The sequence below is a fragment of the Sphingobacteriaceae bacterium genome (assembly GCA_002319075.1).
Lineage (GTDB): Bacteria > Bacteroidota > Bacteroidia > B-17B0 > Aurantibacillaceae > Aurantibacillus.
In genome coordinates, this window is sequence record NVQB01000001.1 from 515,275 (window position 1) to 572,945 (window position 57,671).

Here is a 57,671-nt window from a genome sequence, read left to right on the forward strand (position 1 = left end):
GGCAGGTACGGAAGAGGCGCGCCGGGAAATGGCGGCGGCGGAGGAAACGCAACTAATTCTGCCGGCGGTGGCGGCGGTAATGGTTATAATGGCCAATCCTGGAATGGGCAAGGAGTAATGGTTGTAGACGCTGCAAATCCCCTCAGTGCCTGGGCTCTGGACCCTGCTTACATTGCAAATTCAAATGCACTCACTAATTCTTCAGGCGGTGGAAGAGGTGGTTACGGTTGGGGCGTGTATAACATGAATGCCCTTGTTTCTGGCCCTAATAATAGCAGTTGGGGTGGTGACTTTCGATCTGAGGTGGGAGGCCTTGGGGGCCGGCCTTTAACGAATATTGCTCCTGAAACACGCATTTTCTTTGGTGGAGGTGGTGGTGCCGGGCAAACAAATAACTACGCAACACCTGCTGCAAGCCCCGGTGGGGGTATAGTTTACTTAATCGCAACGTCAGCGATCACGGGAACAGGAACTATTGAATCAAATGGCCAGGCGGCTTCAAATTCAATAGGCTGTAATTGTGATGGTCAGAGTGGCGCGGGCGCAGGTGGCACAATCATCATTAAATCTTTTTCACTTGCATCCACTCAATCGCTGATAGCAAACGGAGGGAAAGGAGGAGATCAACTTACACCAACAGGCAGCAACTCTGATGAAAGCGAAGGCGGCGGCGGTGGCGGTGGCGGTGGATACATTGCCACATCGGTTGCAGTAGCCAATGCAACTGTTTCAGGCGGAAATAATGGCACTACAGTGAGTACGGCTGTAACGGAGTTTCCCAGTAACGGAACTACCAAAGGTGCTACGGGTCAAACAGGTACACTCACAACAACTTTCATTACTTTTAATCCTCAGGCAGGTGCTTTGGGAACCTTTTGCCTGGGATCAGTTATAAATTTTACAAGTATTCCTGCCTCTACTTATACCTGGTCTGGCCCCAATAGTTTTACCTCCTCTATTCAAAATCCCACGGTTTTAACAACACTCGCCACGCAGGGTATCTATACCGTATCCTTATCGTTCACCAACGGTTGCAACGGCATCCAATCTTTAACAACAAACATAAGTGTAAATCCTAGTCCAACGTTATCAGTAAATAATATGACCATCTGTCCCGGAGCTACAGCTACGCTAACTGTTTCAGGTGCATCTACCTACACCTGGATTCCGTCTAACGCAACTGGTAGCTTTATACTCGTGAGTCCGTCAGCAAGTAGCTTTTACACAGTAACGGGAAGTTCCGCAGCCGGATGTTCCGCAACAGCTTCCTCCACCCTAACGATCCCGGCCATTCCTTCCGTTAGTATTTCGGCAAATACTCTTTCTACCTGCGTTGGCAATCAGATTTCACTAACGGCGACTATGAATGGCGGTATACCGCCCTACACTTTCAGCTGGACAGCCGGGCCCTCAAGTTCTTCTTACAGTGTTAGTCAACCTGCAGGAACATACGATTACACTGTAAGCGGGTTCGACTCTTTTGGCTGTATAGCGACTAACTCACTTACACTTAATTTTATCTCCAACCCTGTACTTATCGCTACCTCAGATACAGTATGTCCAGGTGTTACCGGTACTTTAAGTGCCAGCGGTGCAAATTCATATACATGGTATCCCTCAGCCTTTTCTGGTAGTTTATTCACTGCTACCCCTTCAGCTCTAAGTGTCTACACGGTTGTTGGAACGGCAGTATCTGGCTGTACTGCTAATACGACAGGCACTTTGTTCATGAAACCAGTGCCATCACTTTCATTTACAACCTTTGCGATTAACTGTGCAAGTCTTGGCTCGGCAATGGTGTCGCCTGTGGGCGGCGTCGGGCCTTTCTCATACACATGGATGCCTACTGCACAAACTGGCACTTCGGCAACGGGACTTTATCCTGGCACATACAGCCTCGACGTTTTGGACGCCGGACTAGGTTGCGTTACAACGCAAACAACACATTTTGCAGCTCTGGTTCCTTTAACCGGGACCGTTGTATCCACTCCTTCTTTACTTTGTTTTGGAGCAGCCACCGGTACTGCCACAATCAATCTTTCTAATGGATCGGGAAGCCAAAGCTATCAATGGAGCGACGCTTTGTCCACACAAACTAATACATCACCTACTAATCTTACTGCGGGAGTAAATACAGTTACAGTAGTGGATGCTCTTACTTATTGCTCAGTAACTCATACTTTTTCTATTGCACAACCTGCTGCCTTCACTTTGAATATTTCTGCGAGTTCTCCTTCCGTATGTCTCGGCAGCAGTATTAGTTTCACTGCTCTTAACAGCGGAGGAACAGCACCTTATTCTTATACCTGGTCTCCTTCTTTCGCATCTTCACTGCTAACGGTTAGCGAATTGACAGCTGGAAATTTCACCTACAATGTGTCAAGTTCAGACAATTATAATTGTACTACCAATAAGTCAGTAACCGTAAAATTTGTACTTAATCCAACGGTGAGCGTTTCAAGCCCCTCTGTGTGCTCGCAAACTACTGCAACACTGACAGCTATCGGGGCTACTACCTACACGTGGAGCGGTGGTTTTATAGGAAATCCTTTTACAACCGTTGCTTTATCCAGCACATCTTACACAGTAATTGGCTCTGTCGCAGGATGTACTTCGTCGGCTATATCTTCCGTTTTTATAAAACCATCGCCTACCCCAAGCTTTACAAGCAATTCTCCTATTTGCCAAGGAGATACGCTAATTTTAAAAAGCATAGATCCGGGATTTCTATATTACTGGACCGGTCCCATGAACTACAGCTCCACTGCTATCGGTGACACACTTTACTCAGTGCTTCCCAACCACGGGGGAAACTACACCCTGAAAGTAACCGCCCCGAACTCTTGTACTGCTGCCATAACAAAAAGTATTACAGTTAACCCCACACCATCTTTATCCGTAAGTGGTACAACCGTCTGCCAGGGACAAGCGTTGGGTCTGAACGCTAACTTTTTAGCGGGAGCATCTTATACATGGCAGGGGCAGGGAAATACGTCATACTTACAAAGTCCTGTTTTTACGCCTGCTATCCCTAACTTCTCAGGAATTTATACACTCACCGTAAAAAGCGCAGCAGGCTGCATCCATTCATTAACTACTTCGGCTTCCGTAATCGCCACTCCTGTTCCAACAATCACGGTATCTCCGGATGTCTGCGCTGGATCATCTTTTATTCTGAACGCCTCCGGAGGAAATACCTACAGTTGGTTCGGTCCTAATGGATTTAACAGCACCCTTCAAAATCCGTCGGTAACCAATGCCGGACCCGGAGTTTCCGGTAATTATAGTGTTTACGCATACATTGGCTCTTGTTACGGATCCACGTCTACATCCGTAACTGTGCATTCACTGCCGCTAACTCTGGCATCTGTTCCTTCTGCCGTTTGTGAGCAGTCTTCTCTTACTTTTAACGCCGGACCCGCTTCATCTTATACATGGACAGGCCCTGGCGGCTTTAACAGCAACTTGCCGAATCCAGTGATAGTAAATACTGCCTTAACAGCAAGTGGCACTTACACCTTAGCTATTACGGACCAGTATGGTTGTAGCAGTTACACAACCATTCAAACTACAGTGATGGAGGCGCCGCTTGTTTCAGCAGAGGATGCCAGTATTTGCCTCGGAGGAGCTGTTACGCTGTCTGCAACAGGTCTAGGAACTTATCAGTGGAGCGGCCCAGCAAATTATTCATCAAATTCAAATGCCCCTTACATAGCCGCAGCTAATGCCGCAAATGCCGGAATATATACCGTTACACTAACTGACACTAAGTTGTGCTCTGCCTCAACGACGTTACAGTTAAGTGTTCTTAATTTTCCCTTGCCTGTTCCAACTATTTCGTCGCCGCAAAAAGCTTGTCTCCATATGGCGTTTGACCTCATAGGCAATGGCGGAAGTTCTTACTTATGGAGGGGTCCTCAGGATGTAACCGCTTCCACAAAAAACTTGTCTTTTATAATCAGAGATTTTACCATGGCCGGTATTTATACACTCACCGTAACAGATGATAATAAATGTACTGCTGCAAGTACTATTGAAGTGAAGGTATATCCAAAGCCAGAGGCTAAGCTTAATCTTAGCGCTAATAATTTATGTGTACCATTTTGTGCTTCACTCACCATTACAACCCCCGAAAATGCCGGGATCACAACTTTATTTTACCATGTTGCAGAAATAAGATTTAACGAAAAGCATCCTGTTCACTGCATCTCGGAAGCAGGAAGGTACGTGGCAAGCGTGAACTATGTGGATACAAATTTATGCACCAATACCTCTTCCTTGATTCTAAATGCATACCCCACTCCACGCGCAGACTTTGAGTTTCAACCCGTGAATCCAATCGCCGGAGTGGATGAAGTGATCTTTTATAATACCAGCCGCGGCGATGAATTAGACACGTGGAACTGGCACAGTACGGTGGATTCAGTGATACAAACCGAAAAAAATATCCGGCGCCTCTTTTCCGAGGCAGGAAATTATCCAATTGTTTTAGTAGTAAAAAATAAATGGGGTTGCGCAGACACCGTTATAAAACCACTTCTGATCAACGATGATTTCGGTTTATACGTTCCGAATGCCTTCACTCCTAATGCGGATGGACTCAATGATATTTTCCAGGCAAAAGGTACAGGTATTAAAAATTTCAACCTGGAAATTTTTTCGAGATGGGGTGAAAGCCTCTATCAGACTTACGAGTTCACTAGTGGATGGGATGGGACTTTCAAAGGCAAAGAATGTAAAACGGATAGCTACGTTTGGAAAATTACCATAACTAATTATTCAGGCAATACCAAATCTTTTACCGGCATAATAACCCTACTTAGAAATCGGATTCCGAGCGAGGAATAGTAGGTTTTTCCTTCTAGGTCGTTAGTAGATATGGTTATGTCAAAATACCAGTTTGTGCAAATAAGGGAGTACTGGGATACTAAAAAGCATGAGGCACTTACTATACTAATTCCACCGTGGTAAGTCTTTCAATGCCTGTGCATGTAAAGCCTTGTCTATCTAAGAATATGTGAGATCATTTCGAAGAACACCGGTAAAGTTTACCATCATTCACCTGTTTTTGACCACTGAATGGATAAATTAATAAGAAAATCACGTTATTTACTCATTGAAAAAAAAATTTGCTATAATAGCCATTTTTAATTGCGTTTGGCTGTGCGCTCAGCATAACTATAAGACATCCTATCGCGCGGGGCTTAAGCTGGGATATTCGCTTCATACGCTTACGGGAGATCTTACTAAAACTCACCCTGGCCAAAACCTTATAGGAGGATTCTGGTTCCAGCTAAAAATGAACAAAAAATGGACGGCTCAAACGGAACTCATACTTTTAGATAAAGGAATCGGTGTTAGGGGAAGCAGAAAGAGTCCACATTTTGTCAACCTTCATTATATTGAATTTCCTGTCCTTTTTCAATACCATAGAGAGATGATTTATTATGAATTTGGCCCTGGGTTGGGATATCTGATTAATTATCGTGAACATTTATATGGTAATGAAACGCCCGATCTGGTAATTAAACATCCATTTAGCAGAAGCGAACTTTCATTCAACATTGGTATTGGCTGCAACTTAACTGAGAAGTGGACATTCGGATTAAGACTTAGCCATTCTTTATTGCCGGTGAGATACGCTGTTCCGAAAGTTTCTAAAGCTTCTTATAATCTTTTATTAGCTTTAAGCGTAACTCGCCAGCTAAAGAAAAGGAAAAAGAAAGCTAGCGATCCGCAAGAATAATAAGCAAATAAAACATAGTATTCTTGCTTGTATTTACATTTTCACTTAACTGTGATTCGAACCGAAAAATCATTTAATAAAGATCTATAAGGCTCAATAATTATTAATAAAGTCCATTTATTTAAAACAAACAGGTTTTATTTGCACAGCGGAGAACCAGGGATTAGCTCCGCAAGTTTAATTTGATTTGTAAGTCTCAGACTACCTAAGATGGCTTTTTACAACAGTCATCCAATTTGGCCACCGCTGAAGGATCAGCTTTAACAGCATCAGCATCAAAGCCAAGCCTGGAAATTTTAATGCGCACTTGTTCTAAGGTAATTTTACGTTCGTCGTAAGTTACTGTTATTGTATTTGCTTTTGCGTCTACATTAGTAGTCTTAATTCCATCTTCGTTATATAATTCTTTTAAAATTCTACCGCCGCAGCTTTCGCAAATTTTACAGTGATCGCAATAGATGGTTGTTTTGATGGCAGCCGTTTTAATGTTTTTATTTTTTTGTGCAAAGGCACCCATCGATAGGAATACCAGAAGCAGCATAGCAATCTTAGTCAGGTTTAAATTTTTCATGTTCATAGTTTTACAAGGTTAATTTAGTTTTATTTTTTGAATTCTCACAGCGTTTAATATTGCCAGCAGAGCCACTCCAACATCGGCAAAAACCGCTTCCCAAAGAGTAGCCACACCACCCGCGCCTAGAGCTAAAACGATAACTTTTACAGCCATTGCCAGGCCAATATTCTGCCACACAATTCTGCGCGTTATTTTACCGATCTTAATCGCCGTTACTATTTTAGAGGGCTCGTCGTTTTGAATAACAATATCTGCAGTTTCAATGGTAGCATCACTGCCTAAGCCGCCCATGGCAATTCCGGCATCTGCAAGGGCTACTACCGGCGCATCGTTTACCCCGTCTCCAACAAAAGCTATAATCCTTTTTTCATTTTTTAAGGCTTGTACTTTTTCAACTTTGTGTTCGGGTAATAAATCACCGTAAGCGTTATCCATGCCCAGCGCTTTAGCAACCTTATCTACAACACTTTGTTTGTCTCCTGACAACATTACTGTTTTAATATTAAGCTTGTGCAGGTCTCTTATGGCCTGTTCTGCATCCTCTTTTAACTCATCGGCAATAGTGATATAGCCCGCATACTTAGAGTTTACGGCCACAACAACAATGGTATCCACACTGCTTTCAATCGCACTGTCGTAAGCAATGTTAAACTTTTTAAGAAGTTTCAGATTGCCTGCCAGCACTTCTTTTCCATCGATTTTTCCTTTAAGTCCATGTCCGGCAATTTCTTCAACGTTTTCAATCGTTGTATTTCCGGTAGTATTGCCCGCATACAAAACAACTGCCTGTGCAATGGGGTGAGTCGATTTACTTTCGATAGCGGCTGTCAATCTTATAAATTCTTTTTCATCCATGTCTACCGGCACAATTTTCTGAACCTTAAAAACACCTTTGGTTAAAGTGCCGGTTTTATCCATCACTACGGTATCTATCTTGGTCATCACATCCAAATAATTTGAACCTTTAAACAAAATACCTTTCCGGGATGCCAGGCCTATGCCTCCAAAATATCCCAGAGGAATAGAAATAACTAAAGCACAGGGACAGGAGATCACAAGGAATACAAGGGCTTTGTAGAGCCAGTTGCTAAACACATAGTCTGCAACAAAAAAATAAGGCAACAAACAAATTACGATTGCTAAAAAAACTACAACGGGAGTGTAGATCTTCGCGAACTTTGTAATGAATAATTGTGTGGGTGATTTACGCGCTGTGGCATCCTGCACCATTTGCAATATTTTAGAGAGCTTACTGTCTTTGAAAAGCGTTGTAACTTTAATATCGGAAATAGAGTTCAGGTTAATCATTCCTGCCAGTACGATATCGCCTTTATTCTTAGTATCGGGTTTACTTTCGCCTGTAAGTGCTGCTGTATTAAAGGATGCAGAATTGGAAATCAGTTCTCCGTCGAGAGCGACTTTTTCGCCGGGCTTCACCTGGATAATGTCTCCAATCTGTATAGTGTCAGGAGCAACCGTTTGTATACTTCCGTTCCTGCTTATGTTTACGGTATCAGGACGAATGTCCAATAAAGCTTTGATGCTCCTTTTTGCACGATTAACAGCTGCTGTCTGAAACAGTTCGCCAATAGCGTAAAACAACATCACCCCTACTCCTTCTGCGTACTCGTTAATAAAGAATGCACCAAGCGTTGCAATAGACATTAAAAAAAACTCAGAAAAGAACTCACCACCCGCAATTGATTTACCTGCGTCCTTCATCACTGGCAGACCTACGGGCACATAAGCTACTACGTACCAGCCTAATCTGAAATAGTGCTGAAAAAAAGAGGGTTTTATAAAATAATCAAAAATGAGGCCGCTCATTAAAAGCACAAAACTTACCAGCGCAGGAATGTAGGAGCCCCAGGTTGCAGGTTCTTCGTGATTGTGATTATGGTCATGCCCTTCTTCTTCCGAATGTTCATGATAGTGTTTTGCATAAAGATGAGGCTTCCCGGATTTTGAATCTATTTTTTCCTCCAGTGAGCAACAGGTCATTTTGCCTTGTGCGTTGTAGGTATGCTTGTGATTTGGATTTTCATTTATCATAATATACTTGTATTAATGAGCATGTCCTTCATCTTCGCTGTTTTTCATTTTAGATAAAATATCGTAGGCTCCTTCTATTACCAGGGTACTTTGGGCGCTTACCTCTTTAGGAAGTTGAATCTCCGTGTAACCCAATTCGTTTACTCCCCGGGCAACCTGGACCAATTTAAAATGCTGTGTTCCTTTTTCACTAGAAGGAGTACTTATGAAAATATAATCCTTGCCTTCAAAATTTACAATGGCCTGATCTGGAAGTGCTGTAACATTTTGCGTACCTGCTTCTACATAAGCTTTCAAATACATGCCGGGCAGGAGTTGAGCGTCTTCTTTATCTAAATGACAATGAATGCGTACAGTGCGATCTTCTCTTATCTCTCTTCCAATCAAATAAACGGTGGCAGTGCGTTCTTGTGTTTCGTTAGCAAGTGTAAAGCGTACCTTCTGCCCGATCTTTAGTTTAGGCACATCTTTTTCAAAGACGGTGAGTTCTGCGTGAAGGTGTTCTGTATCTACAATTTTAAACATAACATCGGTAGGATTCACAAACATTCCCACGTTTACATTCACCTGAGTCACATACCCACTAATAGGTGCATACAAGGTAATAGTGTTTTGAAAATTGCCGTTCTCAATTTTAGCGATGTCAATGCCCAGTAAAGAAAGTTTTGCTTTGAGTCCACCAACTTTTGCAAGCATACTTTTATACTGTGTTTTTGATTGAAGAAGTGTCTTTTGCGAGTTAACGTTTTCTTTAGAGAGTTCTTCCTGGCGTTTATATTCTGTTTCCAGGAACTCGAGTTGACTTTTCTGATCGGCATAGTCTTGCTGAAGTTGAATAAAGTCGGTATTCTGCATCACAGCTATTACATCTCCTTTGTTCACTTTCAAACCTTGCAATAACTCTGTACTTTTTAAAAAGCCCCCCATGGGTGCAGAAATGCTGACTAAATTTTGTGGTGGTACGTCTAACATGCCATTTACCTTAATAGCGCCGCTCAAAGCTCGCATCTCTATTTTTCCGAGCGTAACTCCAACAATTTTAAATTGTTCATCTGTAAGTTCAACCGCGGTGTTAGTTTCCTCGTGATGCGTTTCTTCTTTCACTTGAAGAGCTTTATCACCGCAAGAATGCGTTAATAATACAATGGCCGAAAGCAGGAAGATTTTATTTATGATGGATTTATTCATGATTCTAATTATTTATTTTTTACCTATTAAAAATTCGAGTGCTATCACACTTTGATTGTATTGTTGAATTGCTTGCAAATAATTCTCCCTGATCGACAAAGCATTTTTTAAACCTTGTAAATATTCTACATAACCAATCTCTCCGCTCTTAAATCCTTTGTCAGCCTGTTTAATCAAAAGCTCCGCATTTGGTATGGCGTTTGTTTCGTAGTAGACAAGTGTATTTTTGTTTTTTAGAAATTCCTGCAGGGCTTGACTGTACTGTCCTTGAAGGTTTAACCGGTATTGCTCAAAATTACTTTGTACCACTTGTTGATTTATGTCCGCCGCTTTTACCCTTGCCGCTTGCGGAAAAAACCAAAGTGGAATGGAGATCCCTACTTGTATTCCAGTAAAGCGTTTTGAGCCATCAAAATACTGATCCGTGCCATTTACATTTTGATAACCGATTAAGGATTGATTAAAATATCCGACATTAAAATCTGGCAATGATTTTGCAGCTTCTACTTTCTTTTGCCGGTTACTGATCTCTATCTGCTGTTTTACATAAGAAATAGCCGGATTTTGACTAAGTGTTGAACTATCTGCAGGAAGTGTTAAGTCCAGTTTTTTAAATGGCATTTCGCTGAACGCTATTTCGCTTTTAGCATTGACCAAAACCTGCAAATGCGCTTGATAAATTAGAATATTTGACGAGTTCTGTGCCAGGAGATTTCTGACCTCCATTAACTGTGTTTCGGCAGTGGTTCGTTCTAACAAATTACTTTCTCCGGTTTTTAGGCGCAGCTCTGCGGCCTTTGAGAAGGAAGTATAAATGCTATCCTGGGTAATTAAAAGTTTTTTCTGTGCTTTTAAAAACTGCAGATTGTAATAGGCAGATTTTACCTGGCTGATTAATTCATTTTGTGTCATCAGCAATTTCAATTCACTTCCTTTAACCAATGCGTTATTTAATTTTGTCTGGCTTAAAAATACGGTAGGAAAAGGAATGCTTTGATTGATACTGATATTGTTATCGGTATTTACAGAGTTGTATTGACCATGCATTACCGAAATGTTGGTTTTACCTATGTCGGAAGATGTTCGTTTGAGGGTCTTGCTATAATTGATTTCATAGGTGGCTGCTTTTATTCCTGCGTTATTTTTTAGCGCTTCGTCCACAATCTGTTGTTCGGTTAAACCCGAACTCACAGTTTGAGCAGTACCAAACGTTGGAAGTAATAGTAACAAGAGTATGGCCACTGTTGGTAAACTCGTTTTTTTCTTTCCCATTTTTTCAAAAAAGAAATAGAGTATGGGAAGTACTAATAAGGTAAGAAGTGTTGCAGATAGCAATCCGCCAATAACCACAGTAGCGAGTGGTTTCTGTACTTCAGCACCAGATCCATGAGACAGGGCCATCGGTAAAAATCCAAGAGATGCAACCAGGGCTGTCATAATTACGGGACGCAAACGTGTGCTGGTGCCCTTTAAGATGATTTCTTTCAGATCGTTCATACCTTCTTTTTTTAAACTGTTGAATTCTGATATTAATACTATGCCATTTAAAACAGCAACACCAAACAAAGCAATAAAACCAACTCCAGCGGAAATGCTAAAAGGCATTCCTCTGAGCCATAGTGCAAATACGCCCCCTATGGCAGACAAGGGAATGGCTGTTAAAATCAATAAACTCTGCTTTATAGAATTGAAGGTGAAATAGAGTAAAATAAAAATTAAAAAAAGTGCCACTGGAACCGCGATAGATAAACGCTGACGAGCCTCCACCAGATTTTTAAAAGTGCCACCATAAGTAGGATAATATCCAGGATTAAAATTTATTTCCTTATCTACTTTTGCCTGCATTTCTTTTACAACGCTTTCAACATCTCTGCCGCGCACATTAAAGCCCAAGGTTATTCTTCTTTTAGCATCATCGCGCTGAATTTGATTAGGACTTATTTTAAATTCCACTTCGGCCAATTGTGAAACAGGTACCTGATTGCCATTTGGCGCAATTACAAATAAATTATTAATATCCTCAATGCTCTGCCTGTTTTCTTTTTCCAGTCTCACCACCAGGTCGAAACGTTTTTCTCCTTCGTAAATTAAACCGGCACTTTCTCCGGCAAAACCAGTTTTAATAATTTGATTCACGTCCTCTATGGTTAATCCGAATTGTGCAATTTTATCTCTGTCAAATTTTATCACAATTTGCTGTTGTCCTGTTGCCTGTTCTACATATAAATCCTGGGCACCTTTAATTCCTTGTGTTAGCTTGCCAACCTTCACTGCATACTCAGTTAGCATATCAAGGTCCTCGCCATAAATTTTTATAACCACGTCTTGTTTTGCTCCCGACATTAATTCGTTAAAGCGCATTTGTATGGGTTGCTGAAAACCGAAAGTCACTCCGGGAATATCTTCCAGGGCCTGAGACATTTTTTCTGCGAGCTCATCGCGCGAGGAGGCGCTGGTCCACTCCGACTTGTCTTTGAGTATCACCATTAAGTCGCATGCTTCCACCGGCATGGGATCTGTGGGAATTTCACTAGAGCCTATTTTTCCAATAACTTCAATGACTTCCGGAAACTTCTCCTTTAAAATTTTAGCGGACCTTAGAGCGGCCTCAATGGTTTGAGAAATCGAACTACCCGTTAAAACCCTTGTTTCTACAGCGAAATCACCTTCATCGAGCGTTGGAATAAATTCTCCACCCATGTTGAGAAATACGATAAGGCTGAAAATAAAAAGAACAGCCGCGCTTATTACAATACTTACTTTATTTCTTAGGGCGCCTATCAGCAGTGGTCTGTAGCTACGTTGGAAAAAATCCATGATACGATCCGATACTGTTTTTTTATGAACGGTGTTTTTATTCAGGAACAAAGCAGAGATCATGGGTACATAAGTGAGCGATAAAATAAAGGCGCCAAGAATGGCGAATGACACCGTTTGCGCCATAGGCCTGAACATTTTCCCTTCCACACCAACAAGGGCAAGAATAGGTAAATACACTATGAGAATAATGATCTCTCCAAATGCTGCAGAGCTTCTGATTTTTGAGGCTGACTGATAGACTTCCTCATCCATTTCAGTTTGTGTTAATTTTTTGTTCAGCTTTCTACTCACTAAATGATGAAGGCTTGCTTCTACAATAATTACGGCGCCATCTACAATCAATCCGAAGTCGATGGCACCTAAACTCATTAGGTTACCCGATACACCAAACAGATTCATTAAGGAAATGGCAAAAAGCATAGCCAGAGGAATAACAGATGCAACAATCAATCCGGCCCGGAGGTTGCCCAGGAGCAGCACTAAAACGAAGATAACGATCAAAGCACCTTCTGCCAGATTTTTCGTAACAGTTCCAATAGCATTGTTCACCAATTTTGTTCTGTCTAAAAAAGGTTCAATAACAACACCTTCAGGCAAAGTTTTTTCAATTTGTGTGATGCGCTCTTTAACGCTGGCAATTACTTTTGAAGAATTTGCCCCTTTCAACATCATCACAATCGCGCCAACAACCTCTCCCTCACTGTTGCGGGTCATTGCACCATAGCGTGTAGCGTGGCCAAAGCCGATTGTTGCCACATTGCGCATTAAAACAGGAATTCCGTTAGGATACGTTTTTACAACGATGCGTTCGATATCTTCTAAACTACCTATTAATCCTTCGCTACGAATGAAATAGGCATTTGGCTTTTTATCAATGTAAGCGCCACCTGTATTCTGATTGTTTTTTTGCAGGGCGGTGAACACTTCGCTTATACTGATATTCATACTGCGAAGTTTATCCGGATTTAAAGCAATTTCGTATTGTTTTACATACCCACCAAAGCTACTGATATCAGCTACTCCTTCGGTTCCCAAGAGCTGCCTGCGAACGATCCAATCCTGAATAGTACGCAATTCCATGGGTGTGTATTTTTTCTCGAAACCTTTTTTTGTGTGAATCACATATTGGTAAATTTCTCCGAGACCTGTTGTGAGCGGCGCCAATTCAGGCGTACCGACACCTTGTGGAATAATGGTTTTAGCTTGTGTGAGTCGTTCGTTCACTTGCTGCCGTGCCCAATAAACGTCTACGTGTTCTTTAAATACTATAGTAACAACAGAAAGTCCGAAACGCGAAAAAGAACGAACTTCTTCTATGCCCGGAATAGTAGCCATTGTTTGTTCGACTGGAAAAGTAACCAGGCGCTCTATTTCCTGGGCAGCCAGAGAAGGAGAAACGGTTATAACCTGTACCTGGTTGTTAGTGATGTCAGGCACCGCATCAATGGGCAATTGTTTTAATGAGTAGCTCCCCCATAGAATCAAAGCCAATGTAAAAAAACCTATAATTAATTTATTTTTTATAGAGAAGTGAATAATCTTATCTAACATATTTATACAATTTGTGCAATACGCATAAGCGCACGGCGATAATAAAATAATGGAAACACGCGGACATCAAGGTCCACATTACTTCTTAAAGTAGAAGATTAAGCGAGTTTTGGCGGTTGCCAGATCTTAGACAGGTAGTCGGAAACGCTAAAATTAGGAAGGGCTGCCTGCTGTTCAACAGCAACAATATGTTGCTTCAGAGTAAGCTCTATATGATCGTTGGAAGCAAAGTAAGTAATGGAATTTAGCTGACAACCGTGGTCTCCCTGAAAAGGAAGGCAACCTTTATCGTGATGTTCGTCTTTGTGATTTTTGTGATCGTGTGAATAATGAATGTGTAAAAACTCTGCGATAGAGCCGCCTGACTCTTTTGAGCTGTGCTCAAGATAATGAGCCACTAAATGCTGAAGCTTAAATAACTCATGCACCTCAGTTGCAGAACTAAGAAAAGCAATAAGGGTTATGGCAGCTAACAGTTTTTTCACAAGGGCAAAGATAGGGATTTAAATTTTAGTGAAAAATAAGGTTACTATTACGTATCTTTTTTCACACTGGTAAGAGCGCAAAAAAAGAGGCAAAACGCCTCTTTTTCTTTAAAATTTCTAATTAAACGTAGTAATTAAAATTTACCATTGGCATTCTTCCAATTTTCTCTAGCAGGAATTTCTTCAATGGTGTCCCAGTGTTCAGCGATTTTTCCATTTTCAATTCTGAACAGATCATAGAAGGAACAATGTTTTCCGCCCAGTTGTCCTTCACTTACTACCAGCACAAAATTCCCTTCGCCAAGCACTTTATGAATTTTATCATACTTCATTGTTATGCCAGCTTTTGCCATTTCACCCAAAGCCTTTCCTAAACCAGAAAGTTGATCAGGAATATTAGGATTGTGCTGCTTATAAATATCCCCATCAAAATAACCTGCAAGTTTTTCCATCTTACCATTTACAAGTATGTCTTCAACAAATGCCTTAACTAGTTTTTTATTTTCTCCTGTTTTAGTAAGGTCTTTTATTTCTGTGATACCATCGGTCATGGTATGACCACTTGGGTTGGCATTTTTAGGGGTTTCCTGCAAATTATCCCAATGTTCTACGATCTGACCATTTTCCCAACGAAAAATATCAAAACCAATTTTTGGACCGAAAAAATTATAGTCTGTATGCGAGAAGGTGTAATCCCCATCCTTAAACACTCGTACCGTATTTACTTTAGCCGATCCTTTAGGAAGTTGTGAAAGTAGTTTTCCAAAACCCGCCAATCCGTCTTCGGCGCTCAGGTTGTGTTGTTTGTAATTATTTGGATTGATATATCCTACAGGTTCTGATGCGCCAGTTTCTATGGCTTTTAAAAGTTCTACGGTTTTGTTTTTGTTTTCCATGGCTTCTGTTTGTTTTGTTTTTGTTTCTTGTTTGTTCTTAGTTTGTCCGTTGCATGTACTGCTGGTTAAAACTAAAATTGAACTTGCAATTAAGAGTGGAGAAATTTTCATAGCGTTTTTATTTACACTACAAAGGTGCTTCAGCAAAAGAAAAACAGAAAGGTAGTTTTAGTCCCTTCGATGGTAATTTTAGGACTTATTATTTCAGGTACCGCTCCCTGAATTCAATAGGAGTGGAATGCGAATGCTTACGAAAATACTTGATAAAGTTAGTGGGCTCGTCAAAACCGAGTTCAAAACCGATTGACTTAATTGAATTATCCGTGTGCGACAATAAGCGTTTTGCTTCCAATAGAACCCTATCGCCTATCATCTGTTTGGGTGTGGCGCCAAGAATTTTTGAAGTAGCCTTGTTAAGACGTTTTTCGGTAACAGATAATTCCCCAGCATAAAAGCTTACTTGTTTACTCACCCTAAAATGCGCTTCCAGAAGATCTTTAAATAGTAACGTATAATCTAAATCAGCGCCCTTTTTAATTTCGGTGAATGCTTGGCTGCGTTTGCTTCTTTCGGCAAGTAATAAAAAATTATGCAGTAAGTTACGTAGAAAATCTTGCTGAAAAAGATCCTTGTTTTTACGAAGTTCAATCTGCATCATTTTAATTAGCGCGTCGAATTCCGTTTCTTTTTTTGCCAGTTGAATTTGATTGTTTTCAAAGAGGTCATTAAATAAAATTGTATTTCTAAGAAACTTAACGTCGTTATCGGATTTACAAAAAAACTGGTCCGTAAATAATATGGCTTTTGCTTTATAATCTCCAGTTGGATCAAAACGTTGTACCTTATTCTTTCCAATGAAAAGTAGGGAATTACTTTTGAGTTTAATCGGCTCAAAATCTACCAGGTGCGTTCCCGACCCACTTTCAAACCAAATGATGTGGTAAAAATTAGCACGGTGAGGAGTAGTCAACAAGTCTTTATGGTGTTTGTAGAGATGGGTGACGTCCAGTATTTCAAACTCGTGACTTAGTCCGGGTTTAAAATCATATTTACTAACTTCTCCTGACATTTTTGTTAAGGCGAAAGTACAAAATTAGTTACAAGTAAAGTAATGATAAAACCGGGCATAATCCATGTCAATAGCCCCGGTTAATGCTTTTCGGTAAAACTTATTTCTCTTGATTATAAACGTTACGAGTAATTTTCCAAATCCCCCTCCCTTTAAGCATAACAAATATTTCATTATATTCTGCTGGAACAACTTCTCCCTTTGCGCTGACTACAGAGCTTCCTTTAGAAGTTGAACCTACGATTGACTCCAGATTAGAACAAGAATTAAAAGATCTGAATACCTGGTTGAATGAAAATTAAAAAAAAGTAAGAAGTTGTAGTCACTACCTAGTATAGAAAAAGGTCTTCTAATAACAGGATTTGATTTTTTTTGTCTGGATAATAATGGTAAATAAACTCACACGCTGTGCATTCGGCTTTCTTTTCAAAGCACGCAGGCAATACCTCATTTACAATGCACCTACGAGCGACAACTGAAAAAATACACCATTAGGGAAGTGTTTATGCACGGGTATTCTTCCATCTAATAAAGCGGAAGTATATCTAATGCTGCTCGTACCAACCAAAAATCTATAACCACTGGCAAGACCTATCTGCATGTTTTTGGCAAGCTTAACAGATGAAACAAGCGATGGGTCTGCGGCAAAATAGTTGTCTTGCTTGCTGTTAAAATTGTGCTGCTCTCCTTCGTAAACCAAAAACCCCCAACCTGTAAACAGCTGGCAGCCCCATCTAAACTTTTCTGCCTGATAAAAATCGTATTCAGATTCAATACCAACCGCGTTAATAAATACCCTTGGCTGTTCTGTGAATCCCTGCAGATGAGTTGGGGTTTTAAATGCTTTGAAATAAAAAGAATGGTAAGCCGATAAAGCGCTTCGAAAGCGTGAATGCAGATTTATACCAAGTTTGATGCCACTCAGCATGGTTGTTGCGTTTTGAAGCTGTGTAAACCTCAAGGGTAATGCAATGTAGCACTTCCTATACTGCGCTCCTGTATCAGCTCCTGCCTGAGAAAAGACGATCTCGCTGTAAACAAATAAACAAAAGAGAAGCAGCAGTCGCGTAAATAAATGCATTAACTATGGGTTTAATTAGGATTATATATCCAGTTTTTTAGTGTATCCACAAAAATTTCCTGCTGATCCATAAAAACGCCGTGAGAACAATTGGCCAGCACAACAAATTTTTTACAGAGCGGTTTTAAAAGCGAATATTGTGCGCTATCATACAAGCCATCTTCGGCACCATAAAGAGCGTAAACGGGTATTTTTTTTTCACTCAACTGATTTAGCTGCGAAAGTACGTTTAACATGGTATAATGCTCGTTTTTTGAAAAACTTATCACAGGTGTAAACATGGTTTTATACTGCGTTTTTCCTAACCAGCCAGTATAATCCTTCAGTGTTTCGTTAGTTTCAAATAATGCATATAATTTTTTTGCCCTTTTAGTGGGATCTGCCGGGTTATAGAATTTGAATTTCGAAGCCATCATAAAACAACTTGCGCTGTACTGTAATGTTGTAGTGTCGAGCTGCCGGATTTCTGAAATTTCTCTTAAGGTAACTGTGTCGTTTTTGTTTTTAGCAAGGCTATCTGCTTTTTTAAGTACAGTTCTAAAAATCAGTTGAATGCTTGTAGGTGCGCTAACGAGTACTAAATTACTTACGTTCTCTGGCTTGTGCTCGGCATATAAAGTAGCTACAACGCCTCCAAAACTGTGTCCGATAAGGCTTGCTTTTCTGAGTTTGTATTTAGTATATATGCTATCCAGGTCGCTAAAAGTTTGCTGGAAGGAGTACTTGGCACTGTCGTCGCTAGACCTTCCCTCTCCACGACGATCGTATACAACTACGAAAAACCCCTGGTTGGCCAGCTTTTGAGCGGTCATCACTTCGAAATCAATAGAGCTGGCACCAGGACCTCCATGCAAAAAGATGATGGCTTCAGCGCCTGGTTTACCATAGGCCTTAGAATACAACGTTTGCGCTGTTATCACCGTGAGCTGTGAGCATAAGAGGAGGACACCTAGCAAGAGTTTCATTTGCTTTTTTTATGGCCGAAGTAAAAAAAATACTTACGAGGGGTATTGTAAAAAACGCCAAATTTAGTTCGCTCATTTTTAATATTTGCAATATATTAGAAGCGTAATTAGGTACTCTAAGTTGTTTCTTCAGACGCCACATATAAGTATTCGCCATCTGGTACATCAGTACCGCGTTATTACTTTTACAGATGATCCGGTTTTTTTGCAACCCTGGGTAATTTCACCTACAGGCTACAACTCTCTGGCAGTGCTTATCTCTCCCGCAATAGTCACCGATCTGAATACCAAAGACCGCTTTTCTGCTAGAATAAGGTTTAGCGGACAAAACAGCAAAGTGAAATACTTTAAAAGTACCGGAGGATTCAATTCAGAAATACTTATTGATTTAAAGCCGGGTGCCGCTTATGAATTATTTGGCATTCCTCTTTATCATTTTAAAGACAGTTGGGTAGAATTAGATGATTTTATAAGCGACACGCGCGACTTGTATAGCCGGCTCGATGAGAGTTATCCCGATGTTAAAAAGATGGTACCGGTAATTGATAAATGGCTCGCGCAACGCTATGCCGCTTCCAACAAAAAGTGCCGTAAGGAATTGATTCACGTGATGGAACTCATTAAAACCTCGCGCGGACAAATGGATGTTATACAACTGCAACGAGCGGTTGGAATGTCCCGCGTTTCTCTTCAGGAGTTATTTCGGCGCGAAGTAGGGCTTTCACCAAAGCTATATAGTCGTATCATACGGGCCAACAATGTGTACAACGCCATAAACAAAATGACGCACCTCGACTGGATGGAAATAGTGCATGATTTCAGATTCTTTGATCAGGCACACTTTATAAAAGACTTTAAACACTTTTTCGGCCGAACACCTAACCAGCTTCACAAAGAAGGCTTTTATTTTTCACAATACCTCGAAAATGCAAAGTAGATGCTTATTGCACCAACTATTTCAACAATAACAATTTATCCGGATACCTTCAAGAGTCTGTTCAATTAATGAATAAAAACCGAATTTGCGCTACTCTACAGTGTACTACTTTAGTAAAAAAAACATGCTTGATACGAAGAATTTGCCAGACGAAAGATATTTTTTAATAATCTGCTGCAATCATTTATTACCGGTACTTCGCTTTGAATATCCTGTTAAGTTACAAAGAGCTGCATGCGCAATACATCCTGTATAAACTTGTTCTATTTTCATAATTCTTACATTTTATAGTGCAAAGTTCGGAAACGCATTTTAAGAGAAATGTAACTTTTGTTCCCTAACCGCATGATTTTTGTCACATCGCCTAAATGAACTTTTCGCACGAACAATTCCGTAATTTTACAAGCATAATATGACACCATCCACCACACTCTTTAGCGATGCAGAATTAAATAAGGAAATAGAGCTGCATGCGAAATACAAACATATTAAAAAAGAAACGCTGCTTATAAAACCAGGTGACGAGGTGGTCTTTATACCTATAGTGCTTAAAGGTAGCATTCGTATCATTCGCCAGGATGAGGATGGATCGGAGGTATTTCTTTATCATTTATACCCCGGGCAAACTTGTGCCATGTCATTAAGCTGCTGCCAATCGCATAAAAAAAGTATAATTAAAGCTATTGCAGAAACGGATTCTGAGATCCTTCAGATCCCCGTAAAACTGACTGAGGATTGGTACCGTTTTCCTGAATGGAAAGCTTACATCAGTAATAATTATAATAATCGCTTTGCCGAACTTATGCAGGTGATCGATCTGATTGCCTTTAGCAATATGGACAAACAACTGCAACATTATCTTGAGGAACGTGCCAAAGCCCTCGATACACGTTTCTTACAAATTACCCATCAGGGAATAGCGGATGAGCTGCATGCACACCGTGAAGCCATCAGCCGTTTGCTGCGAACTATGGAGCAAAAAAAACTGGTAAAGCTTGGTAGAAATAGCATTGAAGTTTTGACCCTGCAATAAAGAGTTACGAGTGAGTTAAATCATGTTTTAATGTAACAAATGTTACACGGCAAATTTAAAGTGAATAGTACTATTGTATTAAATTTAAAAACTTCGTTATGAAAAAGAACATGGGCACAGCCGACAAAATTATCAGAATACTTGTAGCACTTGTGATCATTGCATTGTATTATACCGGTACTATAACTGGTACAATCGCCATCATTGGCCTTATCTTATCAGGAATTTTTATAGTAACAAGCTTCATCAGTTTTTGCCCTCTCTATTTACCCTTCGGTATCTCAACACGAAAAAAAGAAAATTAGAAACAACTTCTATTTGGAATTGAAAGCAGGCTTTTGTAGCCTGCTTTTTTTTTCATACAAAATGAGCCCCGTGCAACATTTGTTCCAATACGTTTTTAAAAAGCGCTTTATCATTGTATTAATAAAACAATCACAATGAAAAAAAGTAGGGGAAGAACACACCGAAACGTAAGAACGCTGGTAGCGCTGGTAATCCTTTACCTGTATTTAACCGAACGGATCAATGGTAAAATTGCAATAATTGCCCTGAGTCTGTCCGGCTTTTTTATAGCCCTGAGCTTTATAAGCTTTTGTCCGCCCTATTTGCCCTTTGAAATTTCAACAAGAAAAAATGATAAGGCATTCTAAGATCAAAACTATTTTTCCAAAAACCTCAGCTTATCCAACAGTTGTTCCCGAATGAACCTTTCTACTTTCTCAAATTTGTACTATAAATGAAGAAAAAGATTATTAAGTATAAACTGGAACTCATGGGAATACTGGTAGGTTCTGTCGGGGGCTGGATGTATTGGTTTTTTATCGGTTGTTCCAGTGGTACCTGTGCCATCACATCGCATCCAATAAATAGTTCATTATACGGAGCATTTATGGGAGCTGTATTGCTGGGAATACTGAGAAAAGAAACAAAAAAAGAAGAACAACAAAAAAGTATAAAATGAAAAATTTAGAAGAATTAATTAAATCAGGCAAAGCCACGATTATAGATGTTAGAACCCCTGCTGAATTTGCAGGAGGGCATGTAAACGGAAGTGTGAATATTCCATTGCAGGAACTTCCGCAACGCCTTAGCGACATAAGAACTATGGAACACCTTGTGCTTTGCTGCGCCTCTGGAAATCGTAGCGGACAGGCAACAGCGTTTTTAAAACAAAATGGAATACCCTGTGAAAATGCAGGCTCCTGGATGGATATAAATTGTTAAAACTAAAAAATATGATACAAGCACTTAAAAACATGTTAGGCTTAGGTCCAAAAGCAGACCTTGGAGCTCTTATTGCAAAAGGGGCGCAGATTATTGATGTTCGCTCAAGAGGTGAATACGCTTCGGGACATTTGAAAGGATCTTTGAATATTCCACTAGATCAATTACAGGATCACCTTAAAAAATTGAAAAGTCCCGATCACCCTATCATCACATGCTGTGCATCGGGTATGCGAAGCAGCTCGGCAAAAAGTTACCTGAAAACCCAGGGATTCACCAACGTTCACAACGGAGGTTCGTGGCACAGTTTGAAAAAATATAACAAATAAAAAATGTTTAAACACTGGAAAATACGCCTCACACAAGGCTGGAATTTTATGCGGGTATTCAGGCTGGGGCTTGCAATTCTGGTATTGATGGAGGCATGGAAAAGTTCACAAATTCTTTTCGCCGGGCTAGGTGGAATACTGCTATTCCAGGCATTAATAAATGTGGGTTGCTGTGGGAGTTCGGGCTGTGATATAAATCATAAAGATAAAGGTGATAGATCATCCTCTGTTATAGCTGAAGAAACGACCTTTGAAGAAATCAAATAAGAATGGTAATTCCCGAAATCATATATTCTACGCTAAGCAATAGATGCCCGCGTTGTCATAAAGGCCAGGTGTTTGAGAACAATTTCTCTTATAACCCCAAAAACACTTTTGCTATGCACCACCATTGCAGTGAATGCCAACTCAAATACGAAAGAGAGACGGGATTCTTCTACGGCGCCATGTATGTTTCCTACGCATTAATGTCAGGCATTCTAATCATTTGGTTTATTACCGACCTGCTATTTCTTCACATGGAAGCTCTTGATCTCGCCATGCTTGTTGTCTCCACGATGTTACTTTTTTTCCCGGTAGCTTATCGCTGGGCAAGAATTATCTGGCTAAACTTTTTTGTGCGTTACGATAAAAGTTATGCCGATAAAAATTTTCATGCATTGAAAGAATTAAAACTAAAACAAAATGAAAACAAGTATAACCATTGATCATTTAAAATGCAGAGTTTGTGCAGCCACTTTTAAAAAAAGTCTGCACACTTTTGAAAAAAGTTAATGCTTACGTGAATTGTGCTATTGGTAAATTATATCCTGAAAAAGAACATGAAAAACTTTCAAAACATAATTAATTCGGAAAAGCCAGTATTGGTAGATTTTTATGCCGAATGGTGCGGTCCCTGCAAAACGATGACACCAATTCTGGAGCAACTTAAAAAAATGGTTGGTGACTCTGCAACTATAGTGAAAATAGACGTAGATAAAAATCCGGAAGCGGCGAACTTATACCAGGTAAGAGGAGTACCCACCCTTTTACTATTTAAAAAAGGAGAAATTAAATGGCGGCAATCGGGTGTCGTACCCTCCGATCATCTAAAATTAATTATTGATAGAAATAGTATTTAATAGTATGGAAACAAAACACTTTTATGAAATAGACGTGGACTGGGTAACAGACCGCAAAGGACTTATGAACTCACCGGTATTAAAACATAACCTGGAAGTAGCAACACCACCTGAATTTCCAAAAGGAATGGAAGGCATTTGGTCGCCCGAACATTTATTTGTGGCCGCAGTGAATAGCTGCCTCATGACAACATTTCTTTCGATTGCCGAGAATTCGAAACTTGAATTTCAAAGTTTCCGCTCAAAAGCAATAGGCAAGCTGGAGCTGATAGATGATAAATACATGATGAGTGAAATAACGCTCATGCCAGTACTTACTATAGATGATGAAATACAGAAAGAAAAAGCAAACCGGGTTCTTCAGAAGTCAGAGGCCAATTGCCTGATCTCAAACTCTGTTAAATCTAAAATTATTTTTAAGCCAGAAGTCAAAATAACATCCATTAGTTAACTTATGAAAATTTTTAATTCTTCCCTCTTCTTTCTTGTTATAACTTTTCTTCTTACATCCTGTGGTTCACAACATACTCAGCCAAATTTCAGAGAATTATCTCCTGAAGAGTTTGAAAGTGGGCTCGCTAAAAATCCCTCGCTACAATTAATAGATGTAAGAACTCCTGAGGAATTTGAACGGGGTCACCTGGAAGGTGCTGCGAATTATAACATCCAAACTACTGATTTTGAAAAGGAGATTGAAAGTCTCGATAAAAACAAACCGGTATATATCTATTGCTTGTCAGGAGGAAGAAGTGCCTCGGCCGCATCACTTCTTATTAAAAGGGGATTTTCAGAAGTACATAACATGACTGGCGGACTCATGAAGTGGAACGCAAGTAACAGAAAACTTGTGGAGGGCAAGGCCGTGGTCAAAAAAACCGGTATGACTGTTGAAATGTTTAAGGAATTTTTAAAAACCGATAAATTTGTTTTGATAGACTATAATGCCAGGTGGTGCCTACCCTGCAAAAAAATGGCGCCCATGTTAGACAGTCTTGCAACCAGTAAGAGTGAAAAGCTTACCCTGGTAAAAATTGACGCCGACGAAAATTCAGACTTGATCAAGATAAAAGGCATAGAAAGTCTACCCGTACTTGAACTCTATAAAAACGGTAAAATGATCTGGAAGCACGAAGGAGAGATAGAAGAACAGGAGCTGCTGGATCAAATAAAGCTATAAGTATTCATGATAACGGGTAAAAGAAAAGCTATAAGTAATTTCATTCGTCAGTTTGCAACGGTTGTTGATAGTGAAAAACGCGTGTACAAAATTGAGCAGGGCCTTTTTGGAATCTTCCACTGGGGTAGCTTTCAGCCACTCCCCAAAATAGAGTATGTGTTGATATTCAGAAGCTTTTTCGCCAAATGTGAAGCTTGTGCTTTCGATGCCGGAGACGATAACCCCAACGCTTACTTCCAGGTGAGCCTGGTTTACAGAAGCAACCGACGGATTATACTACACGAAACTAAAAAAAAACAGGAGGCTTTCGAACTTGCAACGGAAACCGCAAAAGCATTAAAAACAAAAATCTGCGATTCAGCAACCATTCCTGGAAAAGGAACCTGGCATAGCATAATTAATGAGAATAAATTAAAATGACACCAACAACTGTTTTGTTACTTACCCTCATTGGTTTAAGCGCAGGTGCCCTGGGAGGCATGGTAGGCCTGGGAGGTGGCATCATACTTATTCCAGCCTTAATCATGATCATGAAGCTCGATCAGCAAACAGCACAAGGAACGAGTATCGCCATCATGTTGCCACCTATCGGTTTATTTGCAGTTTACAATTATTACAAAGGTGGCTATGTAAACGTGAATTATGCAGTGATAATCGCAGCTGCTTTTATGATAGGAGGGTATTTCGGTTCACTCTTTGCTTTGAAACTTTCTCCTGATTTGATGCGTAAGGTGTTTAGCGCGCTCCTTATTGTAATCGCCATAAAAATGTTCTTTTCAGGTAAAACTGTATAAGAACGTGAATCATGTGCATTTGAAGTGAACACCACAAGTTGCTAAATTAAACTCTGCTTCCTTTACTCCCCGAAGCCCCCTGGCATGCCGAAAAGACACTTTCACTGACCTCTGGGTTAAAGGAGCTTCATAGAGTCATTCCTCGTAAATTTTGAACAAAAGGTAATTTTTTTTTAATTGACATACCTATTTGCTTAGCATGAGCGATTACCTTCGCTAAATGTCATCACTCCCAGAATCATAATGCAAATCTTAAATACGCAAACTTTAAGACACGAGCAAAGACCTCTGAATTTTGAACATTTTTTAAATTAATTTCCCCAATTATGGGGCTGTTAGTGTAGCCTTTTTGCGGGCACAAAATTTGTTTGATTAGCGTATCTTTAAATTCTATTTAAAAAACCATGACCAGCAAATTACCTCTTTACCACAAAATAGCCATTGTGCTTTTAGGACTATTTATTTTCTTCTACATCCTGTTTTTGGGGAGAGAAATATTAGTTCCCCTGACATTTTCCTGGATATTGGCCATTTTGCTGAATCCCATTGTGAACTTTCTCACAAGAAAAAAATGGAATCGTCTATTGGCCATTAGTGTTGCGATTGTACTCATGCTCGTTGTAACTTCGGGAATCATGTTATTTATCGGATCTCAAGCCAGCATGTTTAGTGATTCTGTTCCCCAGTTAAAACAAAAATTTCATGAGCTTGCAGGGCAAGTTTTGGCATGGGTTTCTACTACCTTTAACATTGAAACGCCAAAAATTACAGGCTGGATAGAAGAACAGAAAGCCAACGGCATGGATGGAGCAACAGGAGTTATAGGCACCACGCTGGGTACGGTTTCGGGTGTGTTAGTAATGATTTTGCTGTTGCCGGTCTACATATTTCTATTCTTATACTACAAACCACTTTTATTAAAATTCGTTTCCAAAGTTTTTTCAAGCTCCCAACATACAGTTGTAGCAGACGTGCTGGGGCAGATCAAAAGCTTAATTCAAAACTACCTCGTGGGTCTTATGATAGAAATGGCCATTGTAGCAACCTTAAATAGTACAGCTCTGCTCATTATTGGAATCAAATATGCAGTATTACTTGGTGTAATTGGAGCACTACTTAACCTGATTCCATACATCGGGGGAATTATCGCAATCTCTCTACCAATGGTAATGGGGTTAATAACAGGTGAGCCCATTACCGCATTATATGTTTTAGGCGCGTACCTGCTTATCCAACTGATCGATAACAATTTTCTTGTACCAAAAATTGTTGCTTCAAAAGTAAAAGTAAATGCTTTGATCTCAATAGTCGTGGTCTTAATTGGAGGCGCGCTTTGGGGTGTTGCCGGAATGTTTCTTTCGATTCCCTTAACGGCCATTGCTAAAGTAGTTTTTGATCGCATAGAATCACTTGAACCATACGGCTATTTAATTGGCGATGACATGCCGGACGAGAAGAGGTCTATATTTACATTTAATGCGAAGAGTAAAGTTGTATCTGAAAACGAAACAAATAAAACAGTGATCAACGATAAATAATTTAGCCACCCCATCCACTACCTGATCTTAGTACTATGAAAACTGTTAAGGGATCAGAGTTTTCGTCATGCAATAAAATTCTACATTACAGAGAATTAAGAAAGCATGGTTAGAATACTAATACGCTATCGAAATACCCTACCTGAATTTATATTCATTAAACAATTTACACGGAGCTAAATTACCACAGGTTGTTTAGAGTGCAATGGTTATTCAACTATTAACTTGAAATTACCCGAAGCCTCTTTGCCCTTAATTTTCAGGTAATAAACGCCCCTGGCATACTTTGTAACATCCACCTCTTCAAACTCATTTTCGGTTTTATACACTTCGATTATCTGCCCGATTTCATTTGAAATTTGTATTTCCTTTGTTCCGGAGAATTCAAATTTTACACTCACCCGGGTTTGCGCAGGATTAGGATAAACGGAAATGGATGTACTTCTATTTGTTTTTTCCGTAAATCCTGTGCAGTCTGAAACAGATAGTGAAACCAACGTGCTCGAAGAACAGCTATTGAGACCTGTTCCGCTTAGTGTATAATTAGTGGAAATGCTTGGAGCCACTGTAAGTGTGCTGGCATTCGAGCCTGTGTTCCAAGTGTATGTGTCCGCACCGCTAACAGTAATAGTTGCCGAATCTCCGTTGCACAGTGTGGCGTTGCTTATCATTACTGAAATCATGGGTTTTTCGTTAACCGTAACCGACGAAATTACAGCAGACGCACTACTACAGCCGTCGCTGCTCGTACCTATAACCGAATAGTTAGTACTTACCGTAGGCATAACCACAAAATTCCCACCTTCAAGCGTATACACACTGGCACCTGTTGGTATAATGCTAAAGGCTTCACCGCTACAAATGGTACCGCTATTCACCGATATAACCGGCAAGCTGTAAACCGTTACCGCTACGGTTGCGGCTGTGCTGCTTATACAACCTCCATTTCCTGTACCAAAAATAGTATAGCTCATATTTGTTAGCGGACTCACCACATTACTTCCTCCTGAATATGTGTAGCTGTTTGCACCACTGGGGTTAAGGGTAAAAGACTGACCTGTGCAAACCGAACCGCTGCTTGCTATAATCGTTGGTGTAGTGTAAACCGTCAAATTTGACAAAGCGATAGTATTTGAAACACAACCGTTTGTACCAGTGCCTATAACTGAATAACTAGTATTAACAAGGGGTGAAACAGTAAAAGCTCCTCCACTGATAGTATAAGAAGATGCGCCGGATGGTACAATCGCAAACATATTTCCTGAACAAATAGATCCGCTATTGACACTTACTGTTGGCGAATTAAACACACTAATGATCGAAACAGCTGTATTCGAAGACGCACATCCTTCAAGACTTACTCCGGTTAACGAATAAGAAGTATTGCTTGCTGGAGACACTATAAAAAGTCCACCGCTTATGTTATAAACAGAAGCTCCCGAAGGAATAATCGTAAACGAACTCCCTGTGCACAAGGATCCGCTATTTACAGAAATACTCGGCAAGCTGTATACCGTAACGGCCAAACTTGCGCTACTGCTACAATACAAGGAGTTTGTTCCTGTTACAGAGTAAACGGTTGATACAAGAGGAGTTTCTGAGATAAGGTTCGAAAACGAACCGTTGCTCCATGCAAAAGAGATTGCACCAGATGCCTGAAGTGTAAGTGTAGTGCCTGCACACAGTGTATTATTGCCAGCAATAGTAACTGTTGGCAGAGGATTTACTGCGATAAGTACAGTTTTTGTAGTAACGCAAGCGTTATTTATATCTATTCCCTGAACGGTATAAACGCTTGGTGCCGCTGGTGTAAATGTAGCAACAGCATTAGCCGGACCGTTTGTCCAAAGGAAGTTGGTAGCTCCACTTGCAGTAAAAGTGATCGCACTTTGCGCACAAATTGCCGACGAAGACTGATTAATAGTAATAACAGGAAGAGAATTCGTGTTTATAGTTACAAGCGTTGATGAAATACAACCAGCACTGCTTGCTCCACTTAAAGTATAAGTACTGTTAACAGAAGGATTTACAACGCTAAGACTTCCAACACTAATTGAATTGAGAGAATAAGAGGAAGCACCGGACCCCGTAATGGTGGCGCTGCCGAATGCGCAAACTAAAGTAGACGACGCATTTACAGAAACTGCTGGCAATGAATATACATTTACAGCGAGACTAGTCGTTGCCGAGCAACCCGCCGCATTTGTCCCGCTAAGATTAACAACTGTAGTTGTAGCCGGCGTAAATAAAATGGATGCAGAAGTGCTTCCATTACTCCATAAATAGCTGTTGGCACCATTGGCGCTCAGAAAAACCGAGCTACCAACACAGGTACTTGCGGTTCCTGAAATACTAAGCGTTGGTGAAGCGCTAACGGAAACGGAAATTGTTTCTGAACCAATGCAACCGTTGGTGATATCTGCACCGGATACAGTGAAAACACCCGATGACAGAGGACTGAAAGAAGCCACAGATGAATTGGGACCATTGGTCCACGAGTAGTTAGTGGCACCATTAGCAGTAAACGACACCGACGCCGGAATACAAATACTGGTACTAGAAGGAGAAATACTGATAACAGGAAGACTCTTAGTGGCAATCGAAAGTGTATTGCTCGAAGCACAGCCGGCAATGTTGCTACCAAACAAAGTATAAATACTAGTACTTAGCGGACTTACAGTTGTACTTACTCCATTTCCTCCTGAGCTCCAGGTATAGTTATTAGCGCCATTTGCTGTGAGATTTACGGCTGTTCCTAAACATACAAGTGTACTCGATGCGCTAATGTTCACTATAGGGTTAGTGGCTGACAAGACTGCAAGAGTGATAGTTGAAGTACAGTTATTCCCGTTTGTGCCACTCAAAGTATAAACAACATTGCTTAAAGGTGTTATAATAATCTGATTGCTGTTTTGACTTGTACTCCAGGTATAAGTAGTGGCTCCGCTTGCCGTCAGCGTCGACGATTGTCCTGCGCAAATAGTAGTAGCACCAGAAATAGACAAACTTGGACTTGGATCTACTGCAACTGCGAGTTGAGCACTATTGCTGCATGTAGAGCTTCCTCCAATTACTGAGTAGGTGGTTGAACTTGAGGGAGTCACTACAACACTCGCCCCTGTAGCTCCTGTATTCCATGTATAAGTTGGGTAGCCACTCGCTGTTAAGATTACGGTTTGTCCACTACACGCCACAGTTGGACCAGTTATAGAAATCAGAGAAGGACTGACTACTGCGACAGAAAATGAAACAATCCCGGAAATGCATCCCGCTATATTTGTTCCCTGAGCAGTGTAGACAGTTGATGTAACCGGACTCGCTACAAGACTATTAGAAAACGAAGAATTATTCCAGGTATAAGACATAGCTCCACTTGCAGTGAGACTAACGCTTTGACCAGCACAAATCTGTGATGCTCCATTGATGGAGATTGTTGGAGCAGCTAATACATTTACCGTTACAGTGCCCGAAGAGCTGCAACCGGCAGCATTGGAGCCAATCACAGAGTAGGTTGTACTCACTGATGGCGTGGGATTTATAGATGCACCACTCATGCCATTACTCCAGGAATAGGAAGTGGCTCCTGATGCAAGCAGCGTTGCCGATACACCGGCACATACAGAGGCATTAGCGGATGAAATACTAAGCGTAGGATTTTGCGATATAATAACCGGAATATTTGCTGAAACGCCAGAACCACAAGGTGAACTTGCATAAGTAACGTAATAATTTGTCGCCACAGTTGGTGTAACCACTATACTCGGAGAAGTGGCTCCTGTACTCCAGGTGTAACTTGCCGCACCAGATGCAGATAGTGTTGTTGAGCCTGAACACGACAATGTATTAGAACTTGTAATAGTTAAAGTTGGTTGAGCAATAACAGTGACTAAAACAACATTAGAATTGGCAAATAACGAATTCCCAGGACAAGTCTCCATGATTTTAAAATAATAAGTACCTGCAGATAACGCGCCAGCATTTAAATAAGGAGTTGTATAACCCGAACCAAAATTCACATTTGTATAAGTGCCAACCGATGTTGGTGAAACAAGCCATTGATAAGTTGAATTTGTTCCACCGCTCATGTTTGTTGTTTGCAGATAAACTGGCTGTCCACCACAAATTGTAAAGTTAGGCGTAGTTACCGTTCCTGCACCTGCAGCAACACACGTTCCGGTTGCAGCGAACTCATCGGCTCCCATATCTGGAGTAAGCGTGCTGCGTGATTGACCATCAATATCTTGTGTAATCCCTAAAGGTGTTCCTAAATTATCTACAAGCGCATTAGCAGCCACAGTAGCGTCAATATGTGCATTAACCGAAGAAGTGAACCACGGCTTCATGTTAATCGAATTATTATTTCCACCAAAAGCAGTTTTAAACGCAGCTAGTGTTGTTAATGAAGTCGAAACGATTCCTAATGCTCCTTGCGATCCTTCAACGAAATAATTATTGTAATCCATAGTGGCGAGTTGTTTTCCATAACCACTTAATACGGCATATGTTCTTGACGTCGCGTTATTGGGATTGACCACATTCGTGTAAAAAATATTGTTACGAAGGTCTATATCTGTAGTTGCGTCATAATACATGCAAGCTGATTGGCAACTTGTGGTCGACGATAAACTTGAGCCAAAATTTAAAGCAAAAGTATTATGGTAAACTTTGATGTTTTTAGCAGACACGCCAGACTTAATGCATAAACCATAGGTACCATAAGAAACGCCACTACTCAGCCCGCTTATGTTTGTAACCATATTATTGCTAATCAATATATCGCGTGTAAAACTTAAAGGATAAAGATTGATACCCACACAACCTCCACCACTGGTAGTAGAGGTTTGCGCAACATTAGTTATTACATTCGAAGTAACGGTAACATTTTTAATAGGACCGTACAAATCCATGCCGTAAGGATTGGCGTAAGTAGAAGAATTGGTAACATTATCTATAGTATTATTTCTTACAGTAAGTAGCACTGCACTCTTTACATAGATACCTGTTTCCTTAATTGCCGTGGTGTAAGAGCCTGCTGAGCCAAAACGATTATTTTCTATAAGGCAATTCGAAAATTTACTTTGGGTCACATCATAATTATCGCCCATCTCAATACCATAATTGAGCCCGTAAAAATAATTGTTTTGAATTTTTATATCTGTATTAAAACCATTGGATGCAATACCGCTGGAAGTGCAATTTGTAAGTGAGTTAACAGTAAGATTTTTGAAGGTCAAATGATTATTTCCCGGACCTGAAAGCGAATTAGACTGTAAATAAATAATTTCATTTATGTAATTAGTATTAGTAACCACAACTGACAAACTACTACCGCCACTATTCAATCCATCAAGCGTAATGTAGGACGCGTCTTGAAACTTTAACACATTATATATAAAGTTAATCGTAGTTCCTCTCACAGCAACCGTATTACCCGCAGCAGGAATAATCAAAAGAGAGTTCGTCGCACTCGCCCCCGGATTGTTGCTAAATGTAATTGGAAAACTTTCTAAAGGAATTGTATAGAGGGTGTTCGTTAACACAAAAGTCACAGACCCGGTTAAACAAGCTTTATTGTAAGCATTCGCGGCTTGCGTAAGGCTGGTAAATGTACCGCCCGCGCCAACAGTATAAGTCCCTGCTAAAGACATATTTACTGTGTAGGTAGCTGCAACGGGAGTACTTGTCACATTGTTCACGCTGCCAGCACCAAACCCATTTGCAGGTTGCGACATAATGTTGCTTAAAGTCGAGGCATCCTGTGCTACAAGAAACCAGGAAATTTGATCGCCATAACTTACTGCGTAATTTATATTAAACGCCCAAATTCCTAAAGTGGAATTTCCAGACGCAAGCGACCCCGGGCTGGAAGTATAGGTACCGGAATTAATTTTAAAGTAAAACTGTGGTGCCAGCGAACCGGTCGCTACACCACTTTTATCGTAAAGTTGTGCTGTAAATGTTCTTCCACTCTGACCGCATGACATAGATGTAAAATCAGAATTTATTAGTGTTGGAGCAAGACTATCTGCGCCCGGAGGAATATAGCTTCCTTCTATCGCACCTATATCAGGCGAGTTCACATCTCTCGCATTTCCGTAAAAGTCATTACTGATCCAGGAGATAGGCGCAGCGCCTGATTCTATTTGAGTTGAAACTGTTGCGCTTGGCAGCAGGTAATTTATGGACGATGGACTAGTAGATGCAAATGTTACGTTCTCGCTCACTGAATTTTTTTCTCTGCCAACAACTGCAGCCTTGAGTTGCGAAATACCACTGCATAAAGGCAAAAGTCCATACGCAGAAGAGGCATAAAATAAATTATTATTAGAGCTTACGTCGTAGCCGGCATTTACATTGGCATTCAATGCTAGTCCACTTAATGTAGATGAACCAGGAGATTGGTTAATCAGCAGATTATTTTTTAAAACAAAAGAAGCCGTTGGCAGCGCTTTAATACAAGATGAACCCATAGAAATTCCGGAAAGAAAAATGCTATTGTAGATAACATTACATTGTACATTACCGGAAAAAAGAAGACCATTAAAGGAAGTCGAGGAGGTGCCAGCCGAACTAACGTGACCAATAATATTATTGTAGATGTTTATCTTCGTTCCTCCCCCAATTTCAATTCCGGTTGCATTAACAGAATTACTCGCTATTACATTACTAATTTTGTTTCTGTAAATATTAAAACCCTGTGAACCTGTTAAAATGTAAACAGCCGAAGCGGAAGGCGAAAGAGTCCCTGTTCCCTGAGTGACAAGACTATTAATTGTATTGGCATAAATTAACGGCGCAGTGTAGGGAGAGGCTATGGTAGACGTACTGAAAATACCCAGCACATTTCCAAAATTTTCTATGTTAACAATGGTGTTACTGAAAACGGCAGATGGCGCGGTTCCATCAGCATCTCCAAGACCATCTAAAGAAATAACAGTTAAATTATTTGAAGAATTAAGTTTTATGTTGGATAGAACATTGTTATTTATAAGTTTCCTGGAGTAGTATTCGTAATTATTGCTTGATGTAGATTTTATGCCTGTAAAAACCGCTGAAGCACCTGTTACTCGGATGTTATTAAAATAATTATTGGCTATTGAAACAACAGCTCCTTCAGCGTTGATTGTAGAGTTACTATAAAGCGAAACTGTTGGACCCGGAGCCGTTAAAGTGAAACCATTTACTGAATTTCCAGAAACAGTAACACTTGGACCAAAAACGCAAGCGTTATTAATAAACACTACACGATTACCTGCGTCTAAAACACACGGTAGCCAGGTATTGTTAATCACCGATAGCAAGTAATGAGCACCGTAATCTTTAATGTAGTTTACAGTTGCCAATGACCCTGTGATAATAACATTGTCGAAAATATTGTTACTGTAGGTAACACTGGTGTTTGAATAGCCATAAGCTGCATTATGCAGTACGTTAAAATCACCATTATAGTTGTTAGGGTCTGTAAAAATAAAGTTTAAAAAATTATTGGCTATGCTAAGATCATTTGTAATTGGCCCATCGTTATAAATCAAACTTGTAGTACCAACGGTGGCCGTACTCAAACAATTCGTAAAGGTATTCCCGCTTATTAAAAGCGTATTAAAAATAGCTGAATTACTTATACCGCAGAACTTAACAGAAGGATTAACACTGGCTGTGCAATTTGAAAAAAGATTGTTAGAAACCGAAAGTGTTGCAGAATTAGCACCCGAATTATCCCCATTTGAAATTCCAAATAATTCAGAACACAGCGACCCCGATGCTACAGATATTGTATTGTTAGATACGCTCGTGTGCCCATCAGAGAAATCTGTTGCTATCCCATAGAGCCTCGAATTGCGATGTAAATTGGCGGCGCCATTATCTATCACGTTGTTAGATATCTTCAAACCGTTTTGGCCCCTGGCATATATTCCGCAAGCTGAATAATTAGAACCAGCTATCCCTCCAAATAGTGTCACCGTATTTCCACTCGCAATTGTAGGGCCGCCTATTTCATTATTGGAATCTGGAAAAGCAAGTAAAGTGCTGCCATTAGTGCCCATCATGCTCACCCCATGATTGCAATTCTCTATAACGTTAGAATAAATTTTATTGTAACTATGCGAGCCGTTCGAAGAAATAGGGTTCAGACCAAGAACTTGATTACCCACCAACGCGTTCGCAAAATCAATACCACGTGAGCCATACACACCCGAAACACCATTGCCATTATTTATGCGATTAAGTGTAATTGAGCAGTTTTTCACAGTGTTAAACTGACAGCCATCATTTGTATTTCTTTTAAAAAAACCAATTCCAAATTCCATTGTCGATGGATTGCTGGTATTGGGATCTACAATAGTTATACCATCTATGGTCAAATAATCAACACCAATATTTCGCCACACACCATCTTGCACAGCAGAGGATGGAGCTCCTGTTCCACCTGTATAGGCAAAGATTTTCGGATTAACTCCTGCACCGCTTTTTTTAAACTCAATGGTGTTTAACGACGAAGAACCTACCACCGTATAAAGATAATACCCGCCGCTCACAGCCGTTTCAGTGTACCCGGCAGCAATATTTATTGTAACCGGCCCAACAATGCCAACAGCGTTGAGACTATTAATTGCCACGGCAATACTGGAGAAAGACCCAGGCACGCTATAAGTACCGGCAAGCTGGCCATGCATTTTAAAAAATGATACTATTAAAAATGTAAGTATCAATAAAGATTTGGGTTGAGCGTAGTTTTTAATCATCGTATTTTTTGGATAATTAAAGATACATAATGTTTTTTACGTGGTCGGCAAACTCCTGTGATTTAACCTTTTGCAGAAATTTCAATACGTTTTAATAGCGAAAAATTCACTATTTTAACTACCTCAATACGTTTCAGAAAGGTGGAGAATGTTCTATGCAGACAAAATGCTCCTGCGCTGATCATGAATGTAATTTCCTGCGCTTTTTCAGAATTCAAACGTTTACCTGATCTTAATTGCTACATCTGGTAAAAATATGCCTTCTCATTTACTTAAAGAAGAAAAGAAGATCACTTAATGCCTCTCAAAGCGGCAATAGTGCTATCCAGCATCTCATCGTTAAAATCAAGATGCGTTACAAAACGAATGGTCTGTTTTCCGAAGGATGAAATTTTAATATTTTTCTCGGCCATCTTTCGCTCGAAAGCTTCGCCACTAATGATGTCTCTTTTTAAATTGAAAATAACAATATTAGTATACACAGGAAGAATAGATTCTACAAAATGTAAATTACCTAGCTCTCCTTCTAACTTTTTTGCGCGCACATGATCTTCTTTTAATCGCGTGGTGTTATTTTTTAAAGCAAATAATCCTGCGGAGGCTAAGAAGCCCGCCTGACGCATACCGCCACCAAATACTTTACGGTAACGACGGGCTTGTTTTATAAACTCTTTATCCCCTAATAAAACCGAACCAACGGGTGCGCCCAAACCTTTCGATAAACAAATAGAAATAGAATGAAAATACGTCCCGATTTCTTCTGGACTATCAGTTGTCTCTGCAAGAGCATTAAATATTCTTGCCCCGTCTAAATGTAATTTTAATTTTTTATCGCGACACAAATCATAAACAGGTTTGATCTGCTCTTTTGTATAAAAACTACCTCCTGCCCTATTCACGGTATTTTCCAGCGACACTAAAGTTGTTCTGGTTAGCCAATCAAAATCTCCGTTAATACAAGGCTCTATCATTTCAGGTGTCAATCTGCCTTCGCTGCCAGTAATTAATCTCGCCTGAACTCCTGAGTTAAAAGAAATGCCACCACCTTCATAATTATAAATATGTGAATTCACATCACAAATAACTTCGTCTCCGGGCTGAGTATGCACTTTAATGGCTATTTGATTAGTCATAGTGCCGCTCGGACAATATAAGCCTGCTTCTTTACCAAATAAATTAGCGGCATAATTTTCCAGATCGCTAACGGTGGGATCTTCATTAAAAACATCGTCACCCACTTGTGCCTGCATCATAGCGTCCAGCATAGCCAGAGAAGGTTTTGTAACCGTGTCGCTTCTTAGATCAATAAAGCTCATTCTAATAGTTCCAGAGTTTTAATAATTTTTCTTTAAAACGCTCTTTTGGTAAAAAGTTATGCTCTAAATCCACGTTCATTGGAACAGGTGTATCCAGGCTTCCTTCCCGCATTACAGGAGCATCCAGATACTCAAAACAATTTTCAGTAATCAGCGATGCAATCTCTCCGGCAATACCACCGGTTAAAGTATCTTCATGCATCACTATGGCTTTTCCTGTTTTTTTTACGGAAGCGTAAACAGCTTCTATGTCTAATGGTGCTAATGTTCGTAAATCCAGCAGATCGGCTTTAATGTCCTTATTTTCTTCTAATGCTTCCAAAGCCCAGTGTACACCAAGTCCGTACGTCACAATAGTAAGATCCGTCCCTTCTTTTAAAAGCTTTGCTTTTCCAAAAGGAATGGTAAAATAATCCTCGGGAACATCTTCGCTGATACTTCTGTACAGGGCCTTGTGCTCAAAATACATTACCGGATTCGGATCTTCAAAAGCAGTCAACAATAAACCTTTTGCATCTGTCGGAAATGCAGGATAAGCTATTTTTAATCCCGGCGTTTTAAAAAACCAGGCTTCGTTACTCTGACTGTGAAATGGACCGGCTGCAACCGCAGCACCCGTAGGCATACGAACTACCACATCCGCATTTTGTCCCCAACGGTAATGACTCTTCGCCAGGTTATTTATAATTTGCGTCATGCCTTCGGTAACAAAATCAGCAAACTGCATTTCTACCATTGCCTTGTGTCCGTTAATAGACAATCCAAAACCCGCGCCAAGAATAGCGCTTTCACACAAAGGTGTATTTCTCACGCGTTCTTTTCCAAAAGCTTCTACAAAACCTTCTGTGATCTTAAACACGCCACCGTAGTCTGCAATATCCTGACCCATTAAAACAAGATTTTTATGCTTTTGCATGGCCTGTTTCATACCGTTACTAATAGCGTCAATTAAACGCATATTGGTTTTAGTACCGGGAGAATTGCTCGTATCTTCAGTAGTATAAGGCTTGAATAATTCATTGATTTCTTTTTCAGTGTCAGGAACAGGATTTTGCTCTGCAAAAGCAATTTCCAATCCTTCTTCAATTTCTTTTTTTATCTCCCCACGTTTTGTTTCAACGCCTTCTTCAGTAAGCACTCCTTCTGCAATTAAAAACTTCTCAAAAGTCGCTACAGGATCTTTCCTGCCCCATATATCAAACAATTCTTTTGGAACATATTTTGTTCCGCTTGCTTCTTCATGCCCCCGCATACGAAAGGTCACACATTCTAAAAGAACAGGACGTGGATCATTCCGAATACTTTCACTTAAATTTTTAATGGTCTCATAAACTTTCAATACATTATTTCCATCTATCGAAATACCTTCAATGCCATAACCAATCGCTTTATCAGCAAAAGACTTGCATTTAAATTGTTCATTGCTCGGAGTACTTAAACCATAGCCATTATTTTCAACAATAAAAATTACAGGTAAATTCCACACTGCAGCGGTATTAATACTCTCATGAAAATCTCCTTCGCTGGCTCCACCATCACCACTAAAAACAACCGTAACTTTTTGCTCACGTTTTAGTTTATTCGCAAGTGCGATACCATCGGCCACGCCCATTTGCGGACCTAAATGAGAAATCATACCAACGATGTGATATTCATTTGTTCCAAAGTGGAACGAGCGGTCACGCCCTTGAGTAAAACCGCCTGGCTTGCCCTGGAACTGAGAAAACAATCTGTTCAAAGGAATTTTACGTGTTGTAAATACTCCCAGATTTCGGTGCATCGGAAGGATATATTCATCTTCATGAAGTGCTGTAGCTACACCCACAGAAATAGCTTCCTGTCCTATTCCACTAAACCATTTTGCAATTTTTCCCTGGCGAAGAAGTAACAACATCTTCTCCTCTATCATACGGGGTTTTAAAATATTATTATAAAGTTCAAGAAGTATTGAATCTTTGTGTTTCTTTTTCTCAAATTTAACGGGCATTTCAGCAGTGATCATTCTTTTGTACGTATTTAGAAATTAAAATGGATTATCTTTTTCCGAGCAATACCGTGCATCCAAAACCGATATTAATCCAACTCATAAAATAATTATTAGACTTATCTTGCACCTGAGCGATCGCATTAAATCGCGGTGCTTTAGGATCAAATTTATATAACATGGTTGTGTAGGCAACCATTAAAGAAAAGGTTAGTGAACGGTCTGCGATAAAACTAACCGATATTTCCGGCTGAACAAAAGGAGCGTTAAATCCAGCTCTTTCAAATGGACGATTAGCTTCAGCAGAATCCTGTACAACATTATTGTACTGTACTATCGAATATCCTGTATTGAGTGCAAAAGTAGCAAACCCCCTCTCAAAAAATTTATCATACCCTAATTTCACAAAGCCAGCGTTGCCCACCATTCTAACATTGTATGACAAAGATGCGCCGGTATTCGGAGCTTGATAATACACAAACACTTCTTTGTTATTTTGAAAATGCGTGTATTGATACCCTACACCGACAAAGAATGTACTAAAAAGTCTTGCATTAAAACTAAGGTTACTTTCTAAAACGCCATTAAAACTGGTCCTGAATTTTTGACTACTTACAGACTTTTGAATCCCTATATTGTAACGCACCGTAAAAGGCGCACTTCTTTTATCTCTTGCCTGCGACAGCACAAGGAGTGGGAAGAGAAGGCTGAGTAATAAAAGTGTTTTCCGCATTTCTTGTTAAAGATAAAACTAATTGCTTGAATAAAAAAAGCCGTCCCAATACATATCGGAACGGCCTTCAAACAAATTATTAATTTAGTGTTGTTGAATTAATTTTTCTTTATGCTTTTTAATCTGCGTTTTAAGAGCTTCACAACTAAGATCAGTTGCTTCCTCAAAACTTTCGCACTGTTTTTTGGCGAAAAACTCCTGACCTTTGCCCAGCATTTTAATCTCTGCGATCTTGTTATCACTTGTGCTACTTTTATCAAGTCGCAACGTAACTTCAGTACTAATTATTCCATCATAATAAGTACTTAATTTCTCTACCTTTTCATTTATAAAGTCGAGTAATTTTCTGTCTGCATTAAAATGCACCGATTGAATGTTGATAGTCATAACTTGTTCCTCCTTTATTTATATTATTAATTGCCCGATCGTGGATGGGCCTGGTTATACGATTTCTTTAATTTGTCAATTGAATTGTGTGTGTATATCTGCGTTGCCGATAAACTGCTGTGTCCCAGCAATTCTTTAACGGCATTAATATCTGCTCCATTATCTAGAAGATGCGTAGCAAAACTGTGTCTTAAGATATGCGGACTTTTTTTCTTACTGGTTGTCACCTGGCTTAAAACGGCCTTAACAATTTTACTGATCTGTGACTCACTAATGGGAGTATCGTTCAAAGTAACAAACAAATGAGAGTTAGAAAGGTGGTGTTCCTTCTTTACGGTAAGATATTCCTGAAGGTTTCGTTTTAGAGAAATATCAAAAGGAATAATACGCTCTTTATTTCGTTTACCTAAAACTTTTAACTGCAAATTGTAAAGATCTACATCGCCTTCTTTTAAACCCAATAGTTCAGCGCGACGAATGCCAGTCTGATACAAAACATCTATCAATAGTTTATCACGCAATCCTTCAAACCCTTCAGAAAATTCCTGGGTGGTAAAAACACTTCCGAGATGATTCTCATCAATAAAAACGGGCAAACGCTTAGGCATTTTCGGACCCTGAATCTTTTGTGTGGGATTTACGTCAATCTCCCCGTTTCTTAGAAGATATTTAAAGAAAGATTTTAAGCTGCTGATCTTGCGATTCACGCTACGGGGCGAAAACCCACTATCCATTAAATGAGCAACAAATTCACGTACATGCAGAAAGGAAATGGTTGTAAGGGTGTACCCCTGTAGTTCAGCATCAAGAAATGTAAAAAAATCATGAAGATCTGCTCCGTAATTTTTCGTGGTTAAGGGACTAAACCTTTTTTGAAGGTTTAGGTAGGATAAAAAACTGTTAACTGCTCCCTCTACCATATACAAAATAAAAAATCCTAATCGAAATTAGGAATTTCAAATTAGGATTGCAATTAATTTATCTTAAAAAAACAGGTTTTACCTATTTTTCGATAGCACCGATCTGTAATTTTTGTTTGTAAGAGGCCTTAATGATCTCTTCACGACGACGCACAGAAGGTTTAGTGAATTTTGAACGCTCACGTAGTTGTTTAACAACTCCTGTTTTTTCAAATTTCTTTTTATACTTTTTTAGAGCCTTTTCGATATTATCGCCTTCTTTTATCTGAACTACTAACATTTTTACTGTTTATTTTAAATTTAGAGGGGCAAATATATGAAATTTATTATAACCCGGAAAACTATTTTTACTTTTTTTATCGATTAATTTAAACGCTTTATCGATTTATTCATGCTTAAAACTCTAAATTTGCGCCTCATATGCAAAAAGACAGCTTCCCTAAGTTTAAAAAACTGCTTAAAACCAGCCAAAAAATAGCAATTGTTACGCATTGGAGTCCCGACGGCGACGCCATGGGAAGCAGCCTGGCGCTTTACCTTTTTCTTATAAAACTTGGCAAAAAAGTCACCGTCATTGTCCCAAACGCTTATCCTGAATTTTTACAATGGCTCCCAGGTAATAAACAGGTTCTTAACTTCCAGGAGAATGAAGCAAAAGGAGAAAAAATTTTAAATGCAGCGGATGTTATTTTTACACTCGATTTTAATTCATACAAACGCCTCGAAAAACTTGGAGGCATTCTCGAAAAAACACCTGCACCTAAAATACTAATAGATCACCACCAACAGCCCGATAAATACGCCACGCTTTATTTTCATGACGTGGAAGCGTGCAGCACCTGCGAATTGATCTTTGATTTTATTGTGGGACTGGGAGAGAAAAAATTAATTGACAAAAAAATTGCGGCTTGCCTCTACACAGGCTTAATGACAGATACAGGCTCTTTCAGATATTCGAGCGTAACCTATAAAACGCATTTAATTCTTGCCGAACTTTTAAAAACAGGAATTATTCCAACAGATATTCATAGTGCGGTTTACGACAGTTATAGTTTCAACCGTTTAAAACTTCTCGGTTTTGCATTGAATGAAAAATTAAAAATGGTAGAAGGCTACCCTGTTGCCTACTTCGCCCTCACTGAAAAAGAACTTGAAAAATTCAATTATCAAAAAGGAGATATTGAAGGATTGGTAAATTACCCCTTCTCCATAAAAGGAATTAAAGTTTGCGCATTATTTAATGAATCAGAAGGCTACGTAAAAATCTCCTTCCGAAGTAAAGGAAAAATAGACATGAACACCTTTGCCAGAACCTATTTCGGAGGTGGGGGACATATTAACGCCGCTGGAGGAAAGAGTAATGATAGTCTTGCAGCTACTGAAGCAAAATTTATTGAACTTGTAAAAACATTATTTTAATAAATGTTTAAAGCTCTTGCCAAAATTATTTTAAGATCCCGGGTTAGCCAGGAAAACGCTATCCGGCAAAAAAAATTTATACCCTGGGATAAAATTGAAAATGTAGCGCTGATTATTGAAAAACAGGAATCACTTAACAAAAGTGTTATCGATCGGTTTATTGATGAAAGTAAAAAACACGTCGAAGTTTTTTATATTGAAACAGATTCAAAAGACAAGACCTATGGAGATTGGAACTGCTATTCAAAAAAAGATAAATCGCTATGGAATCTTCCAAAAAAAGAAAAAGAATCTGAATTAAAAACTAAAAAATTTGACGCTGTTATAAATACCTGTAGCGAAACAAATTTGTTTGCGATTGCGGTTTTTTCTTCTCTTGCTGCATATTTAAAATGCGCCCAGAATAACAGTTTTAATTTACCAGACCTTATCATTAAAAAAACAGATGCATTCAGTTTAAAAAATTACCTGGATGAAACCGTTAAATATCTGAAAATGATCAAGGTCTAATACATTTTTTTCACAAGGATTATTTACATAAATTTAATGAATTGATTAATTGTCCCTAAACAATATATGGATTTAGAATTTAATAAAAACGAGGATACAATGCGTTTGCTCATTAGCCAGATGGAGCAACGCCTGCAAAAAATCCATCTGGGTGGCGGAAAAGCGCGGACCGAAAAATTAAAGGAACAAGGTAAAATGTCTGCCCGTGAAAGGATTGATTTTTTACTGGATAAAGATACTCCACGTTTCGAAATGGGTGCTTTTGCCGGCTATGAAATGTATGCTGAACACGGTGGTTGTCCTGGAGGCGGTGTGGTTATTGTGATTGGTTATGTGAGTGGAAAACAGTGTATCGTTGTTGCCAATGATGCTACCGTAAAAGCTGGTGCATGGTTTCCAATAACGGGAAAGAAAAATTTACGCGCACAGGAAATTGCTATGGAGAACCGTTTACCCATCATTTATTTGGTAGACAGTGCCGGCGTTTATTTGCCACTGCAGGACGAGATCTTTCCGGATAAAGAACATTTTGGGCGTATCTTCCGTAACAACGCGGTAATGAGCAGTATGGGTATATTGCAGATCGCCGCGGTAATGGGAAGCTGTGTAGCCGGAGGTGCTTATCTTCCTATTATGAGCGATGAGGCTATGATTGTAGATAAAACCGGATCTATTTTTCTTGCAGGAAGTTACCTGGTAAAAGCAGCTATTGGTGAACATATTGATAATGAAACTTTAGGCGGAGCAACCACACATTGCGAAATAAGTGGTGTTACCGATTATAAATGCAAAGATGACGCAGATTGCCTTACGCGTATTCGCAATATAATGAGTAAGGTGGGCGATTACGACAAAGCCGGCTTTAACCGCATCGAAGCAGCTCTTCCTAAAAAAGATCCGAAAGAAATTTATGGCATTCTTCCTGATTCCCGCGACAAACAATACGACATGCGTGAAATTATTGAACGTTTTGTAGATAACAGCGAACATGAAGAATACAAAGAATTATATGGTCAAAGTATCATCTGCACCTACGCGCGTGTTGATGGCTGGGCAGTGGGTATAGTAGCCAACCAAAGAAAAATTGTAAAAGGTAAAAAACCGGGCGGAAGTAATGAAATGCAATTTGGAGGCGTAATTTACAGTGATAGTGCCGATAAAGCTGCGCGTTTTATTATGAATTGTAATCAGAAAAAAATTCCTTTAATTTTTATTCAGGATGCAACAGGATTTATGGTAGGGTCGCGCAGTGAACAGGGAGGAATAATTAAAGATGGCGCAAAACTTGTAAATGCCATGGCTAATAGCGTTGTTCCCAAATTTACTATAGTTGTTGGAAACAGTTATGGCGCTGCAAACTATGCCATGTGTGGAAAGGCTTATGATCCGCGACTGATCGTAGGTTGGCCAACGGCAAAAATTGCGGTAATGGGCGGTTCTCAAGCAGCAAGGGTTTTAGTGCAAATTGAAGTGGCAAGCTTGAAAGCAAACGGAGAAGAAATTACTCCCGAAAAAGAAACAGAATTGTTTAATAAAACCAAAGATCGTTACGACAAACAAACTACGCCCTACTATGCAGCCTCGCGTTTATGGATTGATGCAATCATTGATCCATTAGAAACACGCAAAGTAATTGCTATGGGAATAGAAATGGCAAACCACTCCCCTATTACCAAACAGTACAACGTTGGGGTGCTACAAACCTAATAATCGGTTCATATAAGATGGTGCTAACACCAAACATAACATTTTTAAAGGTTATCGAAATACCCGAAGCCAATATCGTTTTGAGGAGCGATGATATTATACATGTAGACTATAATAAAGATGTTACACTGGATGTAGAGCTGCAGATTAGGATGCGGGCTATTTTCGATAAACTTGCTGACGGGAAAAAAAAGCTTTTTATTTTCTCAGCAGCCGAGGGCTTCACACTTACAAAAGAGGCCAGGAACAACTCAGATATTATGAATGGTGATTCGCCTATTGCCGCTTATGCCGTGGTTGCCAATAATCTGGCCTATAAACTCATTGCTAATTTTTATTTAAAAGTTAACAAGCCAAAAGTTCCTTTTAAAATCTTTTTAACTATTGATGATGCCGCTAAATGGCTTAATACACAACGCTAGTATTGCTCAACTTTCTTCCTTATCTTGGAGCGCAATTTAGCACTGTATAATCTTCATTAATCGTAACTCAAAAGATCAACATGCAGGAAACAAGCATAGCTGACAGTGTTGTAAAACATGAATTCAACAGGTCCACCGAAAAATTTCATGTTATTGCCAGCTGGGTAGGTCTTATTTTAAACATCGTTTGGTTTATCAGCGATTATTTTATTATTAAAGAGTACCTGGTTCCCTTTTTTATTTTTCGTATCGCAGTATCAACTGTTAGCGCCATTATTCTTCTTCTGAGAAAATCGCTTGGCATTAACATTTACACCTGTATGTTCATTCTTGTTTTGGGAATCTCTATCCAGAATGCCTACATGTGGAGTGTTATGGATATCTCACATTTTCAAAAGCATGCCTTCGCCTATATGGTTCTTTTTATTGGCGTTGGAATGCTTGTGCTTTGGGAACTCCGACTATCTCTGCTCCTTGTGGCAATGACACTGGTGGCCAATTTTATTTTTTACATGCTTAACAGCGAACTTTCAATTGATGATTTTCTTATTAATGGCGGATTAATCACACTCACGGTGGTTATATTTTGTGTGTTTCTTATACGCACACGCTACCGTTTAACTTACAACGATATTAAAATCCGTTTAGAACTTGAACGTTCAAAAAAAGTAATTGAACAGAAACACGAAGAAGTCGTTTTGCAAAAAGTAGAAATACAAAATCAAAAAGATACGCTAGAAGAAAAAAATCGTGAAATAACAGACAGTATCAATTACGCGAAAAACATTCAAAGTGCATTTATCCCTTCTGAACAAAAATTTAATTCTCATTTTAAAGATAGTTTTGTTCTTTTTAAACCTAAAGATATTGTAAGTGGAGATTTTTATTGGGTACACGAAAAAGACGATATGCTTTTTTATGTCACCGCAGACTGCACCGGGCATGGCGTTCCTGGAGGTTTTATGACCATGCTTGGATTATCTTTCCTGGACGAAATTATAGCAAGTCAGAATATTTCTGACCCGTCAGAAGTTTTGAATTTAATGCGTGATAAAATTATCAGCACTTTAAACCAAACAGGAAATTTTGGTCAGAATAAAGACGGAATGGATATTACTGTTTGCTGCATTCACAAATCTAAAAAGGAATTGGAGTTCTCATCAGCAAATAATGACCTTTATATTATCCGCAATAACCCTTCATTGCCCGAAGGAAAAGAATTTTTCGAATACAAAGCCAACAGGCAGCCTTGTGGGTACAGTGATTTCAATAAGCCTTTTACAAAACACATTATTCCTTTAAGCGATGGCGACAGTATTTATACCTTTACAGATGGATTTGCCGATCAATTCGGTGGCCCTAAAGGCAAAAAATTCAGGTACAAACAATTCGAAGAAATGCTTCTTAAGAATTCTCACATTGGATTCTCTGCTCAGAAAAATCTTTTAAATAATGCTAACGAAACCTGGAAAGGTACATTAGAGCAAGTTGACGATATCCTGGTAGTGGGAATAAAAATTTAGTACAGGATAAACTTCTTATCTGCTTTCGCTTTTTCCAGAAGTGTTTTCTTGTACGTCATTATCAATTGAGCTTTGCGCATATTGATAATGAATTTCTTAATATTCTGAGCTTCAAAATTTATAGGCGATAATCCATTTTTAACTTTTACATCTTTTACTTTCAGGTAATAGAAGTATAAATCGTCTGTGAACTCTACCACGCGACCTGCACTTAGATTAAAGTCGGGTTGTTCTTTCAACGCGGGAATTTCTTTCTTGATATCATCCAGAAATAACCAGGTACTATCATTCATGAAAAAATTTTCGGCATTCTGTATACAAAGTGTTTTAAGCTGCTCTTTATCTTTAACAGTAGAAGATCCCAAAAGTTTCTTAATTTTAGGAAGCGCTGGAGTTCTTACCGGAATTTTAAAATAATTTACTTTGATAATATTTTCCTTCAAAATAAAATTTGCCCGGTGCTCATTGTAGTAATTTTCTATTTCTTGTTTTGAAATAGCTGTATCCAGGTTAGCTTCAATAAGTTTTGTTTCATAAACATAATTTATCAGCGACTTGCGATATGCAGCAACCTGTTCTTCCACATTAAGCTCCTCCTCATTAAGCTTACCCAATGCTTCCTGATTAAATAAAGCCTCTATAGCCCAGCTCTCAATCGATCTTTTGGCATTGTAAATACTATCCTTGCTGTTTCCGGAAGAAACAAACTCTTCCATAAATTCGTTTACATCAAGGTTTTCCTCTCCGGCCTTCGCTACAATTTTCGCATCCGTTTGCTTTTCTTCTACAGATGTTTTACACGAGAATGTGATCAGAAAAATAAGTATGTAAAAAAAATATCTCACTCGAATAATTAAGTTAAAGTTAAATGAAACTTTCAAAAAGTACTAAGAATTAAAATAAAAAAACCGGATGGTCTCCTGATACTATCGGGAGGAACATCCGGTTCTCTTTTCAGTCAAAGATTATTTTATGGTATCTAAAACATCCTGGTTAACTTTCACGGTATACTTACTCTTAAGATAAGCAAGCCATTCTGCGTCAAGGTAATTTTGATAATCAGCAGTTACGTTACCACGACTCTCTCCTAGTGTTTTTGGACTTTTAGGCATAATTGTATTAACAACAAGTACAGAAACATTTTTTTCATCCTTAATGTCATTTGCTGCAACTCCTTTCGCCCAGTTTGCATCAACATTTTTATTTTCACCTTTTAGGTAAGTAATATTTTCAGCTGACACGTTTAACTGAGAAGTTTTATTCAGACTCTCTGTAATTTGTTTTTCTGTTTTTCCAGCTTTTAACATCTTACGAACTTCTTTCGCAACTTTTTCGTTCTGACATTTATAAATTGTCACGTCAGCGCGCTCTTCCCATAAATAATTATTTTTATTTTTTTCATAAAAAACTCTTAAACCAGCGGTGTCTTTAACGGCCTTACTCCAAACCTTTTGATCGGTAAGGTCGAATAATAAAATCCCATCGCGGTACTCACGATAAAGATTAGCAAACTCAACATATTTTTTATCCAACTGAGAATCTTCATAAGCTACAATACTTTCTTCTACCCAGGTTTTGTACATACCTTTCATAAGATTATCGGCATCGCCATTAGGACGGAAAGTCATTTGTGTTTCCAGAAACTTAGCAAAATCATTTTGGGTGTAAGATTTACCACCAAGATTAAAAATTTCTTTATTCCCCAGTTTAGCTGCTCTCTCTGCTTTCCAGGTCGCTTTTAAATAGGTTGAATCTAAAACCTTACTTAATTCATCGCGGTTTTTTAAATTTTCTTTAAACGCACTTTCTTTCTTAACACGCTCAATTAAAGCTACTCTACCCATTTGCGAGCGGCTATCACGTGCAATGCGCGCTTTAAGTTCATTTTTAATCTCATTAAAAGGAGGAACACCCTTTAACTCAACGCGTTTAATGAGATGCCATCCGATCGGAGTTTCAACTGGTTCGCTTACATCACCATTGTTTTTTAATGCGAATGCTGCGTCTTCAAATGATTTAGGATACTTATCTCCTTTAAAGGGTTGTAATTGCCCACCTTTGTCGCTGCTTTGTTTGTCATCACTGAACTGACGAGCCAGGTCTTCAAAGCTTTGTCCTGCTTTTACTTTAGCATAAATCTCATCGATCTTGGCCTTTGCATTAGCTTTGTCTTTGTCAGAAGCGTTTTTTGGAAACTTCGCCATGATATGCTCTACAACTATTTCTCCTCTGCTTGTTCTTTTGTCGTAAACTTTCAGGATGTGGTATCCAAAACGGGTACGCACAATCTGGCTTACATCCCCCACTTTGGTGGCAAATGCAGCTACTTCAAACGGATACACCATGTCTAAAGTAGAAAAATAAGGAAGGTAACCTTTATTATCTGCGGCAGAAGGATCTTCACTTAAAGCAACAGCTGAAGCCTCAAATTTATCAGCGTTTTGTGATGTTGCGCCGAGTACTTTAATGAGTTTACTTTTTGTTTTATAAGTTGTGCTGTCTTTGGCTTTAAATTGTTTAACAACCTCTGTAGTATTTTTCAATAGTTTATCATAACTCGCAACTTCAGCGGCTGTTGGCATTTTTCCCATCACAGCATTTCTGATTATAGTTATTCTTGTCCAGGCTTCAAGCGTATCTTTAGGTAAAGCTGTTTCATCTATCTTCACAAGAATATGACAGGCTTTCACCTCCGTTTTCATACGTTCATATCCTTCTGTCAACAAATTCTCATTTGTATTTTTGTCGGTTAAATAAGGAGCCGCCAGCTGGCGTCTATAACCAGCTAATTCTGTTTTAAAAGAGCTTAAAGTATCCAATCCAAGGCTTTCAGCTTCGTAAACTTTACTTTTGTATAGTGAGAAAAGGTCTACATACTCCTTAACAGGTTTACTTGTAGCACTCGACTCTTTACCATTGTTTTTATGATAAACGGCTTCAAATTCGGATTTTTTAATGGGTTTGTCATTAATTGTCATTACAGTTGGATCCTGAGCCTTGGCTGTGTTCACAAATGTCGTAACGGCTAAAGCAACAACAACTAGTCTACTATTCTTCATACTTTAAAAATTTTGTGCAAATTTAATTTTTCTCTTGGATTATTTGATGATTTCAGCGAGTTTTTCATCAAGAGCAGCGCCACGCAGATCTTTCGCTACGATTTTGCCTTCTTTATCAATAAGATAATTTTGTGGGATACCGGTAACGCCATAAATTTTTCCTACTTCATTCCCCCAGCCTTTTAAATCACTAACATGTGTCCATGTTAAGTTATCTTGCTGTATTGCGTTTAACCACGGGTCTTTATTTGAGTCCATAGAAACACCTAGCACTGTAAACCCCTTATCTTTATAACGGTTGTAAGCTGCAACAACATTTGGATTTTCAGCGCGGCATGGCCTGCACCAGCTTGCCCAGAAATCGATTAACACATACTTACCTCTGAAATCCTTAAGGCTAACTAATTTTCCATCAGGTGTAGTTTGTGAAAAATTTGTAGCAGTATATCCTACCATCGTCCCCTTCGAATCTTCTACACGTTTGTTACTGGCCTTTATGAAAGAATTGTTTTCAAGACTCTTATCCACATAACTTAAAGCTTCTATAACTTCAGTTAAAGGAATTGCGGCATTGTTTAAGTCATTCCCAATCACATATGCGCTAACCGCTGATTTTGGATGCGTTTTAATGAAGGTTTTTAAGCCCGTCATGTATTGACCGTTCAAATTTTGGTATTCTGCCTTAATAGCATTCTGTGCGTTTACATCGTTGTTTTGTGCAGCCGTGTTAAAGTCCGCCTGCATTTTTTGTTGAACAGCAATGAGATTATTTATAAAAGCTCTGTATTCCAAATAATCTAAATTTGCAGAGCCCGCCTCTACTTTCGAAAATGCCATTGAATCCGCTTTCAAAAATGCTTTTGCAGGATTCTCATCGGCGAAAAAATAAACACCGGTGGGATCATTAGCGATGGTAAACCAATAAAGAGTTGGCTCTGTACTTTTTAAATTAAAGACAAATTTGCCGTTAGAAACTTTCGCGGAATCTATTAACTCTTTTTCACCAGACTTATGCGTTAAATAAACGGTTTTACCAGAGTAGTTTTTAATAGTTCCATCCACTTTAACCGAGAACTTTTTTTCAAGAGCTTGTTTTTGACCAAAACTTTGAACGAAAACAAACGCTGAAACAATAAGAAGCATTCTTTTTTTCATATGTCGATATAATTGCTTTTTTAGGTCATATGTAATAGCCTCCTGATACTACCAGGATTATCGTCGTTGACTGATTGTTATCGGTAAACCTGGCTATTCATATCTTTTTAATAGTGTTTTTAATTTCATGTGGTATAGCCGTGTTAACTTCCCTAGCTTTCGCCTGGTGAAACATGGCTGTTTCATATGTCAATAATATTGCTTTGTAAGTGTCATGTAATACAGTTCTATTGCACAATTAGTACATTCCATAAACATGTAGATTACATAATTACCAGCGTATCAACAAATATACCAAGATTTGAAATGAGTTTTTGAAATTTAGAATTTTTAACCTTTAATAGGCATATTTTTGGGCAAAAAAAAACCTCTTGTTTTCACAAGAGGTTTTCAGATTCTCCTACTCTAGAAGTGCCACAAATCGTGTTCCTTCTGAAAAATATCCTGTTTAATCTTATCTGATTCAAGAAGAGCATCCAGGCCTTTAGAATACTGGTCTATGGTGCGATCATAAACGTTTGACTCCTTTTTAATAGCGCTAGAAAATTGTCTCTTCCAGAAAATATCTTCGAAAGTTCTTCTCTCGCTATCATTTCTTGTGTTAAACACTTCGTGTTTAGCAAAGAAAGGTCTGCAAGCTGGGAAATAAACATAAAACTGATTTACACAACCTAAATCTTCTTTCCCTTTAAGAGAAGCACTGAAACCCAATCCAATAATCCTAACTTCAAGAGTAGATTTTTGTTTATCGAAAAACCAGTCTTCTTTTAATTCAATCTCGCAAAAATTTTGATAAAGCCAGGTAGAATCCACTGACCCCGGAACTTTAATAGTGAAAGAATTACCTTGATCGTCAAATTGTTCTTGCTCTACCGAATCACCTTTAATAACCATTTTCTCACGAATTTGAGCTCTTTCCCATGGAATTAAGAACTCTTCGTCAGTAAAAGCAATAATCTGTCCAGATAAAATATACTTGGTCATTAATTGCATGATCGAAATTCTACTTACTACCGGATCAACAGGAAAATAAAGGGGCTGATTCACTTTCTCACGGATATCTATAATCCGCCAAATGCGTTTCTCCCACGTTACATCTCCTTCACGCAAATGCGTGTAAGGAATAAAACGACGGTTTACAGCGTTTTCCTTGTCATAAACCCCGTCTTTGTAATCACCAGGTTGAAAAATACTTTGTTGAGCCGTGATTGAACTTACAACCAAAACCATCAAAGCCAATAGCAAATTATGAGAGGAAATTTTCATGGTCATTATTTGTTAAATTATCTAAGAACTTTAATACCACAAGTCGACGCATACGACTGGCCATCCGGTCCTTTTACTTTAATATCAATATACAATTTAGTTCCAACGTCAGCCGATTTAAAAATTGCAATAGCGTCAGGGGCTAAATTCGCGCCGTTTCCATTTGCTATCTTAACTGCGCCTTTAACTTTACCTACAATCTCGTAGCTCTGAACAATGTAATTAGCTGCAAAATCAAATCCGTTTGCGCCAGCTCCAATAGCACCTACAGTACTAAGGTCGCCTTTTTTCATCTCAGCTGGTGCAAATTTACCACCAATCTTAGCTTCCGGTTTAGGAAGTGGTTTTACCCTGAATTTTTGCGGTGGTCCAACAGGTTTAACACCGTCAGGCCCCCTTTTAGAAACAGTAATCATACAATCACCAGTTCCTGTGAATGTGAAATCATATTTCCCAGCTTCACTTTTAGGAGTAAATTTAACGCCTGCACCACTAGCTGTGATTACGATGTCACTTGGAGAAACTCCGGCAGCACCAGCAGAAACCGGATTTGTAACTCCACGGTAAAACACATTCATTTGGTCAGCAGAAACAGCCACAGCTGATTTAGCCACTTTGTACTCTTGTTTAAAATTATAATACTCAAAACTACCATCGGGTTTTTTATATTTGATAACTCCGAAGTATTTTACGTCACCAGGAGCACCAGTTCCTGCCTGGTATTTCCCCATCCCTCCTTCAATTGGTAACAAAGTACCCTTACCGCCTTTAGCAGCAGCAGCCGAGTCAATACCTAACATCACTTCCATGTCACCTGCACCCAATTTTGAATTGGTAGCTGCTAAGAAAATTTCAGCTTTGTAAGGCTCACCTGCAGAAATGTAATTAGATGGAGCTATAACTTTCGCATAAATGTTATCAAATTTGATAGCTAATTTACCGCTTGCACTACTAAATACCTGTAATAACTCTGCTTCAAGGTTTTTAAGATCCTGCTGAATTTTATTCATGTTAACAAACACAGCAGCCATAGGTAAATGGTCAACCATATCCATTTCCCACGTGAATTTTATTCCATCCTCTTCAAATCCACTTGCAACCGGCTTGATGTAGCCAATTTTCTTTTTCAAGTTGTTATAGTCATCAGGCAATAAATGGGTTCCGTCTGTTTTCTGCATTTTATCCAATTGGCCAACCAATTTATCATGCAATGCTTCCAGTTTTGCTTTCAATTCAAATGCAGACAATGGACCTTTATTTGGATTATGCTCATCTGCTCCAATTAAAACCTGAGTTGGAACGTCGTAGTTATCAATAATTGGTTCCCAGGGAATGTGTCTAAGGTTAATTGTATCGCCTTTTACTTTAACACTCTCTTCAAATCCACCAACAACGCGCATAAAATTACCCTTCACTTCATCAACATATTTGTACAATTCATTGATGTCCTTTTGAGCAAGTAATGCCTGGTTGTAGTATGGTTCTGCAGCTTTATTACCATTAATAGTTGCTTTAAAAGCATCCGTAACGCGGGCATTGTTCTCAACAATATTCTTTTTGGACTTCTCCAAGCTATCGTTCACTGAAAGATAACCCTTAAGAATCGCTTTTGAAACGTTTAGAGCTAACATGGCCGTTAGTACCAGGTACATTAAGCCAATCATCTTCTGCCTGGGGGTTTCTTTTCCGCCTGCCATTTTATATTTTTATTTTTTTTAAGTAAAAGATATCTATTTAAATAATACTAAAATCAATTTTAGTTACACCAATTAAGATGGTCTAACGTTCATTGCGCTTAACATGTTACCATAAACTGTGTTTAGGGCCGTTAAGTTAGTAGATAAGGTTGCCATTTCCTGACGGTATTTTTTAGTATCGTCAACAGAATCGTGAAGGTTTTTCATCAGATCAGCTAAACCATCATAGAATTTAGTTGTAGCTTCCAAATGCGATTGACTTCCTTGCAATTGCAATTCGTAAGTAGCATTTAAAGCTGATAAATTTTTAGAAACCTTAGTTAAAGAATCACCAATAGAAGAACCAGCGTCATTAGAATCTGCAAGGTTTGCCATGGCATCTGCAGCTCTGCTATAAGTATCAGATAATTGTGTTACGTTTTTAGAAGCGTTTTTCACACTGTCAACGTATTCGTTTGTAGCGATAGTCGCATTGCTAATATCAGAAATTTTACCAGTTGTGTCTGTTAAAGCTCTGATTCCTGTTCCTAAACTTTCGATTAATTCAGGTCCGATCTTAGCATCTGCCAATAAATTATCTAATTGTTGAGTTATAGGTAAATTTTCTTCTTCTTCTTCGTGTATTTTTTCTTCATGTCCCATACCTGCCAATTCAGGATAAGCAAGTGTCCAGTCAACCTCTTCGTGCGGAATATCAAGACCGAAAGCGATAAATAAACCGGTTTCAACTATCAGACCTACAGGTAACATGATTGAGGCCCCTGGATAGTGCATAATTTTAAATAGGGCTCCTAGAATAACAATAGCCGCACCGAAACAGGAGGCAATGTGCATTATTTTTTTTCCGCCTTTTACTTTAGGTAATCTACTCATAGCTGTTTTTTATTAGTTGTGTTGGTTATTTTTTATGTTAGTTGTTAGTTTTTTTAGAAATTGTCGTATTTAGAACGACCGAGGAAAGTCATCACATTTCTGAAACCAAGGTAGCATTTAGCTGTATCCTGGTATTCATAAGTGCGGGCACTTGTTTGCAGATAGTAACCAACGTCTTTCCAGCTTCCTCCACGAATTACTTTACGTTTTAAAACGTTAGCATCTTTTTCCTGAGCTTCGTAAACATAATCAGGATTGAGATCGTGTTGGAAATCATAAGCAGATTCATCAAACGCATTGCTAGTCCACTCAGAAGCGTTACCAGCCATACAATACAAACCGTAATCATTAGGGTTATACTGATAAATGTAAAGCGTGTGAAAACCACCATCATCAATATAAGAACCTCTTAAAGGTTTAAAGTTACCGAGGAAACATCCTTTAGAGTTGCGGATATATGGACCTCCCCAAGGATACGGAGATTTTTCCAGTCCACCACGAGCTGCATATTCCCATTCACTTTCAGTTGGTAAACGGAAGTCGTTAATAATTGACTGACCAGTACCGATTAAAAAATTGTTTAATAAGTTAGATCTCCAAACACTAAAGGCGCGAGCTTGTTTCCATGTTACACCTACAACCGGATAATCATCATAAGATGGATGCCAGAAATACATGTTTGTTAGAGGCTCGTTAAATGAATAAGTAAAATCGTGTATCCAGGCTAAAGTATCAGGATAAACATTAATAATATCTTTTATAATAAATGCAGATCGGTCAACACCCTTGCGTTCTCTAGGAACGTAGTTCCCCTGACCAACAGAAACCTGATCCTTAACGTTATATGTACCCAGCGTTTTTGTATCTTTTGAAGGATCTGTAACGCCTGTTGCAGGAGTACCTGCGGCGCCATTCTGACCATCATTTAAGGTTACACCATTAATATAATCTGCTTTTTTATACTCATGAGCGGCATCCTGTACATCTGGAGATTTATTTGGAATAAATCTGTTTGATTTAGAGGCAGCCAGACGTATGTCTACTCTGTAATATTCATAATTCAACTTACGGGTATCAATTTCTTTTCTGTTATAGAAACGCTCTCCCTCAGGTAAGTACATAGGTTGTAAAATACCACGGATCTCCTCGTCGCCCGACGCCCAGTCAATTTCATTCTCCCAATTTACGTAAGGCTCCTGTAGATTATTGTCACCTGTATAAACAGGCCATGTTTGCAAGAAGTCTTCCTGAGTTATACCAAAAGCCTCCTCTTGACCACCTGCAATTAATAAGCGGCGTGCTATAGAGTCACGCACCCAATATACAAACTGGCGGTATTCATTATTAGAGATCTCAGAATCGTCAATATAAAACGCCTGTACCGAAACCATTTTAGATTTGGTTGTATGCGCCATAGGAGACTCCTCATCATCGGGCCCCATGTGGTAGCTTCCCATTGGAATAAAAAGCGTTCCAAAAGGATCAGGCTGATACCATTTCTCGCGGCCAACGACACCGATCAACTCACCGGAACGTTTGTTGCAACCTGCAACAACAGCTACGAAGGACGCTAATATCAAGAGTTTTTTCATATTACTTGTTTTTGTTTATAACCGCAACTTTAACTAAGGTTACATTGCTGCTTTTTTGTAAAGTTATTAACATTAATTGTTAGTTGTAAAAGGTTTAAACGAAATTTTCACTTAAAGGTTACACTATTTTATTCCAAAAATCTATCATTACGGTAACTTGTCTTAGTCTTAGGAATAGGTGTGTAACAAACACCTACGACAAATTCAACTGAACCGGTAGAATAAGTTTTTAATTTTGGATTTGTAAAATCATAAGATAAACCTACTTTATAACTTAAAGCGTTTCCTTTTAAAGCTTGTCTTTGGAAACCTGCAAGGATTGCAGCAGCATCGTTAACGCGGTAAGTTCCACCAATCCAGATCATGTCGCTCCACAAGAATGTTAAGTTAGCATCTAAGGAAGATGCAGCTAAGTCATTTTTATACAAAACGTTTGGTGTAATCTTGCTCCATTTGTTAATTTGAAAAGTGTAACCAGCCATCAAATAATAATGGGCTTTTTCTTTAAATTTTAATTTACCTTGCTCAATTTCCTGAGAAGGAAGGTGAGTAGATGATAAACCAATATATGCTTTGCCAGGGATGTTATAAAAAACTCCTAAACCAAGATCATAAGTCACTTTGTTTAAATTTCCATTTGTAAAAAGTGGACTGCCATTTGGGTTCGTTCCGCCAGTTCCAGGGATTGAATTATCGACTTCTAAAGGTTCTGGTACAATCCATGTTGAACTGATAGTTTTTTGCAGAATACCCGCATCGATACCTACTCCTAATGTTCCTGCGCCTAATTTTTTGTTGAAAGACCCAGCTAAACGTACATAATTTGTGGTCATTGGTCCGATTTTATCACTCATAACAGTAATACCAAGACCAATTGGAGCGGCTTTTAAACGCATATCAGCAGCCAAAGCAAAAGTTGTTGGCGCACCTGTAAAACCCAGCCATTGTTTTCTGTACTGCAAAACTCCACAAATAGCACCTGTAGTACCGGCATAGCCTGGGTTGTAAATGAGTTTGTTGTACATGAACTGAGTAAACTGAGGATCCTGTTGAGCGGATGCAACCCCAGTAAAACCTGCTACTGCAAAGGCAATTTTAACGAAAAGTTTTTTCATACTTTGTTTTTAAGAAATTACGTCGCACATTTAATAGAATGTACTTAGGCTGCTAAATTAGTTAAAGAATTTTAAAAAACAAATACTCAATGTCAATTTTATTGGGGCCCTAGATGAAATTACTCATTTTAAAGGCTTTAAGTTCAAATTTTGTTAACTTTAACTGGTTGAAAAACCAGTTTATTTAGATAGGTTTGCTTTCTATTTTAGATTTTTAAAAAGTTAAATAAGTGACTTAAACGTTAATTTAGTGTTAAAACATCAAATCAGGTTTTAACATTCAAAAACAAATTTAAATGCACCGCATAACTATAAATTTGCCAGATAAAATATTACTTGTATATTTGCAGCCCGAAATAAAATAAAACTAAATATAATGAAAAAAGAAATTCATCCGGAAAATTATAGAATGGTCATCTTTAAAGACATGAGTAATGGCTACTCTTTTTTGACACGTTCTTGCGCTGATACTAAAGAAACTTTAACATGGGAAGACGGTAATGAGTATCCTCTTGTAAAATTAGATATTTCAATGACTTCTCACCCTTTTTATACTGGTAAACAAGTATTAGTAGATACTGCTGGTCGTGTGGATAAATTCCGTACGCGTTATGCAAAAAAGAAATAATCTTAAATTGATTTTGATTTGAAAAGCCCCGTTACCAG

At 39.0% G+C, this 57,671-nt stretch carries 47 protein-coding genes (1 of these 47 running past the window's edge); 23 read left to right on the forward strand and 24 right to left on the reverse strand.

Going from position 1 to position 57,671, the window contains the following annotated elements; translation table 11 throughout:
* Both CNR22_02435 and CNR22_02440 read left to right on the forward strand, forming a co-directional pair.
* Window positions 1–4,848, forward strand: partial view of a hypothetical protein gene (locus tag CNR22_02435; GenBank protein PBQ30676.1) — the 3' portion only. The gene continues 726 nt to the left of window position 1, outside the view; 4,848 of the gene's 5,574 nt are visible here — the last part of the coding sequence; its start codon lies off the left edge, out of view; the stop codon is at window positions 4,846–4,848.
* Window positions 4,849–5,107: 259 nt separating this feature from the next.
* Complete coding sequence (locus CNR22_02440) at window positions 5,108–5,746, forward strand: hypothetical protein (protein PBQ30677.1); 639 nt, start codon at window positions 5,108–5,110, stop codon at window positions 5,744–5,746.
* Between the two features lie 205 nt (window positions 5,747–5,951).
* Here CNR22_02440 and CNR22_02445 read toward each other — a convergent pair whose 3' ends face one another.
* The 9 genes from CNR22_02445 to CNR22_02485 all read right to left on the reverse strand — a co-directional run bounded on the left by CNR22_02445 (window position 5,952) and on the right by CNR22_02485 (window position 18,427).
* Window positions 5,952–6,323, reverse strand: coding sequence for a heavy metal transporter (locus CNR22_02445; protein ID PBQ30678.1), 372 nt, complete (start codon window positions 6,321–6,323; stop codon window positions 5,952–5,954).
* A gap of 12 nt (window positions 6,324–6,335) precedes the next feature.
* Window positions 6,336–8,372, reverse strand: a complete 2,037-nt coding sequence (gene cadA, locus CNR22_02450; protein PBQ30679.1) for a cadmium-translocating P-type ATPase — start codon at window positions 8,370–8,372, stop codon at window positions 6,336–6,338.
* Between the two features lie 12 nt (window positions 8,373–8,384).
* Window positions 8,385–9,560 (reverse strand): efflux transporter periplasmic adaptor subunit, encoded by a 1,176-nt coding sequence (locus CNR22_02455; protein PBQ30680.1) that lies wholly within the window; start codon window positions 9,558–9,560, stop codon window positions 8,385–8,387.
* Window positions 9,561–9,572: 12 nt separating this feature from the next.
* Window positions 9,573–13,931, reverse strand: a complete 4,359-nt coding sequence (locus tag CNR22_02460; protein ID PBQ30681.1) for a CusA/CzcA family heavy metal efflux RND transporter — start codon at window positions 13,929–13,931, stop codon at window positions 9,573–9,575.
* Window positions 13,932–14,029: 98 nt separating this feature from the next.
* Window positions 14,030–14,416: a hypothetical protein gene (locus CNR22_02465; protein PBQ30682.1), complete on the reverse strand. Its 387-nt coding sequence runs from the start codon at window positions 14,414–14,416 to the stop codon at window positions 14,030–14,032.
* A 134-nt stretch (window positions 14,417–14,550) separates the two neighbouring features.
* Window positions 14,551–15,312: a hypothetical protein gene (locus tag CNR22_02470; GenBank protein PBQ34790.1), complete on the reverse strand. Its 762-nt coding sequence runs from the start codon at window positions 15,310–15,312 to the stop codon at window positions 14,551–14,553.
* A 199-nt stretch (window positions 15,313–15,511) separates the two neighbouring features.
* Window positions 15,512–16,381, reverse strand: coding sequence for an AraC family transcriptional regulator (locus CNR22_02475; protein ID PBQ30683.1), 870 nt, complete (start codon window positions 16,379–16,381; stop codon window positions 15,512–15,514).
* 451 nt (window positions 16,382–16,832) lie between these two features.
* The gene (locus CNR22_02480; GenBank protein ID PBQ30684.1) at window positions 16,833–17,462 is read right to left on the reverse strand and encodes a hypothetical protein; all 630 of its coding nucleotides are present in this window, start codon (window positions 17,460–17,462) and stop codon (window positions 16,833–16,835) included.
* An 11-nt stretch (window positions 17,463–17,473) separates the two neighbouring features.
* A complete protein-coding gene (locus tag CNR22_02485; protein ID PBQ30685.1) occupies window positions 17,474–18,427 on the reverse strand; it encodes an alpha/beta hydrolase in 954 nt (317 codons plus the stop codon).
* A 121-nt stretch (window positions 18,428–18,548) separates the two neighbouring features.
* Here CNR22_02485 and CNR22_02490 point away from each other — a divergent pair, with 121 nt between their 5' ends.
* From CNR22_02490 to CNR22_02560, 15 genes are all read left to right on the forward strand, one after another.
* Complete coding sequence (locus CNR22_02490) at window positions 18,549–19,364, forward strand: hypothetical protein (GenBank protein ID PBQ30686.1); 816 nt, start codon at window positions 18,549–18,551, stop codon at window positions 19,362–19,364.
* A 412-nt stretch (window positions 19,365–19,776) separates the two neighbouring features.
* A complete protein-coding gene (locus tag CNR22_02495) occupies window positions 19,777–20,397 on the forward strand; it encodes a Crp/Fnr family transcriptional regulator (protein PBQ30687.1) in 621 nt (206 codons plus the stop codon).
* A gap of 98 nt (window positions 20,398–20,495) precedes the next feature.
* Window positions 20,496–20,702 carry a hypothetical protein gene (locus CNR22_02500; GenBank protein ID PBQ30688.1) on the forward strand — a complete coding sequence of 69 codons (207 nt, stop codon included), beginning with the start codon at window positions 20,496–20,498 and terminating at the stop codon, window positions 20,700–20,702.
* 135 nt (window positions 20,703–20,837) lie between these two features.
* A complete protein-coding gene (locus CNR22_02505; GenBank protein ID PBQ30689.1) occupies window positions 20,838–21,050 on the forward strand; it encodes a hypothetical protein in 213 nt (70 codons plus the stop codon).
* Window positions 21,051–21,136: 86 nt separating this feature from the next.
* Window positions 21,137–21,361 carry a hypothetical protein gene (locus CNR22_02510; GenBank protein ID PBQ30690.1) on the forward strand — a complete coding sequence of 75 codons (225 nt, stop codon included), beginning with the start codon at window positions 21,137–21,139 and terminating at the stop codon, window positions 21,359–21,361.
* On the forward strand, window positions 21,358–21,624 hold the full coding sequence (locus CNR22_02515) for a sulfurtransferase (GenBank protein ID PBQ30691.1): 267 nt from the start codon (window positions 21,358–21,360) through the stop codon (window positions 21,622–21,624). Before CNR22_02510 ends, CNR22_02515 begins: the two co-directional genes overlap by 4 nt.
* An 11-nt stretch (window positions 21,625–21,635) precedes the next feature.
* Window positions 21,636–21,953, forward strand: a complete 318-nt coding sequence (locus tag CNR22_02520; protein PBQ30692.1) for a sulfurtransferase — start codon at window positions 21,636–21,638, stop codon at window positions 21,951–21,953.
* A gap of 3 nt (window positions 21,954–21,956) precedes the next feature.
* Complete coding sequence (locus CNR22_02525; protein ID PBQ30693.1) at window positions 21,957–22,220, forward strand: hypothetical protein; 264 nt, start codon at window positions 21,957–21,959, stop codon at window positions 22,218–22,220.
* Window positions 22,221–22,222: 2 nt separating this feature from the next.
* A complete protein-coding gene (locus CNR22_02530) occupies window positions 22,223–22,660 on the forward strand; it encodes a DUF983 domain-containing protein (GenBank protein ID PBQ30694.1) in 438 nt (145 codons plus the stop codon).
* A gap of 114 nt (window positions 22,661–22,774) precedes the next feature.
* Entirely contained in the window at window positions 22,775–23,074 is a 300-nt protein-coding gene (trxA, locus tag CNR22_02535; protein ID PBQ34791.1) for a thioredoxin, read from the forward strand.
* Between the two features lie 4 nt (window positions 23,075–23,078).
* The gene (locus CNR22_02540; GenBank protein PBQ30695.1) at window positions 23,079–23,525 is read left to right on the forward strand and encodes an osmotically inducible protein OsmC; all 447 of its coding nucleotides are present in this window, start codon (window positions 23,079–23,081) and stop codon (window positions 23,523–23,525) included.
* Between the two features lie 3 nt (window positions 23,526–23,528).
* Window positions 23,529–24,251 (forward strand): thioredoxin, encoded by a 723-nt coding sequence (locus tag CNR22_02545; GenBank protein PBQ30696.1) that lies wholly within the window; start codon window positions 23,529–23,531, stop codon window positions 24,249–24,251.
* 6 nt (window positions 24,252–24,257) lie between these two features.
* Window positions 24,258–24,671, forward strand: a complete 414-nt coding sequence (locus CNR22_02550; protein ID PBQ30697.1) for a hypothetical protein — start codon at window positions 24,258–24,260, stop codon at window positions 24,669–24,671.
* Complete coding sequence (locus CNR22_02555) at window positions 24,668–25,045, forward strand: permease (protein PBQ30698.1); 378 nt, start codon at window positions 24,668–24,670, stop codon at window positions 25,043–25,045. Before CNR22_02550 ends, CNR22_02555 begins: the two co-directional genes overlap by 4 nt.
* 404 nt (window positions 25,046–25,449) lie before the next feature.
* Window positions 25,450–26,583, forward strand: coding sequence for an AI-2E family transporter (locus CNR22_02560; GenBank protein ID PBQ30699.1), 1,134 nt, complete (start codon window positions 25,450–25,452; stop codon window positions 26,581–26,583).
* Window positions 26,584–26,792: 209 nt separating this feature from the next.
* Here the strand turns inward: CNR22_02560 and CNR22_02565 are convergent, their stop codons facing one another.
* The 7 genes from CNR22_02565 to CNR22_02595 all read right to left on the reverse strand — a co-directional run bounded on the left by CNR22_02565 (window position 26,793) and on the right by CNR22_02595 (window position 40,947).
* Entirely contained in the window at window positions 26,793–35,327 is an 8,535-nt protein-coding gene (locus CNR22_02565) for a hypothetical protein (protein ID PBQ30700.1), read from the reverse strand.
* Between the two features lie 290 nt (window positions 35,328–35,617).
* The gene (locus CNR22_02570) at window positions 35,618–36,643 is read right to left on the reverse strand and encodes a threonine aldolase (protein PBQ30701.1); all 1,026 of its coding nucleotides are present in this window, start codon (window positions 36,641–36,643) and stop codon (window positions 35,618–35,620) included.
* Window position 36,644: 1 nt separating this feature from the next.
* Window positions 36,645–38,645 (reverse strand): dehydrogenase, encoded by a 2,001-nt coding sequence (locus tag CNR22_02575; GenBank protein ID PBQ30702.1) that lies wholly within the window; start codon window positions 38,643–38,645, stop codon window positions 36,645–36,647.
* Window positions 38,646–38,676: 31 nt separating this feature from the next.
* A complete protein-coding gene (locus CNR22_02580; protein PBQ30703.1) occupies window positions 38,677–39,360 on the reverse strand; it encodes a hypothetical protein in 684 nt (227 codons plus the stop codon).
* Window positions 39,361–39,444: 84 nt separating this feature from the next.
* The gene (gene raiA, locus CNR22_02585) at window positions 39,445–39,747 is read right to left on the reverse strand and encodes a ribosomal subunit interface protein (protein PBQ30704.1); all 303 of its coding nucleotides are present in this window, start codon (window positions 39,745–39,747) and stop codon (window positions 39,445–39,447) included.
* Window positions 39,748–39,773: 26 nt separating this feature from the next.
* Window positions 39,774–40,667: a hypothetical protein gene (locus CNR22_02590; GenBank protein ID PBQ30705.1), complete on the reverse strand. Its 894-nt coding sequence runs from the start codon at window positions 40,665–40,667 to the stop codon at window positions 39,774–39,776.
* Window positions 40,668–40,749: 82 nt separating this feature from the next.
* The gene (locus CNR22_02595; GenBank protein ID PBQ30706.1) at window positions 40,750–40,947 is read right to left on the reverse strand and encodes a 30S ribosomal protein S21; all 198 of its coding nucleotides are present in this window, start codon (window positions 40,945–40,947) and stop codon (window positions 40,750–40,752) included.
* Between the two features lie 140 nt (window positions 40,948–41,087).
* Here CNR22_02595 and CNR22_02600 point away from each other — a divergent pair, with 140 nt between their 5' ends.
* From CNR22_02600 to CNR22_02620, 5 genes are all read left to right on the forward strand, one after another.
* Window positions 41,088–42,086 carry a DHH family phosphoesterase gene (locus tag CNR22_02600; protein PBQ30707.1) on the forward strand — a complete coding sequence of 333 codons (999 nt, stop codon included), beginning with the start codon at window positions 41,088–41,090 and terminating at the stop codon, window positions 42,084–42,086.
* Between the two features lie 3 nt (window positions 42,087–42,089).
* Window positions 42,090–42,596, forward strand: a complete 507-nt coding sequence (locus CNR22_02605; protein PBQ30708.1) for a hypothetical protein — start codon at window positions 42,090–42,092, stop codon at window positions 42,594–42,596.
* Between the two features lie 66 nt (window positions 42,597–42,662).
* Window positions 42,663–44,303, forward strand: a complete 1,641-nt coding sequence (locus CNR22_02610; GenBank protein PBQ30709.1) for a methylcrotonoyl-CoA carboxylase — start codon at window positions 42,663–42,665, stop codon at window positions 44,301–44,303.
* Between the two features lie 17 nt (window positions 44,304–44,320).
* Window positions 44,321–44,725 (forward strand): hypothetical protein, encoded by a 405-nt coding sequence (locus tag CNR22_02615; GenBank protein ID PBQ30710.1) that lies wholly within the window; start codon window positions 44,321–44,323, stop codon window positions 44,723–44,725.
* A gap of 80 nt (window positions 44,726–44,805) precedes the next feature.
* Window positions 44,806–46,248 carry a hypothetical protein gene (locus CNR22_02620; protein ID PBQ30711.1) on the forward strand — a complete coding sequence of 481 codons (1,443 nt, stop codon included), beginning with the start codon at window positions 44,806–44,808 and terminating at the stop codon, window positions 46,246–46,248.
* Here CNR22_02620 and CNR22_02625 read toward each other — a convergent pair.
* The 8 genes from CNR22_02625 to CNR22_02660 form a co-directional block, all read right to left on the reverse strand.
* The gene (locus CNR22_02625) at window positions 46,245–47,093 is read right to left on the reverse strand and encodes a hypothetical protein (GenBank protein ID PBQ30712.1); all 849 of its coding nucleotides are present in this window, start codon (window positions 47,091–47,093) and stop codon (window positions 46,245–46,247) included. The two genes, CNR22_02620 and CNR22_02625, sit on opposite strands and share 4 nt — an antisense overlap.
* Window positions 47,094–47,213: 120 nt before the next feature.
* A complete protein-coding gene (locus CNR22_02630; GenBank protein ID PBQ30713.1) occupies window positions 47,214–49,307 on the reverse strand; it encodes a hypothetical protein in 2,094 nt (697 codons plus the stop codon).
* A 39-nt stretch (window positions 49,308–49,346) separates the two neighbouring features.
* Complete coding sequence (locus CNR22_02635) at window positions 49,347–50,144, reverse strand: hypothetical protein (GenBank protein PBQ34792.1); 798 nt, start codon at window positions 50,142–50,144, stop codon at window positions 49,347–49,349.
* 723 nt (window positions 50,145–50,867) lie between these two features.
* On the reverse strand, window positions 50,868–51,734 hold the full coding sequence (locus tag CNR22_02640; protein PBQ30714.1) for a hypothetical protein: 867 nt from the start codon (window positions 51,732–51,734) through the stop codon (window positions 50,868–50,870).
* A gap of 11 nt (window positions 51,735–51,745) precedes the next feature.
* Window positions 51,746–53,425: a hypothetical protein gene (locus CNR22_02645; protein PBQ30715.1), complete on the reverse strand. Its 1,680-nt coding sequence runs from the start codon at window positions 53,423–53,425 to the stop codon at window positions 51,746–51,748.
* Window positions 53,426–53,497: 72 nt separating this feature from the next.
* Window positions 53,498–54,298, reverse strand: coding sequence for a gliding motility protein GldL (locus tag CNR22_02650; GenBank protein ID PBQ30716.1), 801 nt, complete (start codon window positions 54,296–54,298; stop codon window positions 53,498–53,500).
* 53 nt (window positions 54,299–54,351) lie between these two features.
* Entirely contained in the window at window positions 54,352–55,689 is a 1,338-nt protein-coding gene (locus CNR22_02655) for a gliding motility-associated lipoprotein (protein PBQ34793.1), read from the reverse strand.
* Window positions 55,690–56,018: 329 nt separating this feature from the next.
* Window positions 56,019–57,005, reverse strand: a complete 987-nt coding sequence (locus tag CNR22_02660; protein PBQ30717.1) for a hypothetical protein — start codon at window positions 57,003–57,005, stop codon at window positions 56,019–56,021.
* 376 nt (window positions 57,006–57,381) lie between these two features.
* Between CNR22_02660 and CNR22_02665 the strand changes: the two genes are divergently transcribed.
* Window positions 57,382–57,633: a 50S ribosomal protein L31 gene (locus tag CNR22_02665; protein ID PBQ30718.1), complete on the forward strand. Its 252-nt coding sequence runs from the start codon at window positions 57,382–57,384 to the stop codon at window positions 57,631–57,633.
* Window positions 57,634–57,671: the final 38 nt, after the last annotated feature.

Bases quoted from the DNA above. Each gene is read 5' to 3' on its own strand.
- CNR22_02445 (PBQ30678.1), bottom strand. From the start codon at position 6,323: ATGAACATGAAAAATTTAAACCTGACTAAGATTGCTATGCTGCTTCTG.
- cadA (PBQ30679.1), bottom strand. From the start codon at position 8,372: ATGATAAATGAAAATCCAAATCACAAGCATACCTACAACGCACAAGGC.
- CNR22_02455 (PBQ30680.1), bottom strand. From the start codon at position 9,560: ATGAATAAATCCATCATAAATAAAATCTTCCTGCTTTCGGCCATTGTA.
- CNR22_02460 (PBQ30681.1), bottom strand. From the start codon at position 13,931: ATGTTAGATAAGATTATTCACTTCTCTATAAAAAATAAATTAATTATA.
- CNR22_02470 (PBQ34790.1), bottom strand. From the start codon at position 15,312: ATGGAAAACAAAAACAAAACCGTAGAACTTTTAAAAGCCATAGAAACT.
- CNR22_02475 (PBQ30683.1), bottom strand. From the start codon at position 16,381: ATGTCAGGAGAAGTTAGTAAATATGATTTTAAACCCGGACTAAGTCAC.
- CNR22_02480 (PBQ30684.1), bottom strand. From the start codon at position 17,462: ATGCATTTATTTACGCGACTGCTGCTTCTCTTTTGTTTATTTGTTTAC.
- CNR22_02485 (PBQ30685.1), bottom strand. From the start codon at position 18,427: ATGAAACTCTTGCTAGGTGTCCTCCTCTTATGCTCACAGCTCACGGTG.
- CNR22_02495 (PBQ30687.1), top strand. From the start codon at position 19,777: ATGACACCATCCACCACACTCTTTAGCGATGCAGAATTAAATAAGGAA.
- CNR22_02500 (PBQ30688.1), top strand. From the start codon at position 20,496: ATGAAAAAGAACATGGGCACAGCCGACAAAATTATCAGAATACTTGTA.
- CNR22_02505 (PBQ30689.1), top strand. From the start codon at position 20,838: ATGAAAAAAAGTAGGGGAAGAACACACCGAAACGTAAGAACGCTGGTA.
- CNR22_02510 (PBQ30690.1), top strand. From the start codon at position 21,137: ATGAAGAAAAAGATTATTAAGTATAAACTGGAACTCATGGGAATACTG.
- CNR22_02515 (PBQ30691.1), top strand. From the start codon at position 21,358: ATGAAAAATTTAGAAGAATTAATTAAATCAGGCAAAGCCACGATTATA.
- CNR22_02520 (PBQ30692.1), top strand. From the start codon at position 21,636: ATGATACAAGCACTTAAAAACATGTTAGGCTTAGGTCCAAAAGCAGAC.
- CNR22_02525 (PBQ30693.1), top strand. From the start codon at position 21,957: ATGTTTAAACACTGGAAAATACGCCTCACACAAGGCTGGAATTTTATG.
- CNR22_02530 (PBQ30694.1), top strand. From the start codon at position 22,223: ATGGTAATTCCCGAAATCATATATTCTACGCTAAGCAATAGATGCCCG.
- trxA (PBQ34791.1), top strand. From the start codon at position 22,775: ATGAAAAACTTTCAAAACATAATTAATTCGGAAAAGCCAGTATTGGTA.
- CNR22_02540 (PBQ30695.1), top strand. From the start codon at position 23,079: ATGGAAACAAAACACTTTTATGAAATAGACGTGGACTGGGTAACAGAC.
- CNR22_02545 (PBQ30696.1), top strand. From the start codon at position 23,529: ATGAAAATTTTTAATTCTTCCCTCTTCTTTCTTGTTATAACTTTTCTT.
- CNR22_02550 (PBQ30697.1), top strand. From the start codon at position 24,258: ATGATAACGGGTAAAAGAAAAGCTATAAGTAATTTCATTCGTCAGTTT.
- CNR22_02555 (PBQ30698.1), top strand. From the start codon at position 24,668: ATGACACCAACAACTGTTTTGTTACTTACCCTCATTGGTTTAAGCGCA.
- CNR22_02560 (PBQ30699.1), top strand. From the start codon at position 25,450: ATGACCAGCAAATTACCTCTTTACCACAAAATAGCCATTGTGCTTTTA.
- CNR22_02565 (PBQ30700.1), bottom strand. From the start codon at position 35,327: ATGATTAAAAACTACGCTCAACCCAAATCTTTATTGATACTTACATTT.
- CNR22_02570 (PBQ30701.1), bottom strand. From the start codon at position 36,643: ATGAGCTTTATTGATCTAAGAAGCGACACGGTTACAAAACCTTCTCTG.
- CNR22_02575 (PBQ30702.1), bottom strand. From the start codon at position 38,645: ATGATCACTGCTGAAATGCCCGTTAAATTTGAGAAAAAGAAACACAAA.
- CNR22_02580 (PBQ30703.1), bottom strand. From the start codon at position 39,360: ATGCGGAAAACACTTTTATTACTCAGCCTTCTCTTCCCACTCCTTGTG.
- raiA (PBQ30704.1), bottom strand. From the start codon at position 39,747: ATGACTATCAACATTCAATCGGTGCATTTTAATGCAGACAGAAAATTA.
- CNR22_02590 (PBQ30705.1), bottom strand. From the start codon at position 40,667: ATGGTAGAGGGAGCAGTTAACAGTTTTTTATCCTACCTAAACCTTCAA.
- CNR22_02595 (PBQ30706.1), bottom strand. From the start codon at position 40,947: ATGTTAGTAGTTCAGATAAAAGAAGGCGATAATATCGAAAAGGCTCTA.
- CNR22_02600 (PBQ30707.1), top strand. From the start codon at position 41,088: ATGCAAAAAGACAGCTTCCCTAAGTTTAAAAAACTGCTTAAAACCAGC.
- CNR22_02605 (PBQ30708.1), top strand. From the start codon at position 42,090: ATGTTTAAAGCTCTTGCCAAAATTATTTTAAGATCCCGGGTTAGCCAG.
- CNR22_02610 (PBQ30709.1), top strand. From the start codon at position 42,663: ATGGATTTAGAATTTAATAAAAACGAGGATACAATGCGTTTGCTCATT.
- CNR22_02615 (PBQ30710.1), top strand. From the start codon at position 44,321: ATGGTGCTAACACCAAACATAACATTTTTAAAGGTTATCGAAATACCC.
- CNR22_02620 (PBQ30711.1), top strand. From the start codon at position 44,806: ATGCAGGAAACAAGCATAGCTGACAGTGTTGTAAAACATGAATTCAAC.
- CNR22_02630 (PBQ30713.1), bottom strand. From the start codon at position 49,307: ATGAAGAATAGTAGACTAGTTGTTGTTGCTTTAGCCGTTACGACATTT.
- CNR22_02635 (PBQ34792.1), bottom strand. From the start codon at position 50,144: ATGGCATTTTCGAAAGTAGAGGCGGGCTCTGCAAATTTAGATTATTTG.
- CNR22_02640 (PBQ30714.1), bottom strand. From the start codon at position 51,734: ATGACCATGAAAATTTCCTCTCATAATTTGCTATTGGCTTTGATGGTT.
- CNR22_02645 (PBQ30715.1), bottom strand. From the start codon at position 53,425: ATGGCAGGCGGAAAAGAAACCCCCAGGCAGAAGATGATTGGCTTAATG.
- CNR22_02650 (PBQ30716.1), bottom strand. From the start codon at position 54,298: ATGAGTAGATTACCTAAAGTAAAAGGCGGAAAAAAAATAATGCACATT.
- CNR22_02655 (PBQ34793.1), bottom strand. From the start codon at position 55,689: ATGGTTTCGGTACAGGCGTTTTATATTGACGATTCTGAGATCTCTAAT.
- CNR22_02660 (PBQ30717.1), bottom strand. From the start codon at position 57,005: ATGAAAAAACTTTTCGTTAAAATTGCCTTTGCAGTAGCAGGTTTTACT.
- CNR22_02665 (PBQ30718.1), top strand. From the start codon at position 57,382: ATGAAAAAAGAAATTCATCCGGAAAATTATAGAATGGTCATCTTTAAA.